General features: G+C 31.0%; 66 protein-coding genes (2 of these 66 only partly in view). 65 read left to right on the top strand and 1 reads right to left on the bottom strand.

From position 1 onward, the window contains the following. From rplD to ctlX, 32 genes are all read left to right on the top strand, one after another. On the top strand, positions 1-365 hold the 3' portion of the coding sequence (rplD, locus tag ACTJIW_RS01890; RefSeq protein WP_012022490.1) for a 50S ribosomal protein L4. 265 nt of this gene lie to the left of the window's left edge; 365 of the gene's 630 nt are visible here — the last part of the coding sequence; its start codon lies off the left edge, out of view; the stop codon is at positions 363-365. 7 nt (positions 366-372) lie between these two features. Next, a complete protein-coding gene (gene rplW, locus ACTJIW_RS01885; protein ID WP_012022489.1) occupies positions 373-663 on the top strand; it encodes a 50S ribosomal protein L23 in 291 nt (96 codons plus the stop codon). A gap of 9 nt (positions 664-672) precedes the next feature. Further along, positions 673-1497 (top strand): 50S ribosomal protein L2, encoded by an 825-nt coding sequence (rplB, locus tag ACTJIW_RS01880; protein WP_008464287.1) that lies wholly within the window; start codon positions 673-675, stop codon positions 1495-1497. A gap of 6 nt (positions 1498-1503) precedes the next feature. Further along, positions 1504-1782 carry a 30S ribosomal protein S19 gene (gene rpsS / locus ACTJIW_RS01875; protein WP_012022488.1) on the top strand — a complete coding sequence of 93 codons (279 nt, stop codon included), beginning with the start codon at positions 1504-1506 and terminating at the stop codon, positions 1780-1782. 8 nt (positions 1783-1790) lie between these two features. Continuing rightward, positions 1791-2204 (top strand): 50S ribosomal protein L22, encoded by a 414-nt coding sequence (rplV, locus tag ACTJIW_RS01870; protein ID WP_007803631.1) that lies wholly within the window; start codon positions 1791-1793, stop codon positions 2202-2204. A gap of 5 nt (positions 2205-2209) precedes the next feature. Next, entirely contained in the window at positions 2210-2968 is a 759-nt protein-coding gene (gene rpsC / locus ACTJIW_RS01865) for a 30S ribosomal protein S3 (protein ID WP_012022487.1), read from the top strand. Between the two features lie 19 nt (positions 2969-2987). Further along, positions 2988-3413 (top strand): 50S ribosomal protein L16, encoded by a 426-nt coding sequence (gene rplP / locus ACTJIW_RS01860; protein ID WP_008464295.1) that lies wholly within the window; start codon positions 2988-2990, stop codon positions 3411-3413. A gap of 12 nt (positions 3414-3425) precedes the next feature. Beyond that, on the top strand, positions 3426-3617 hold the full coding sequence (rpmC, locus tag ACTJIW_RS01855) for a 50S ribosomal protein L29 (RefSeq protein WP_008464297.1): 192 nt from the start codon (positions 3426-3428) through the stop codon (positions 3615-3617). Between the two features lie 17 nt (positions 3618-3634). Next, a complete protein-coding gene (gene rpsQ, locus ACTJIW_RS01850; RefSeq protein ID WP_012022485.1) occupies positions 3635-3895 on the top strand; it encodes a 30S ribosomal protein S17 in 261 nt (86 codons plus the stop codon). A gap of 2 nt (positions 3896-3897) precedes the next feature. Further along, the gene (gene rplN, locus ACTJIW_RS01845; protein WP_007803649.1) at positions 3898-4266 is read left to right on the top strand and encodes a 50S ribosomal protein L14; all 369 of its coding nucleotides are present in this window, start codon (positions 3898-3900) and stop codon (positions 4264-4266) included. An 11-nt stretch (positions 4267-4277) separates the two neighbouring features. Beyond that, entirely contained in the window at positions 4278-4592 is a 315-nt protein-coding gene (gene rplX / locus ACTJIW_RS01840; RefSeq protein ID WP_008464300.1) for a 50S ribosomal protein L24, read from the top strand. Between the two features lie 2 nt (positions 4593-4594). Beyond that, positions 4595-5146, top strand: coding sequence for a 50S ribosomal protein L5 (gene rplE, locus ACTJIW_RS01835; protein WP_012022484.1), 552 nt, complete (start codon positions 4595-4597; stop codon positions 5144-5146). 3 nt (positions 5147-5149) lie between these two features. Further along, positions 5150-5419 carry a 30S ribosomal protein S14 gene (gene rpsN, locus ACTJIW_RS01830; RefSeq protein WP_008464305.1) on the top strand — a complete coding sequence of 90 codons (270 nt, stop codon included), beginning with the start codon at positions 5150-5152 and terminating at the stop codon, positions 5417-5419. A 77-nt stretch (positions 5420-5496) separates the two neighbouring features. Continuing rightward, on the top strand, positions 5497-5895 hold the full coding sequence (gene rpsH, locus ACTJIW_RS01825) for a 30S ribosomal protein S8 (RefSeq protein WP_008464306.1): 399 nt from the start codon (positions 5497-5499) through the stop codon (positions 5893-5895). Between the two features lie 18 nt (positions 5896-5913). After that, positions 5914-6456: a 50S ribosomal protein L6 gene (rplF, locus tag ACTJIW_RS01820; RefSeq protein WP_012022483.1), complete on the top strand. Its 543-nt coding sequence runs from the start codon at positions 5914-5916 to the stop codon at positions 6454-6456. An 11-nt stretch (positions 6457-6467) separates the two neighbouring features. Further along, entirely contained in the window at positions 6468-6818 is a 351-nt protein-coding gene (gene rplR, locus ACTJIW_RS01815; protein ID WP_012022482.1) for a 50S ribosomal protein L18, read from the top strand. 3 nt (positions 6819-6821) lie between these two features. After that, positions 6822-7346, top strand: a complete 525-nt coding sequence (gene rpsE, locus ACTJIW_RS01810; RefSeq protein ID WP_085949269.1) for a 30S ribosomal protein S5 — start codon at positions 6822-6824, stop codon at positions 7344-7346. A gap of 11 nt (positions 7347-7357) precedes the next feature. Next, the gene (gene rpmD, locus ACTJIW_RS01805; RefSeq protein ID WP_012022481.1) at positions 7358-7540 is read left to right on the top strand and encodes a 50S ribosomal protein L30; all 183 of its coding nucleotides are present in this window, start codon (positions 7358-7360) and stop codon (positions 7538-7540) included. Between the two features lie 11 nt (positions 7541-7551). Then, positions 7552-8004: a 50S ribosomal protein L15 gene (gene rplO, locus ACTJIW_RS01800; protein ID WP_012022480.1), complete on the top strand. Its 453-nt coding sequence runs from the start codon at positions 7552-7554 to the stop codon at positions 8002-8004. A gap of 13 nt (positions 8005-8017) precedes the next feature. Continuing rightward, entirely contained in the window at positions 8018-9364 is a 1347-nt protein-coding gene (gene secY / locus ACTJIW_RS01795) for a preprotein translocase subunit SecY (protein ID WP_012022479.1), read from the top strand. 8 nt (positions 9365-9372) lie between these two features. Beyond that, complete coding sequence (gene infA, locus ACTJIW_RS01790; protein ID WP_007136545.1) at positions 9373-9588, top strand: translation initiation factor IF-1; 216 nt, start codon at positions 9373-9375, stop codon at positions 9586-9588. A gap of 12 nt (positions 9589-9600) precedes the next feature. Further along, on the top strand, positions 9601-9717 hold the full coding sequence (ykgO, locus tag ACTJIW_RS01785; RefSeq protein WP_002987490.1) for a type B 50S ribosomal protein L36: 117 nt from the start codon (positions 9601-9603) through the stop codon (positions 9715-9717). 2 nt (positions 9718-9719) lie between these two features. Next, a complete protein-coding gene (rpsM, locus tag ACTJIW_RS01780) occupies positions 9720-10094 on the top strand; it encodes a 30S ribosomal protein S13 (RefSeq protein WP_012022478.1) in 375 nt (124 codons plus the stop codon). 8 nt (positions 10095-10102) lie between these two features. After that, positions 10103-10486 (top strand): 30S ribosomal protein S11, encoded by a 384-nt coding sequence (gene rpsK / locus ACTJIW_RS01775; RefSeq protein ID WP_012022477.1) that lies wholly within the window; start codon positions 10103-10105, stop codon positions 10484-10486. Positions 10487-10578: 92 nt separating this feature from the next. Continuing rightward, complete coding sequence (rpsD, locus tag ACTJIW_RS01770) at positions 10579-11184, top strand: 30S ribosomal protein S4 (protein WP_008464326.1); 606 nt, start codon at positions 10579-10581, stop codon at positions 11182-11184. Positions 11185-11205: 21 nt separating this feature from the next. Further along, the gene (locus ACTJIW_RS01765; RefSeq protein ID WP_008464329.1) at positions 11206-12198 is read left to right on the top strand and encodes a DNA-directed RNA polymerase subunit alpha; all 993 of its coding nucleotides are present in this window, start codon (positions 11206-11208) and stop codon (positions 12196-12198) included. Positions 12199-12234: 36 nt separating this feature from the next. Continuing rightward, positions 12235-12726 (top strand): 50S ribosomal protein L17, encoded by a 492-nt coding sequence (rplQ, locus tag ACTJIW_RS01760; RefSeq protein WP_053470833.1) that lies wholly within the window; start codon positions 12235-12237, stop codon positions 12724-12726. 240 nt (positions 12727-12966) lie between these two features. Then, on the top strand, positions 12967-14085 hold the full coding sequence (gene carA / locus ACTJIW_RS01755) for a glutamine-hydrolyzing carbamoyl-phosphate synthase small subunit (RefSeq protein ID WP_012022475.1): 1119 nt from the start codon (positions 12967-12969) through the stop codon (positions 14083-14085). A 102-nt stretch (positions 14086-14187) separates the two neighbouring features. Continuing rightward, positions 14188-15480: a phosphopyruvate hydratase gene (gene eno / locus ACTJIW_RS01750; RefSeq protein ID WP_012022474.1), complete on the top strand. Its 1293-nt coding sequence runs from the start codon at positions 14188-14190 to the stop codon at positions 15478-15480. A gap of 153 nt (positions 15481-15633) precedes the next feature. Beyond that, positions 15634-16911, top strand: a complete 1278-nt coding sequence (locus ACTJIW_RS01745) for a citrate synthase (protein ID WP_012022473.1) — start codon at positions 15634-15636, stop codon at positions 16909-16911. Positions 16912-16972: 61 nt separating this feature from the next. Then, on the top strand, positions 16973-17887 hold the full coding sequence (locus ACTJIW_RS01740) for a dimethylarginine dimethylaminohydrolase family protein (RefSeq protein ID WP_440715307.1): 915 nt from the start codon (positions 16973-16975) through the stop codon (positions 17885-17887). Positions 17888-17968: 81 nt separating this feature from the next. Then, the gene (ctlX, locus tag ACTJIW_RS01735) at positions 17969-18904 is read left to right on the top strand and encodes a citrulline utilization hydrolase CtlX (RefSeq protein WP_012022471.1); all 936 of its coding nucleotides are present in this window, start codon (positions 17969-17971) and stop codon (positions 18902-18904) included. A gap of 69 nt (positions 18905-18973) precedes the next feature. On the opposite strand, the gene ACTJIW_RS01730 is transcribed toward ctlX, so the two are convergent. Next, positions 18974-19603, bottom strand: a complete 630-nt coding sequence (locus ACTJIW_RS01730; protein WP_044047404.1) for a MarC family NAAT transporter — start codon at positions 19601-19603, stop codon at positions 18974-18976. Positions 19604-19754: 151 nt separating this feature from the next. On the opposite strand from ACTJIW_RS01730, the gene ACTJIW_RS01725 reads away from it, so the two are divergent. From ACTJIW_RS01725 to gmd, 33 genes are all read left to right on the top strand, one after another. Continuing rightward, on the top strand, positions 19755-20120 hold the full coding sequence (locus tag ACTJIW_RS01725; RefSeq protein ID WP_044047403.1) for a CoA-binding protein: 366 nt from the start codon (positions 19755-19757) through the stop codon (positions 20118-20120). A 164-nt stretch (positions 20121-20284) separates the two neighbouring features. Then, the gene (gene recR / locus ACTJIW_RS01720) at positions 20285-20905 is read left to right on the top strand and encodes a recombination mediator RecR (RefSeq protein WP_012022468.1); all 621 of its coding nucleotides are present in this window, start codon (positions 20285-20287) and stop codon (positions 20903-20905) included. Positions 20906-20975: 70 nt separating this feature from the next. After that, positions 20976-21764, top strand: a complete 789-nt coding sequence (locus tag ACTJIW_RS01715) for a polysaccharide biosynthesis/export family protein (protein ID WP_440715308.1) — start codon at positions 20976-20978, stop codon at positions 21762-21764. A 15-nt stretch (positions 21765-21779) separates the two neighbouring features. Next, a complete protein-coding gene (locus tag ACTJIW_RS01710; RefSeq protein ID WP_440715309.1) occupies positions 21780-24230 on the top strand; it encodes a polysaccharide biosynthesis tyrosine autokinase in 2451 nt (816 codons plus the stop codon). 10 nt (positions 24231-24240) lie between these two features. Beyond that, the gene (locus ACTJIW_RS01705) at positions 24241-25224 is read left to right on the top strand and encodes an SDR family oxidoreductase (protein WP_440715310.1); all 984 of its coding nucleotides are present in this window, start codon (positions 24241-24243) and stop codon (positions 25222-25224) included. A 25-nt stretch (positions 25225-25249) separates the two neighbouring features. Then, positions 25250-26641, top strand: a complete 1392-nt coding sequence (locus tag ACTJIW_RS01700) for a UDP-glucose 6-dehydrogenase (RefSeq protein WP_440715311.1) — start codon at positions 25250-25252, stop codon at positions 26639-26641. A 92-nt stretch (positions 26642-26733) separates the two neighbouring features. Then, positions 26734-27198 (top strand): UpxY family transcription antiterminator, encoded by a 465-nt coding sequence (locus ACTJIW_RS01695; RefSeq protein ID WP_149206219.1) that lies wholly within the window; start codon positions 26734-26736, stop codon positions 27196-27198. Positions 27199-27492: 294 nt separating this feature from the next. Further along, positions 27493-28782, top strand: a complete 1290-nt coding sequence (locus tag ACTJIW_RS01690; protein ID WP_440715312.1) for a nucleotide sugar dehydrogenase — start codon at positions 27493-27495, stop codon at positions 28780-28782. Between the two features lie 36 nt (positions 28783-28818). After that, entirely contained in the window at positions 28819-29826 is a 1008-nt protein-coding gene (locus tag ACTJIW_RS01685) for a mannose-1-phosphate guanylyltransferase (RefSeq protein WP_121360100.1), read from the top strand. A 2-nt stretch (positions 29827-29828) separates the two neighbouring features. Next, positions 29829-30875: a dTDP-glucose 4,6-dehydratase gene (gene rfbB, locus ACTJIW_RS01680; protein ID WP_121360101.1), complete on the top strand. Its 1047-nt coding sequence runs from the start codon at positions 29829-29831 to the stop codon at positions 30873-30875. A gap of 46 nt (positions 30876-30921) precedes the next feature. Continuing rightward, a complete protein-coding gene (locus ACTJIW_RS01675; RefSeq protein WP_440715313.1) occupies positions 30922-33402 on the top strand; it encodes an SLBB domain-containing protein in 2481 nt (826 codons plus the stop codon). Positions 33403-33413: 11 nt separating this feature from the next. Continuing rightward, entirely contained in the window at positions 33414-34478 is a 1065-nt protein-coding gene (locus ACTJIW_RS01670; RefSeq protein WP_121360103.1) for a lipopolysaccharide biosynthesis protein, read from the top strand. Positions 34479-34660: 182 nt separating this feature from the next. Continuing rightward, on the top strand, positions 34661-35647 hold the full coding sequence (locus ACTJIW_RS01665; RefSeq protein ID WP_121360104.1) for a UDP-glucuronic acid decarboxylase family protein: 987 nt from the start codon (positions 34661-34663) through the stop codon (positions 35645-35647). Then, a complete protein-coding gene (locus tag ACTJIW_RS01660) occupies positions 35644-36921 on the top strand; it encodes a flippase (RefSeq protein WP_121360105.1) in 1278 nt (425 codons plus the stop codon). Before ACTJIW_RS01665 ends, ACTJIW_RS01660 begins: the two co-directional genes overlap by 4 nt. 8 nt (positions 36922-36929) lie before the next feature. Then, positions 36930-37859: a nucleotide-diphospho-sugar transferase gene (locus tag ACTJIW_RS01655; RefSeq protein ID WP_440715314.1), complete on the top strand. Its 930-nt coding sequence runs from the start codon at positions 36930-36932 to the stop codon at positions 37857-37859. 241 nt (positions 37860-38100) lie between these two features. Next, a complete protein-coding gene (locus ACTJIW_RS01650) occupies positions 38101-39237 on the top strand; it encodes an acyltransferase family protein (RefSeq protein WP_440715315.1) in 1137 nt (378 codons plus the stop codon). A 104-nt stretch (positions 39238-39341) separates the two neighbouring features. Next, a complete protein-coding gene (locus tag ACTJIW_RS01645) occupies positions 39342-40586 on the top strand; it encodes a glycosyltransferase family 4 protein (protein ID WP_121360108.1) in 1245 nt (414 codons plus the stop codon). Between the two features lie 39 nt (positions 40587-40625). Next, positions 40626-41930: an O-antigen polymerase gene (locus ACTJIW_RS01640; RefSeq protein WP_121360109.1), complete on the top strand. Its 1305-nt coding sequence runs from the start codon at positions 40626-40628 to the stop codon at positions 41928-41930. Positions 41931-42008: 78 nt separating this feature from the next. Next, positions 42009-42905 (top strand): alpha-1,2-fucosyltransferase, encoded by an 897-nt coding sequence (locus ACTJIW_RS01635; protein ID WP_121360110.1) that lies wholly within the window; start codon positions 42009-42011, stop codon positions 42903-42905. Positions 42906-42917: 12 nt separating this feature from the next. Continuing rightward, positions 42918-43550, top strand: a complete 633-nt coding sequence (locus tag ACTJIW_RS01630; RefSeq protein WP_121360111.1) for a DapH/DapD/GlmU-related protein — start codon at positions 42918-42920, stop codon at positions 43548-43550. 8 nt (positions 43551-43558) lie between these two features. Beyond that, positions 43559-44647 carry a glycoside hydrolase family 99-like domain-containing protein gene (locus ACTJIW_RS01625; protein WP_121360112.1) on the top strand — a complete coding sequence of 363 codons (1089 nt, stop codon included), beginning with the start codon at positions 43559-43561 and terminating at the stop codon, positions 44645-44647. 48 nt (positions 44648-44695) lie between these two features. Further along, entirely contained in the window at positions 44696-45778 is a 1083-nt protein-coding gene (locus tag ACTJIW_RS01620) for a glycosyltransferase family 4 protein (protein ID WP_121360113.1), read from the top strand. Further along, positions 45778-46524: a glycosyltransferase family 2 protein gene (locus ACTJIW_RS01615; protein WP_121360114.1), complete on the top strand. Its 747-nt coding sequence runs from the start codon at positions 45778-45780 to the stop codon at positions 46522-46524. Before ACTJIW_RS01620 ends, ACTJIW_RS01615 begins: the two co-directional genes overlap by 1 nt. A 13-nt stretch (positions 46525-46537) precedes the next feature. After that, positions 46538-47437 carry an NAD-dependent epimerase/dehydratase family protein gene (locus tag ACTJIW_RS01610; RefSeq protein WP_121360115.1) on the top strand — a complete coding sequence of 300 codons (900 nt, stop codon included), beginning with the start codon at positions 46538-46540 and terminating at the stop codon, positions 47435-47437. Between the two features lie 394 nt (positions 47438-47831). Next, on the top strand, positions 47832-49670 hold the full coding sequence (locus ACTJIW_RS01605) for a uridine kinase (protein WP_183044550.1): 1839 nt from the start codon (positions 47832-47834) through the stop codon (positions 49668-49670). After that, positions 49667-50347: an HAD family hydrolase gene (locus ACTJIW_RS01600; protein ID WP_121360117.1), complete on the top strand. Its 681-nt coding sequence runs from the start codon at positions 49667-49669 to the stop codon at positions 50345-50347. The genes ACTJIW_RS01605 and ACTJIW_RS01600 overlap by 4 nt, the downstream gene beginning before the upstream one ends. Then, positions 50344-51414 carry a class II aldolase/adducin family protein gene (locus tag ACTJIW_RS01595; RefSeq protein WP_121360118.1) on the top strand — a complete coding sequence of 357 codons (1071 nt, stop codon included), beginning with the start codon at positions 50344-50346 and terminating at the stop codon, positions 51412-51414. Before ACTJIW_RS01600 ends, ACTJIW_RS01595 begins: the two co-directional genes overlap by 4 nt. A 2-nt stretch (positions 51415-51416) precedes the next feature. Beyond that, the gene (locus tag ACTJIW_RS01590) at positions 51417-53063 is read left to right on the top strand and encodes an NTP transferase domain-containing protein (RefSeq protein WP_440715317.1); all 1647 of its coding nucleotides are present in this window, start codon (positions 51417-51419) and stop codon (positions 53061-53063) included. Beyond that, on the top strand, positions 53060-53428 hold the full coding sequence (locus ACTJIW_RS01585; protein WP_121360119.1) for a GtrA family protein: 369 nt from the start codon (positions 53060-53062) through the stop codon (positions 53426-53428). The genes ACTJIW_RS01590 and ACTJIW_RS01585 overlap by 4 nt, the downstream gene beginning before the upstream one ends. 547 nt (positions 53429-53975) lie before the next feature. Continuing rightward, positions 53976-55544 (top strand): glycosyltransferase family 39 protein, encoded by a 1569-nt coding sequence (locus ACTJIW_RS01580; RefSeq protein WP_440715318.1) that lies wholly within the window; start codon positions 53976-53978, stop codon positions 55542-55544. After that, positions 55526-56239 (top strand): glycosyltransferase family 2 protein, encoded by a 714-nt coding sequence (locus ACTJIW_RS01575; RefSeq protein WP_440715319.1) that lies wholly within the window; start codon positions 55526-55528, stop codon positions 56237-56239. The genes ACTJIW_RS01580 and ACTJIW_RS01575 overlap by 19 nt, the downstream gene beginning before the upstream one ends. A gap of 1 nt (position 56240) precedes the next feature. After that, positions 56241-56825: a hypothetical protein gene (locus ACTJIW_RS01570; protein WP_440715320.1), complete on the top strand. Its 585-nt coding sequence runs from the start codon at positions 56241-56243 to the stop codon at positions 56823-56825. A gap of 214 nt (positions 56826-57039) precedes the next feature. Continuing rightward, positions 57040-57546, top strand: the 5' portion of a protein-coding gene (gmd, locus tag ACTJIW_RS01565; protein ID WP_121360123.1) for a GDP-mannose 4,6-dehydratase. It continues 612 nt past the right edge of the window; 507 of the gene's 1119 nt are visible here — the first part of the coding sequence; it begins with the start codon at positions 57040-57042; its stop codon lies beyond the right edge, outside the window.

Here is a 57546-nt window from a genome sequence, read left to right as displayed (position 1 = left end):
TTTTCGGGCCAAGGCCAAGAAGTTATTCATTCAAATTGAATAAAAACTTAAAAAGATTGGCTAGAAAATCAGCTTTCTCTATCAAAGCAAAAGAGTCGAATATTATCGTTCTTGAAGACTTTAATTTTGAAGCGCCAAACACTAAAAATTTCATTAACGTTTTGAAAGCTTTAGGGTTAGAAAATAAAAAATCTCTATTTGTGTTGGGTGAGTCAAATAAAAATGTATATTTGTCGTCACGCAATTTAAAGGCTTCTAATGTCGTAACTAGCTCAGAATTAAGCACTTACGCAATATTAAACACTAATAATTTAGTGCTTTTGGAGGGTTCTTTAGAGTTAATTGAAGAAAATTTAAGTAAATAATAGGAGTATGAGTATCATAATTAGACCTATAGTAACTGAAAAAGTAACCAAAGAAAGTGAAGTTCTTAACCGCTTCGGATTCGTTGTTGACAAAAAAGCAAACAAAGTTCAAATTAAGAAAGCTGTTGAAGCTGCTTATGGAGTAACTATCGTTTCTGTTAACACAATGAATGTGAGACCAGACAGATCTACTAAATACACTAAAAGTGGTTTAATCAGTGGAAAGACAAATGCAATCAAAAAAGCAATTGTTCAAGTACAAGAAGGAGAAACAATTGATTTTTACAACAATATCTAAGATAGAAAAATGTCAGTAAGAAAATTAAAACCTATTACCCCGGGTCAGCGATTTAGAGTTGTGAATGGTTATGACGCTATTACAACTGATAAGCCGGAACGCTCTTTGATAGCGCCGATAAAAAACTCAGGAGGTAGAAATAGTCAAGGAAAGATGACCATGCGTTATACGGGTGGTGGTCACAAGCAGAGATATCGTATTATTGATTTCAAAAGAACTAAAGATGGAATTCCAGCTACAGTGAAATCAATCGAATACGATCCAAATCGTACTGCGTTTATCGCTTTATTAGCTTATGCTGATGGAGAGAAAACTTACATTATCGCTCAAAACGGATTGAAAGTTGGTCAGAAATTAGTTTCTGGTCCAGAATCTCAACCAGAGATTGGTAATACTTTACCTTTAAGCAGAATTCCTCTTGGAACTGTTATATCTTGTATTGAGTTACGTCCAGGACAAGGAGCTGTAATTGCTCGTTCAGCTGGAACTTTTGCTCAGTTAATGGCAAGAGACGGGAAATACGCAACAATTAAAATGCCATCTGGAGAAACAAGATTAATCTTGTTAACTTGTTCGGCTACAATTGGAGCTGTTTCTAACTCTGACCACCAATTAGTTGTATCTGGTAAAGCAGGTAGAACAAGATGGTTAGGAAGAAGACCTAGAACTAGACCAGTAGCGATGAACCCAGTTGATCACCCTATGGGAGGTGGTGAAGGACGTTCTTCTGGAGGGCACCCACGTTCAAGAAACGGATTGCCAGCTAAAGGTTACAGAACTCGTTCTAAGAAAAACCCGAGTAACAAGTATATCGTAGAACGTAGAAAGAAATAATAAGATATGGCACGTTCATTAAAAAAAGGACCTTTCGTTCATTATAAATTAGACAAGAAAGTTCAAGAAAACGTAGAAAGTGGTAAAAATAGTGTAGTTAAGACTTGGTCTAGAGCTTCTATGATTACTCCAGATTTCGTTGGACAAACTATCGCAGTTCATAACGGTCGTCAATTTGTACCAGTTTACGTAACAGAAAACATGGTAGGTCACAAATTAGGAGAGTTTTCGCCAACTAGATCTTTTAGAGGTCATGCTGGAGCAAAAAATAAAGGTAAAAAATAAAAGAAGCAATGGGAGTTCGTAAAAGAGAAACAGCAGATGCGAGAAAAGAGGCTAATAAGTCTATCGCTTTCGCAAAATTGAATAACTGCCCTACTTCACCTAGAAAAATGCGCTTAGTAGCGGACTTGGTAAGAGGTCAGAAGGTAGAAAGAGCACTTAACATCTTAAGATTCAGTTCTAAAGAAGCTTCAAGAAAATTAGAAAAACTATTATTATCTGCAATCAACAACTGGGAGCAAAAAAATAGTGAAGGTAATTTAGAAGAAGCTGGATTATTTGTTAAAGAGATCAGAGTAGATGGTGGAATGATGTTAAAAAGACTTCGTCCAGCTCCACAAGGTCGTGCACACAGAATAAGAAAACGTTCTAATCACGTAACAATCGTGCTTGGAGCTATCAATAACACACAAAGCAATTCTTAAGCAGCATGGGACAAAAGACAAATCCAATTGGAAATAGACTTGGTATCATCAGAGGATGGGACTCAAACTGGTATGGTGGAAATGATTACGGCGATAAATTAGCTGAAGATCACAAAATCAGAAAGTATATCCACGCTCGTTTATCAAAAGCTAGTGTATCTAAAGTAATCATCGAGAGAACTTTAAAGCTTGTAACCGTTACTATCACTACTGCTAGACCTGGTATCATTATCGGAAAAGGCGGACAAGAGGTAGACAAGTTAAAAGAGGAACTTAAGAAAGTTACTGATAAAGAGGTTCAAATTAACATCTTTGAAATTAAAAGACCTGAGTTAGATGCTTATCTTGTGGCGACAAGCATCGCTCGTCAAATCGAAAGCCGTATTTCTTACAGACGTGCAATCAAAATGGCTATTGCTGCTTCTATGCGTATGAACGCTGAAGGTATCAAAGTTTTGATTTCTGGTCGTCTGAATGGTGCTGAGATGGCGCGTTCTGAAGGTTTCAAAGAAGGTAGAATTCCTCTATCAACTTTCAGAGCTGATATTGATTATGCTTTGGCTGAAGCTCACACTACTTACGGTAGAATGGGTATCAAAGTATGGATCATGAAAGGTGAAGTTTATGGAAAGAGAGATCTTTCTCCGCTTGCTGGAATGGATAAAAAACAATCTGGTACTGGCGGTGGTAAAGGTGGAGATGCCCCTAGAGGTAAATCTAACTTTAATAAAGGTGGAAAACCAGACGCTCGTAAAAGAAAGTAAATTTTTAAACTAAAGAAAAATGTTACAGCCTAAAAGAACAAAATACCGTAAGGTACAAAAAGGTAGAATGAAGGGTAACTCTCAAAGAGGGCATGAACTTTCAAATGGAATGTTTGGTATTAAATCTGTGCATGAAGATGGAATGTTCTTAACTTCACGTCAAATCGAAGCTGCGCGTATCGCTGCAACTCGTTACATGAAGAGAGAAGGACAATTGTGGATTAAAATTTTCCCAGACAAACCTATCACTAAGAAACCTCTTGAAGTACGTATGGGTAAAGGTAAAGGAGCAGTTGAATATTGGGCTGCTGTTGTTAAACCAGGAAGAATTATGTTTGAAGTTGGAGGGGTTCCATTGTCAGTTGCAAAAGAGGCTTTACGTCTTGCAGCTCAAAAACTTCCAGTAAAAACTAAGTTCGTCGTTGCTAGAGATTTCGAAGCATAATTTATATTTATTATGAAACAATCAGAAATAAAAGATCTTTCTGCAGCGGAGTTGCAAGAAAAGCTTAGTCAAACTAAGAAAGTATATGCTGACCTAAAAATGGCTCACGCTATTTCTCCAATTGCTAACCCACTTCAAATTAGAAGCGTTAGAAGAACAGTTGCTAGATTAGCTACAGAGTTAACTAAAAGAGAGTTACAATAATTGTATTCTGCTGAAAGATGGAAGAAAAAAGAAATTTAAGAAAAGAAAGAATAGGTGTTGTTACTTCAAATAAGATGGATAAATCTATCGTTATTTCAGAAGTAAGAAAAGTAAAACACCCATTATACGGTAAGTTCGTGTTGAAAACTAAGAAATATGTTGCACACGACGAAACAAACGACTGTAACATTGGTGATACTGTAAGAATTAGCGAAACGCGTCCTTTAAGTAAAACGAAATGTTGGAGATTAGTTGAAATCTTAGAAAGAGCTAAATAATTATGGTACAACAAGAATCAAGACTAAAAGTAGCAGATAACACGGGAGCTAAAGAAGTTTTAACTATTCGTGTTTTAGGAGGTACTAAAAGAAGATATGCCTCTGTTGGTGACAAAATTGTAGTTTCTATCAAAGATGCAACTCCAAACGGAAACGTAAAAAAAGGAGCGGTTTCAACTGCAGTTGTTGTGCGTACTAAAAAAGAAGTGAGAAGAGCTGATGGTTCTTATATCCGTTTCGATGACAATGCATGTGTTCTTTTGAATGCTGCAGGGGAAATGAGAGGAACTCGTGTTTTTGGTCCGGTAGCAAGAGAACTTCGTGAAAAACAATTCATGAAAATTGTATCATTAGCACCAGAAGTGCTTTAATTCGTTTTAAGATGATAAAGCTAAAAATAAAATCAGGAGATATCGTAAGAGTTATTGCTGGAGACCATAAAGGTGCTGAAGGTAAAGTTTTACGTGTTTACCGTGAAAAAAACAAAGCGATCGTTGAAGGTGTAAACCTGGTTTCAAAACATACTAAACCAAGTGCTAAAAACCCTCAAGGTGGTATCGTTAAGAAAGAGGCTTCTATTCAAATTTCTAACATTGCTTTAATTGATCCTAAAACTAAGGAAACAACTAGAGTAGGTATTAGAGTAGAAGGAGATAAGAAAGTAAGATTTTCAAAAAAATCTAATCAAGTACTATAGTAATGGCATATACACCTAGACTAAAAGAAGAATATAAGAGTAGAGTAATCTCTGCTCTTAAAGAAGAGTTCGGATATACAAACGTAATGCAAGTTCCTAAACTTGAAAAAATCGTTTTGAGCCGTGGAGTTGGTGCAGCTGTATCTGATAAAAAACTTATTGACTATGCAGTTGATGAGTTAACTAAGATCACTGGACAAAAAGCAGTATCTACAATTTCTAAGAAAGACGTTGCGTCTTTCAAATTAAGAAAAGGGATGCCTATTGGAGCAAAAGTTACTTTACGTGGCGAAAGAATGTATGAGTTTTTAGATAGACTTATTACTTCTGCTTTACCACGTGTTAGAGATTTTGGTGGTATTAAAGCTACTGGTTTTGACGGAAGAGGTAACTACAATCTTGGAGTTTTAGAGCAAATCATTTTCCCAGAAATTGATATTGACAAAGTAAATAAAATTTCAGGAATGGATATTACATTTGTTACTACTGCAAAAACAGACAAGGAAGCAAAGTCATTATTGGCTGAATTAGGATTACCTTTTAAAAAGAATTAAGACATGGCTAAAGAATCAATGAAAGCCCGCGAGGTGAAAAGAGAGAAAACGGTAGCTAAGTATGCTGAAAAGAGAAAAGCTTTATTAGAAGCTGGAGACTATGAAGGTTTACAAAGATTACCTAAAAATGCTTCACCTGTTCGTTTACACAATCGTTGCAAATTAACTGGAAGACCAAGAGGTTATATCCGTCAATTCGGAATCTCTCGTGTAACTTTCCGTGAAATGGCTAACAATGGATTAATTCCAGGTGTAAAAAAAGCCAGCTGGTAATTTAAAAAAGTTTATAAATTGATTAAAGGTTCAGGAAGCGGGTGCTTCCTGAAAACCATAATCGCAATCAAATACATATGTATACAGATCCTATTGCAGATTATTTGACTAGAGTTCGTAACGCTGTGGCTGCAAACCACAAAGTTGTTGAAATTCCAGCTTCTAATCTTAAAAAAGAAATAACTAAGATCTTATTCGATCAAGGTTATATCTTAAGTTACAAATTTGAGCAGAACACAGTTCAAGGTTCTATCAAAATTGCTTTAAAGTATGATAAAGATACTAAAGAGCCTGTAATTAAAGATATCCAAAGAATTAGTAAACCTGGTTTACGTAAGTACGCAGGTGCTGCCAAATTACCAAGAATCCTTAACGGATTAGGAATTGCTATTGTTTCTACATCAAAAGGTTTGATGACAGGAAAACAAGCTAAGCAGTTAAATGTAGGTGGTGAAGTAATTTGTTACGTATACTAATTTTAAACACTAGATAAGATGTCAAGAATAGGTAAAAGCCCAATTGTAATCCCTGCTGGTGTAACTGTAGAAGTTAAAGACGGTATTATTACAGTAAAAGGAAAAAAAGGTCAACTAGTTCAGGAGTTTTCGGACGTAAATGTAACTGTTGAAGGCGATCAAGTTTTAGTAGAAAGATCGTCTGATCATAAAGACCATAGAGCAAAACACGGATTATTCAGATCTTTGATCAGTAATATGGTTGTTGGTGTATCTGAAGGTTTCACAAAAGAACTAGAATTAGTTGGAGTTGGTTATAGAGCTTCAAACCAAGGACAAAAATTAGATTTAGCTCTTGGATATTCTCACAATATTGTTTTAGAAATTGCTCCGGAAGTAAGTTTAGAAACAATATCTGAAAAAGGTAAGAACCCAATCGTAAAATTAACATCATTTGATAAACAACTTTTAGGGCAAGTTGCTGCGAAAATCAGAGGTTTCCGTAAGCCAGAGCCGTACAAAGGAAAAGGTGTTAAATTTGTGGGTGAAGTATTAAGAAGAAAAGCAGGTAAATCAGCTTAAAATATAAGATTATGTCATTAACAAAATCTGAAAGAAGACAGAGAATTAAATTCAGAATTAGAAAAACGATTAGTGGTTCTGCTGCTAAGCCAAGATTGTCTGTATTTAGAAGTAACAAAGAAATTTACGCTCAACTTATTGATGATGTAAATGGAGTTACTATATTAGCTGCATCTTCAAGAGAAAAAGAAATAGCAAAAGGTACTAACGTTGAAATCGCTGCCGCTGTTGGAAAACTAGTTGCAGAGAAAGCGTTAAAAGCTGGGATAGATACCATCACTTTTGATAGAGGTGGATATTTATATCACGGTCGTATTAAATCATTAGCAGAAGGCGCAAGAGCCGCTGGACTTAAATTCTAATATATTATGTCTAAATACAAAAATGTAGAATTGGTAAAACCTAGTGGTCTTGAACTTAAAGATCGTCTAGTTAGTGTAAATCGTGTTACTAAAGTTACAAAAGGAGGTAGAGCTTTTGGTTTTTCTGCTATTGTAGTTGTAGGTGATGAAAATGGAGTAGTTGGTCACGGATTAGGAAAATCTAAAGACGTTTCTGAAGCAATTGCGAAAGCAGTAGAAGATGCTAAGAAAAACTTAGTTAGAATTCCTTTGAACGGACAATCTGTTCCTCACGAACAAAAAGGTAAATTTGGTGGTGCGCGTGTATTCTTAATCCCTGCCTCTCATGGTACAGGAGTTATTGCTGGTGGAGCTGTTCGTTCAGTTCTTGAATCAGTAGGTATTCACGACGTATTATCTAAATCTCAAGGATCATCAAATCCTCATAACGTAGTTAAAGCAACTTTTGATGCTTTATTACAAATGAGAAGCGCTCATACTGTTGCAAAACAGAGAGGAGTTTCTTTAGAAAAAGTTTTTAAAGGTTAATCAAGGAAATTATGGCTAAATTATTAGTAAAACAAGTAAGAAGCAAGATCAACTGTCCTCTTTCTCAAAAGAGAGGTTTAGAAGCTTTAGGTCTACGTAAATTAGGACAAGTTGTGGAGCATGAGTCAAATCCTGCTATCCTTGGGATGATAAACAAAGTTAAACACTTAGTTTCTGTAGAAGAAGCTAAATAACAAATACTGTTATGAATTTAAGTAACTTACAGCCTGCTGAAGGATCAACGCACAATCAAAATAAAAGAGTAGGTAGAGGAGAAGGTTCTGGAAAAGGTGGCACTGCTGCAAGAGGTCACAAAGGGGCTAAATCTCGTTCTGGTTATTCTAAAAAGATTGGTTTTGAGGGTGGACAAATGCCACTTCAAAGACGTGTTCCTAAGTTTGGTTTCAAAAACATCAATCGTAAAGAATACGAAGGTGTTAATTTAGATACGCTTCAATTATTAGTAGACAATGGTGTGATTACAGATTCTGTTTCTATGACAGATTTCGTAGCTAATCGTCTAGCTTCAAAAAATGAAATCGTTAAGATTTTAGGTAGAGGTGAATTGAAAGCAAAATTAAAAGTAACTGCCCACAAATTTACTGCTACTGCAAAAGCTGCTATTGAAGCTGCTGGTGGTGAAGCTGTAACTATATAACTTATCTATTAAGATGAAGAAATTTATTGAATCACTAAGTAATGTTTGGAAAATCGAAGAACTGAAAAACAGAATCTTAATTACATTAGGATTACTTTTAGTATATCGTTTTGGTGCACACGTTACGCTTCCTGGAATTGACGCAACTCAATTAACAGGTTTAGCGGGACAAACTAAAAATGGTTTAGGATCTATCCTAGACATGTTTACTGGGGGTGCTTTCTCTAAAGCTTCAGTTTTTGCTTTAGGTATCATGCCTTATATTTCTGCATCTATTGTTGTTCAGTTAATGGGAATTGCTATTCCTTATTTACAAAAGCTTCAAAACGATGGAGAAAGTGGTAGAAAAAAGATTAATCAAATCACTCGTTGGTTGACTATAGCTATTACACTGGTTCAAGGTCCAACTTATATCTATAATTTATACAGAACATTGCCTGGTAGTGCTTTTCTACTAGGCTTTAATTCACCAGAATTTTTGTTCTCGTCAGTTATCATTTTAGTTACAGGTACAATTTTTGCTATGTGGCTTGGTGAGAAAATTACAGATAAAGGTATTGGAAATGGAATTTCATTATTAATCATGGTTGGTATCTTAGCTCGTTTACCACAAGCTTTTATTCAAGAGTTTACAACGAGAGTTACCAATAACAATGGTGGTCCAATGTTGTTAGTTATTGAAATTATTGTGTGGTTATTAGTAATCATTTCTTGTGTATTGCTTACTATGGCAGTACGTAGAATCCCGGTTCAATACGCTCGTCGTACTACAACTGGTGATTACGAGCAAGATTTGGCAGGTGGTAATAGACAATGGATTCCTCTTAAGCTTAATGCTTCTGGAGTTATGCCTATCATTTTTGCTCAGGCAATTATGTTTATCCCTGCAGCTGTAGCTGGACTGTCTAAGTCAGATACATCACAATCAATTGTTGGTGCATTTAGTAATATGTTTGGTTTCTGGTATAATTTTGTTTTTGCAACTTTAATTATTGTATTTACATTCTTTTATACTGCAATCACTGTACCTACTAACAAAATGGCTGATGATTTAAAAAGAAGCGGTGGTTTTATTCCGGGAGTTCGTCCAGGAGCTGAAACTTCAGATTTCTTAGATAAAGTGATGTCTTTAATAACTTTCCCAGGATCTTTATTCCTTGCTTTGATTGCTGTGTTCCCAGCTATTGTTGTAAGTATTATGGATGTACAACAATCTTGGGCGATGTTTTTTGGAGGTACCTCATTAATAATTATGGTTGGGGTTGCAATAGACACTATTCAACAAATCAATTCATACTTGTTAAACAAACATTATGATGGTTTAATGAAGACTGGTAAAAATAGAAAAGCAGTAGCTTAATATTATTTATGGCAAAACAATCAGCAATAGAACAAGACGGATCAATCATTGAAGCATTATCAAATGCTATGTTCCGTGTGGAGTTAGAAAATGGACATATAGTAATTGCTCATATTTCTGGAAAGATGCGAATGCATTATATCAAGTTATTACCTGGTGATAAAGTGAAATTGGAAATGAGCCCTTACGATTTGTCAAAAGCAAGAATTACTTATCGATATTAAAAGATATTCAGTATGAAAGTTAGAGCATCAGTAAAAAAGAGAAGTGCCGAGTGCATTATCGTGCGTAGAAAAGGAAGATTGTACGTGATAAACAAAAAGAATCCTAGATTTAAACAAAGACAAGGATAATTATGGCAAGAATAGCAGGGGTAGATATCCCAAAAAACAAAAGAGGTGTTATTGCACTTACCTACATCTTCGGATTAGGAAAAAGTAGAGCTATTGAGATTTTAGAGAAAGCTCAAGTTAGCCAGGATAAAAAAGTTCAAGATTGGAATGATGACGAGATCGGAGCGATTCGTGATGCTGTTTCATTTTACAAAATTGAAGGAGAATTACGTTCTGAAGTTTCTTTGAACATCAAACGTTTAATGGATATTGGTTGTTATAGAGGTATTCGTCATAGATCTGGTCTTCCATTAAGAGGTCAAAGAACTAAAAACAACTCTAGAACAAGAAAAGGAAAAAGAAAAACTGTTGCTAACAAGAAAAAAGCAACTAAATAATAAGTAATATGGCTAAAGCAACTGCAAAAAAACGTAAAGTTATCGTTGAATCAACGGGTGAAGCTCATATTTCTTCGACTTTCAACAATATTATCATTTCTTTGACAAATAAGAAAGGTGAAGTTATTGCTTGGTCTTCAGCTGGTAAAATGGGTTTCAGAGGTTCTAAAAAGAATACTCCGTACGCAGCTCAGATGGCAGCAGAAGATTGCAGCAAAGTAGCTCTTGAGGCAGGACTTAAAAAAGTAAAAGTTTATGTAAAAGGTCCAGGTAACGGACGTGAGTCTGCTATCCGTTCTATTCATAACGGTGGAATTGAAGTTACTGAAATTATTGATGTTACTCCAATGCCTCACAACGGATGTCGTCCTCCAAAAAGACGTAGAGTTTAATTTTTTTATTTTTATAGTATAATCAAGGTAGAATATAGATTATCGGAGGATTAGACCTGAATTCATAATCTCTACCTTAAAATTTTTTTAAAATGGCAAGATATACTGGTCCAAAAACCAAAATCGCTCGTAAATTTGGCGAAGCAATCTTCGGAGATGATAAGTCTTTCGAAAAAAGAAATTACCCACCTGGACAACACGGGATGGCTAAGAAAAGAGGAAAAAAATCTGAATATGCTGTTCAATTAATGGAAAAGCAAAAAGCTAAATATTCTTATGGAATTTTAGAAAAACAATTCAGAAATTTATTCGAAAAAGCATCAGCTACTAAAGGTGTAACTGGTGAGGTTTTATTACAACTATGTGAAGCAAGATTAGATAATGTTGTTTTTAGAATGGGAATTGCTCCATCTAGAAGAGGTGCTCGTCAAATTGTATCTCACAGACACATTACTGTAAACGGAGAAGTTGTAAACATTCCTTCTTACCACCTAAAACCTGGTGATAAAGTTGCAGTTCGTGAAAAATCTAAATCTTTAGAAGCTATCGAGCGTTCTTTATCAAATTCAAGTCATGTTTATGAATGGATTACCTGGAACAATGATCTTAAAGAAGGAACTTTTGTTTCTGTACCTGCGAGACTTCAAATTCCAGAAAACATTAAAGAACAATTAATCGTAGAGTTGTACAACAAATAATAATTGACTTAGTCGAAATTTATGGCAATATTTAATTTTCAAAAGCCCGATAAAGTTATCATGATCGATTCAACCGATTTTGAAGGTAAATTTGAATTTAGACCTTTAGAACCTGGTTACGGATTGACAGTTGGTAATGCACTTAGAAGAGTTTTGCTTTCAGCGTTAGAAGGTTATGCAATTACATCTGTTCGTATCGAAGGTGTAGATCATGAGTTTTCTACTATTTCAGGTGTTGTTGAAGATGTTACCGAAATTATCCTTAATCTAAAACAAGTACGTTTCAAACGTCAGATCGAAGATATCGATAATGAATCAGTTACTATTTCTGTTTCTGGTAAAGATCAATTAACAGCAGGTGATTTTCAAAAATTTATCTCAGGTTTTCAAGTTTTGAATCCAGACCTTGTTATCTGTAATTTAGATTCTAAAATCAAATTGAACTTCGATTTAACAATCGAAAAAGGTAGAGGATACGTTCCTGCTGAAGAGAACAAAAAACAGAATGCTGCAATTGGAACGATTTTTACAGATTCTATTTTTACTCCGGTAAAAAATGTAAAATATGCAATCGAAAATTTCCGTGTAGAGCAAAAAACAGATTACGAAAAATTAGTTTTTGAAATCAAAACTGATGGATCTATTAATCCAAAAGATGCTCTTACTGAAGCTGCTAAAGTTTTAATTCACCATTTCATGTTGTTTTCTGATGAAAGAATTACACTTGAGGCTGACGAAATTGCACAAACAGAATCGTATGATGAAGAGTCATTGCATATGAGACAATTGCTTAAAACTAAGCTTGTTGATATGGATTTATCTGTAAGAGCATTAAATTGCTTGAAAGCGGCTGAAGTTGATACACTTGGTGATTTAGTATCGTTCAATAAAAATGACCTAATGAAATTCCGTAATTTCGGTAAAAAATCTTTAACTGAACTTGATGAACTTGTTGCAGTGAAGAATTTAACTTTTGGAATGGATTTAGCTAAATACAAACTAGATAAAGAATAATTCAATCCGCTTCGGCGGGTTAAATTTAAAATAGCAATGAGACACGGAAAAAAATTCAATCACTTAAGCAGACAGACTGGACATAGAAAAGCTATGTTAGCTAATATGGCTTGTTCTCTTATCGAGCACAAACGTATTAATACTACTGTTGCTAAAGCTAAAGCGCTTAAACAATTTGTTGAGCCTTTAATCACAAAATCAAAAGAAGATACGACTCACAATCGTCGTATTGTTTTTGCATACTTACGTAGCAAATATGCTGTAACTGATTTGTTCAGAGATGTAGCTGCTAAAGTAGGAGACCGTCCAGGAGGATACACTCGTATCATTAAAGTTGGAAATCGTTTGGGAGATAACGCTGATATGGCGATGATCGAACTTGTAGATTTTAATGAACTTTACAACGGAGGTAAAAAAGAAGTTAAAAAAGCTAAAAGCCGTCGTGGTGGTAAAGCTAAAAAAGCTGAAGGTACTGCTCCTGAAGCTCCTGCAGCTGAATCAGAATCGACTACTGAAGCTTCTGAATAATTATGAAAGTAATGATTCTATAGAAATCAAGGATAAGCTAATTTTTAGTTTATCCTTTTTTTTTGATTTTTTTAGAAGAGTAAAATTTAACTTATTTCATTGTCAAGGTTTTATTTTTATGAATGAAAATTTTAAAAAATCTTGGCAGCACTCTTTTAAAGAAGTAAATTTGCAAAATATCTAATTACAATGGAACTCTAAAAGTTTCATAATACGATTAAAAACAATACAAATTAAACAATGAAATACACAACACGACAAAGCGCCATTTTATTACTAAGCGATGGAACTATTTTTCATGGTAAATCTATCGGAATCAGCGGTAAAACTTTTGGTGAAGTTTGTTTTAATACTGGAATGACAGGATATCAGGAGATTTTTACAGATCCTTCTTATTTTGGACAAATTATGGTAACTACTAATCCTCACATTGGTAATTACGGTGTGAATGATCTTGAAGTTGAATCAGAAGATGTAAAGATTGCTGGTTTAGTTTGTAAAAACTTTAGTTTTAATTATTCAAGGGTAGGTGCTTCTGGAAGTTTAGAAGATTATTTCGCTAAACAAAATTTAATTTGTATTTCAGATGTAGATACTAGAGCTCTTGTTAGTTATATCCGTGATAATGGTGCAATGAATGCTGTTATTTGTACAGATGGAACTTCAATTGAGGATTTGAAAAAAGAATTAGCCAATGTTCCTAACATGGAAGGTTTAGAATTAGCTTCAAAAGTTTCTACCAAAGAACCATATTTTGTTGGAGACGAAAATGCAACATATAGAATTTCTGCACTTGATCTAGGAATTAAGAAAAACATTTTAAGAAACTTTGCAAAGAGAGACTGTTACATTAAAGTTTTTCCATACGATGCTACTTACGAAGATTTGAATTCATTTAATCCAGATGGATTTTTCTTGTCGAATGGACCTGGAGATCCGGATCCGTTACATGGAGTAATTGAAGTTGCTAAAAAAATCATTGCTGATGACAGACCTTTATTCGGAATTTGTTTAGGACACCAAATTATTGCTTTGGCAAATGGAGTACAGACTTATAAAATGTTTGGAGGCCATAGAGGTATTAATCACCCTGTAAAAAATCTTCTAACAGGTAAAGGTGAAATTACTTCTCAAAATCATGGATTTGCTGTAAAGAGAGAGGCTTTGGAAGGTCATCCGGAATTAGAGCTTACACATATACATTTAAATGATGATACTGTTGCAGGTATGAGAATGAAAAACAAGAATTGTTTTTCAGTACAATATCACCCAGAAGCAAGTCCGGGACCGCACGATTCGTCATATTTATTTGACCAATTTGTTGAGAATATAAAACTAGCTGTGTCTAAAACGATGTAGTTAATAAATAAAGGTGTTTAGTAGAGAAAAAGCGTTTTTAATATTAAATATTTTTATAATTTCGAAAAAAAATCTATAATCTATTAATAAAAAACAAAAATAATGAGTATTATAATTAAAGTTCACGCAAGACAAATTTTGGATTCCAGAGGAAATCCTACAATCGAGGTTGATGTAGTAACTGAAAACGGAGTTTTAGGTAGAGCTGCTGTTCCATCTGGAGCATCAACTGGAGAGCACGAAGCTGTTGAATTACGTGACGGAGGTAAAGCTTATCTTGGAAAAGGAGTTTTAAATGCAGTGAACAATGTAAATACTGTTATTGCTGAAGAATTAGTTGGAACTTCTGTTTTTGAACAAAACACTATTGATCAATTAATGATCGATTTAGATGGAACTCCAAATAAATCTAAATTAGGAGCTAATGCAATTTTAGGAGTTTCTTTAGCTGCTGCTAAAGCTGCTGCAAACGAATTAGGATTGCCTTTATACAGATATGTAGGTGGGGTTTCTGCTAATACATTACCTGTTCCAATGATGAATATCATCAATGGTGGTTCTCACTCTGATGCGCCTATTGCATTCCAGGAATTTATGATTTTCCCAGTAAAAGCTACTTCTTTTACACATGCTATGCAAATGGGAACTGAAATTTTCCACAGCTTGAAAAAAGTATTACATGATAGAGGTTTAAGTACAGCTGTTGGTGACGAAGGAGGTTTTGCTCCAAACTTAGCTGGTGGTACTGAAGATGCTTTAGATACTATTAAATTAGCAGTTGAAAAAGCAGGATATACTTTCGGCGACGAAATTATGATTGCTCTTGATTGTGCTGCTTCTGAATTTTATGTTGATGGTAAATACGATTATACTAAATTTGAAGGAGAAACTGGAAAAATCAGAACATCTGCTGAACAAGCTGATTATTTAGCTGAACTTGCAGCTAAATATCCAATTATCTCTATCGAGGATGGTATGTATGAAGATGACTGGGATGGATGGAAAGCTTTAACTGAGAAAATTGGAAATAAAGTACAATTAGTAGGTGATGATTTGTTTGTTACTAATGTTGCTCGTTTGTCAACTGGTATCGAAAAAGGAATCGCAAATTCAATCTTGGTAAAAGTTAACCAAATTGGAACTTTAACTGAAACTATTGCTGCTGTAAACATGGCGAAAAACGCTGGTTATACATCTGTAATGTCTCACCGTTCAGGAGAAACTGAAGATAATACAATTGCTGACTTAGCGGTTGCGTTAAACTGTGGACAAATTAAAACAGGTTCTGCTTCTCGTTCTGATCGTATGGCAAAATACAATCAGTTATTAAGAATTGAAGAAGAATTAGGAAGTACTGCTTATTTTCCTGGTTTAAATGCTTTTAAGATTAAATAATCATAAGAGTTATATTAAGATAAACCATTCGTTTTCTAACGAATGGTTTTTTTTTGGAGTTTTAACAAATTCATAGCAGTATTCTTTTTTTAATTAGTCTTAAATTCATTAGATTTGGTAAATTATTATTTAAAGAATTATTTCCAATATATTATGTCAAAAATAGCTACATTAGAAATAGATGGTAAAAAGATTGAACTTCCAGTAATCACAGGAAGCGAAAACGAATCAGCTATCGATATTAACAAATTACGTGATTTAACAGGTGTTATTACTATTGATCCAGGTTATAAAAATTCAGGATCTTGTACAAGTGAAATCACTTTCTTGGATGGAGAAGAAGGAATTTTACGTTACAGAGGGTATTCAATCGAAGATTTAGCAGAAAAAGCTAGTTTCTTAGAGGTTTCATACCTTTTGATTTTTGGAGAATTGCCAACTGCGGCACAATTAGAAGATTTTGAAAATAATATTAGAAAACATTCTTTGGTAAACGAAGAAATGAAAAATATTATTGACGGTTTTCCAAAAACAGCTCACCCAATGGGAGTATTGTCAGCTTTAACAAGTGCTTTGACAGCATTTAATCCAAAAGCGGTAAATGTTGATAATGAAAAAGAAATGTACGAAGCTATTTGTAAAACAATGGCAAAATTTCTTGTGATAGCGACTTGGACTTATAGAAAATCTATGGGTTATCCGTTAAACTACTACGATAATACAAAAGGATATGTTGAGAGCTTTATGCAATTAATGTTTAAATTGCCAACAGGTCCTTACGCAGCAAATCCGGTTATTGTTAATGCTTTAGATAAGTTATTTATTCTTCATGCAGATCATGAACAAAACTGTTCTACTTCGACAGTAAGAATGGTAGGTTCTTCTCATGCAGGTTTATTTGCTTCAGTTTCTGCAGGAGTTTCTGCTTTATGGGGGCCACTTCATGGTGGTGCAAACCAAGCGGTACTTGAAATGTTAGAAGAAATTAATAAAGATGGTGGAGATACTGATAAATTCTTAGCAAAAGCGAAAGATAAAAATGATCCATTCCGTTTAATGGGATTCGGACACAGAGTTTATAAAAACTTTGATCCAAGAGCCAAAATCATCAAAAAAGCAGCAACTGAAGTTTTAGAAACTTTAGGTGTTGAAGATCCAATTTTAGATATTGCAAGAAAATTAGAAAAGGCAGCTCTTGAAGATGATTACTTCAAATCAAGAAATTTATATCCAAACGTTGATTTCTACTCTGGAATTATCTACAGAGCGTTAGGAATTCCAACAGATATGTTTACTGTAATGTTTGCTATCGGAAGATTACCAGGCTGGATCGCACAATGGAAAGAAATGCGTGAAAATAAAGAGCCAATTGGAAGGCCAAGACAAATTTATACTGGACATCCTTTAAGAGAGTTCAAGTCTAATAAATAAAAAACGAAAGCTTCACTTAACTGTGAAGCTTTTTTTATATTTGCTCAAAATATATAATGTTATGTTGCAATTAAATGTAAAGAACGAAACATCTAGGCTTCGGGCTGTTGTTTTGGGTTCTGCCGTTCATAATGGGCCAACTCCTACAATTGATGAAGCCTATGATCCTAAATCGTTGGAACATATTAAAGCAGGAACATATCCAATAGAAAAAGATATGGTTGCTGAAATGGATGCTTTTAATGCTGTTTTTCAAAAGTATGATGTGGCAGTTTATCGTCCGGAGCTGATCGAAAATTATAATCAGATTTTTGCAAGAGATATAGGATTTGTAATTGATGATGTTTTTGTAAAATCGAATATCCTGCCAGATCGCGAACGCGAATTAGATGCAATTCAATATGTTATTGATCAAATCAATCCATTAAAAGTGGTGCGTCCGCCGGAAGAAGTTCATATTGAAGGCGGTGATGTCATGCTTTGGAATGATCATATTTTTATTGGTACATATAAAGGAAGCGACTATAAAGATTACATTACGGCCAGAACAAATATGCATGGCGTAAATTATATTAAAGAATTATTCCCAAATAAAATTGTAAAAGAATTTGATTTAGTTAAATCTAAATTAGAAGCACGTGATAATGCACTGCATTTAGACTGCTGTTTTCAACCTGTTGGGAAAGATAAAGGCATTATCTACAAAAGAGGTTTTCGTGAAGAAGCAGATTATTTGTATTTAGTAAAGCTTTTTGGAAAGGAAAATTTATTCCATATAGAAAGAGAAGAAATGTACAATATGTTTTCAAATGTCTTTTCGATCGATACAAATGTTGTTGTTTCTGAAAAGAACTTCACTCGTTTAAATAATTGGCTTCGTGCAAAAGGTTTTACAGTGGAAGAGATTCCTTATGCAGAAATAGCAAAACAAGAAGGGTTGTTAAGATGTTCAACTTTGCCATTAATTAGAGACTAAAAATAGTTTTTGGTTTCAGGTTTCAAGTTTGTACAAGACGTGAAACGTGAAAGTTGAAACCTGAAACAAAAAAGATAAAAGATGAAACAAACTACAAATGCAATCGTAATGATTCGGCCAGTTGCTTTCAGAATGAATGAGCAGACTGCCGTAAATAATTATTACCAAAAAGTATTAGATGGATTATTGCCAAGTACTGTGAATGCAAAAGCACAACAAGAATTTGACGCTTTTGTTGAAAAACTAAGAGCAGTAGGTGTTGATGTTACCGTAATCGAAGATACATTGGAAACTGATACTCCGGATAGTATTTTTCCAAACAACTGGGTTTCTTTTCATGAAAATGGAGATGTGGCACTTTATCCTATGTTTGCCGAAAATCGTCGTCAAGAACGTCGAGAAGATATTTTAGATACACTAGAAGAAAAAGGTTTCGAAATTTCTAATATAATGGATTATACATCTGCAGAAGATGATGGGTATTTTTTAGAAGGAACCGGAAGTTTGCTTTTAGATCGTGCTAATGCAAAAGCATATTGTGCTCTATCACCTCGTGCTGATGAAGAATTATTTATAGAATTCTGCGAAGATTTTGATTATGCTCCAGTAATTTTTGAAGCTTTTCAAACAGTTGACGGTGAAAGAAAACTAATATATCATACCAATGTTATGATGTGTTTAGGAGAAACATTTGCTGTTATTTGTGCAGATTGTATCGATGATAAAAAAGAAAGAAAAATGGTTCTTGATAATCTGAAAGATGATAAAAAAGAAATCATTTTAATTACAGAAGATCAAGTAAATAATTTTGCTGGTAATATGTTGGAAGTTCGTGGGACAAACGATAAAAAATATATCGTTATGAGTGCGTCGGCTCATCAAAGTTTAACTCCTAAACAAATTCAGCAGTTAGAGAAACATGCAGAGATTTTGAGTTCTAGTTTAGATACTATTGAAGCTTGTGGAGGCGGAAGTGCCAGATGTATGATGGCTGAAGTATTTTTGCCAAGAAATTAAGATTTTATATAAAACAAAAAAGGAGATACAAACATTAGTTTTATCCCCTTTTTTGTTTTTTAAAAGATACTACATTAAGTTTCCTTTTATGATATTTACGATCGAGCTTACAATGTATTGAATCCCAATAGAGATTACAATAAAGCCAACAATTCTTGAAATAGCAACGATTCCAGACGCACCTAAGATTCTTGCCAGATAATGTGCACTTTTTAAAATAACAAAAATCACAACAGCTATTGCTAAAATAGCGAGACAGGAAAAAAGGATTTCTTCCATTTGATGATGTTCCTGATAAAACGCAATTAACAAAGAAATTGATCCGGGACCAGCAAGCATCGGAATTGCTAATGGAGTTAAAGCAATGTCATTTCTTTGTTGTACTTCGTTTTCAATTTTTTTATTGATACCTCGCTTCTTGTTGAATTTACCAGAAAGTAACGAAAAACCAGAATTTACAATTACAATTCCGCCGGCGATTCGAAGTGCATCAATACTAATTCCAAAAAAAGTTAAAACATATTGGCCAATGAAATAAGAAACTAATAAAATAATACCAACATTTATGGCTGTCCATAAAGAAATTCTCGAACGTTCTTTTTGTGAATCATGCTGTGTTAATCCAACAAAAATGGGTACTGTTCCAATTGGGTTTAGTACTGAGAAAAGAGCGGCAAATAGGTAAATAAATAAATCCATGAAATATTGGTTAGTAAAGTAAAAATAATCAAATTTTAATAGCTGCATACAAATAAATATTATCATATTGTTTTTTACAGTCAATATTCTAAATTAATAAGATAAGTTAAACTTATGCTTTTTAACTACTTTTGTATAATATTCTAAAATGATGAAAAACAAAAAAACTTTGTTGCTAGGAGCAACAACAAAAACAGATCGTTATGCTTTTAGAGCTATTAATGCATTAACTCAAAAAGGGCATACTGTTATTGCTATTGGGCAAAATGCCGGAGAAGTAGCAGGGGTAAAAATTCATACAAAAGCAATTCCGGTTAAAAATATAGATACAGTTACTTTATATTTAAATCCTACTCGTCAGCGTGATTATTATAATTATATCATTGAAGCACAGCCAAAAAGAGTGATCTTTAATCCGGGAACTGAAAATCCTGAACTGTATCAATTATTAGAGTTAAATAATATTGAAGCAGAAGTGGCTTGTACTTTGGTACTATTGGCAACAAATCAATATTAATATCTGGCTTTATCTTAATTACTTCAAAGTCGGAAAAAGTTATTAGTGATTTGTAAAATGATGTTACTTTAATTTGAATTAATTATAACATTTTATCTTTTTAAGGTATTGATTTTAGATGCATCAAAACTTCTGGTACCATTAAAAGTATTACTTTTGTCGTCATGGAATTTTCATCAAAATTAATAGAAAAAGCAGTCAATGAAATGTCGCAATTACCAGGTATTGGTAAGCGTACGGCATTGCGATTGGTGTTACATTTATTAAAACAGCCAAAAGAACAAACAGGATTTTTGTCGCAGGCGCTTTTAAATATGCGTGAGGATATTAAATTCTGTGAAAATTGCCACAATATTTCAGATACGAAAGTGTGTGAAATTTGTGCAAATTCAGTTAGAAATCATCAAACAATTTGTGTTGTAGAAGATATTCGAGATGTCATGGCAATTGAAAACACAGGACAATATAAAGGAATTTATCATGTTTTAGGAGGTAAGATTTCGCCAATTGAAGGAGTTGGTCCAAGTCAGCTGAATATTTCAAGTTTAGTTGAGAAAGTAAAATCAGGAAAAGTGGTTGAAATTATATTTGCACTAAGCTCTACAATGGAAGGCGATACGACCAATTTTTATATTTATAAACAAATTGCCGAATCAGAAATTATAATTTCGACTATTGCAAGAGGGATATCAGTGGGAGATGAATTAGAATATGCTGATGAAATTACCCTTGGACGAAGTATTCTGCATCGAGTTCCATTCGAAAAAACTTTCAAAAATAATTAAATAAGATCAAATAACATATAGATTTCCTGAAGATTAAAGGAAAAGCTATATTTGCCGTAAAATTTTACAAATGACCAAAAACTGTTTTTATATACTTTTAACGATTAGTACGTTATTTACGTCTTGTATACCAGTGAAAGATCTCACATATCTGCAAGATAAAAACTCCTCAAACGAACAAAATAGTATTGTTGCTGTAGAATCTAAGCCATATAGACTTCAAGTAAATGATGTTTTAAGTATTAGTATAAAAGCGATAGATCCAAAACTTGTGTCTATTTTTAATGCAACTGAAAACAACGCAGGCGCAAAATCTGAGTCAACCTTATATTTTGATGGATTTACAGTAGATGATCATGGAAATATAAGAATGCCAATTTTAGGAGAAATTAACGTTATCGGTTATACTCTCGAAGAGGTTAGAGTTAATATTGAAAAAAAGTTATTAGAAGAACATTTTAAAAGTGAAGCTAATATATTTGTCACTGTAAAATTAGCAGGTTTTAGATATACTATAAATGGGGAAGTTGGAAGTACCGGTACAAAAACATTATTCCAAGAACGTGTAAATATTATGGAAGCGATTGCAAATTCGGGAGATATTACTACTGTTGGGAACAGGAAAGCAGTAATGATTATTCGCCAAACGCCTATAGGTGTTCAAATGCATGATATTGATCTTACAGATGTCAATGTGATGAAATCTCCTTACTATAATTTACAACCAAATGATTATATATATGTCAAGCCATTAAAACAAAAAACTTGGGGAACAGGGCAGACAGGAATACAATCTATAGGTACTATTATAACTTTGTTGTCATTAGCAACAACAGTTTATTTGATAATTAGAAATTAAAACTTCAATCAAAAGATGTTAGATATAAAAGATTTTTCCATTTTTGAAAATCATTCAAATTTTGATTTTAAAGGGTTTTTACTGAAAATTTTAAGCTATTGGAAATGGTTTTTGGCCAGTTTACTAATAGCTTTTACTATTGCATACCAAGTAAACGTTCGAAAGGAAAAAATTTATGGAATGCAGACTATGATTTCTATAAAAGAAGAAAACAATCCTTTTTTTACATCTAATACAAGTTTAGTATTTAATTGGGGCGGGGTTTCAGATCAGGTTAACGGAATTTCTACAATTCTGCAATCAAGATCTCATAATGAACTTGTTGTCGATAAATTACAATTCTATATCGATTATTTAGAACAAGGAAAATATAATTTAATAGATTCTTACGGAGCAGTTCCTTTTTACTTAGATATTGACAAAACAAAGGGGCAAATTGCAGGTACTTTAGTTAAGGTTGTATTTTTGGATGAAAAAGAATATCAAATAGAAATTCCATTTGAAAGTAGTTCGGTTTCGTTAATAACTTATTCTAATAATACTTATAGTAATACTACTGTACAGCCTGTAACTTTTGCTAAAAAGTACAAAGTTGGAGAACATGTTTCTTTACCATTTTTAAATTGGAAATTGCAAATTAATGACAATCTAGGATTTTATAAAGGAAAAGAATATTTTATTCGATTCAATGATTTTGATGGAACCGTTGCTCGTTATCGAGGAATAAGTGTTGATGGAGATAAAGGTTCGGGATCATTATTAACCTTAGGGATGCAAGGAACAAATAAGGCTAGAATGGTTGAATATTTGAACTCTACAGTGAAAATGTTGATGAAGATTCAACTTGATGGTAAAAACCAATTTGCAACAAATACAATAAGATTTATTGATAGCACTCTTGTTGCTATGGAGTCACAACTAAAACAGACAGGAAACGAATTAAAAACTTTTAGAAAGGATAAAAATATATTTGAAATTGAAGATGGGGGGGCTAAATTTTCAGATAAAATAATGGATTTTGATGTTGAAAAAGATCAAATTACAAGAAAAATTGCTTATTATAATTCTCTAAAAAATTATCTAAACAATAGTGTGGATTATTCTAGACTTCCAGCACCTTCAGTTGCGGGGATAGAAGATCCTAATATTGTATCAAGTGTATCGAAACTTATTGCTCTTTCTACTCAAAGATCGGAAATGGCATATGCTGTAAAAAGTGATAAGATTTTTAAGGACTTTGATAATCAAATGCAAGCTGTAAAAAATGTATTGTTAGAAAACATTGCATCTGCTAAAACATCTTTATTGTATGACTTGTCATTAGTAAATGCTAAAATTGGTCAGGCCGAAAGTACAGTTAGAAGGCTTCCAGAGGAACAACAAGAACTTTTAAAAATTAAAAGAAAATACGATTTAAGCGATAATATCTACACTGAATTTCTCCAGAAAAGAAATGAGGCAGAAATTGTAAAAGCTTCAAATTTATCAGATATTCACTTTATTGATCCTGCCAAAGATATTGGAGGAGGATTAATAGGACCAAAGACTTCAGCAAATTATGTTTTAGCATTTTTTTTAGGAACATTGATTCCTCTAATGTTCGTATTTGCGATTTTTTTTATAAATGATTCTATACAAAATACAGACGATATCAGTAAACTGACCGAAATTCCAATAATTGGAGTAGTAGGATTCAATAAAGATGCAGGTAATTTAGCTGTATTTGATAAACCCAAGTCTGCACTTTCAGAAGCTTTTAGAAGTATTCGCTCGTCATTACAGTTTTTGTATAAAAGACAGCAATTGAGTGGATCAAAAACGTTAATGATTACATCTTCTATTAGTGGAGAAGGAAAAACTTTTTGCTCAATTAATATTGCTACAGTTTTTGCTTTAAGCGAGAAAAAAACTGTAATTGTTGGTTTGGATTTAAGGAAACCCCGTTTAGCTGATGAATTTTGTTTGACGAATAATCAATTAGGGGTTGTTAACTATCTGATCAGACAAAATACTTTGGAGGAAATTACAAACTCAACACAAATATCTAATTTGGATGTAATACTTTCGGGGCCGATACCTCCAAATCCATCAGAGTTGATTTTAAGTGATGCTATGGCAGAGTTAATAGAGAAGCTAAAGCTAAAATATGATTATATTATTCTGGATACACCTCCGGTTGGCTTAGTTTCAGACGCTATAGAACTAGTTCAATATGCTGATGTTACACTATATATTGTAAGACAAAATTATACTAAAAAAGATATGATCACGTTGCTTAATAACAGAATAAAAAGAGGTGAATTGAGTAACGCAAGTATTGTTTTTAATGGTTTCGAAAATAAAGCAAAATATGGCTCTACATATGGATATGGTTATGGATACGGAGCTTATTCAAATGGATATCATGAAGAAGAGGAAAAAAACGGGCTTTTGAAAAAAATTTCTAAAGTGTTTAGAAAAAAATAACGCTGAACAAATGAGAACATCAATTCAAAATACGATATTAATTACTGGAGGTGCAGGGTTTATTGGCTCAAATTTATCTGAGTATTTTTTAGGTTTAGGTCATAAAGTAATTTGTTTGGATAATTTTTCTACTGGACATAGACATAATCTAAAAGATTTTATAGAAAATCCTAATTACAAATTAATTGAAGGTGATATTAGAAATCTTGAAGATTGTACTAAAGCTGTTCAAGGAGTTGATTATGTTTTGCATCAGGCTGCATTAGGATCTGTGCCAAGGTCTATAAATGATCCGATAACAACAAATGAAGTAAATGTTTCTGGTTTTTTAAATATGTTAGTAGCTTCAAGAGATGCAAAAATAAAACGTTTTATTTATGCTGCCAGCTCATCAACTTATGGGGATTCTGAAGGATTGCCAAAAGTAGAAGAGGTAATTGGAAAACCTTTATCTCCATATGCTATTACAAAATATGTAAATGAACTTTATGCAGAAATTTTTAGCAGGATTTATGGTCTCGAAACAATTGGATTGAGATATTTTAATGTTTTTGGAAGAAAGCAAGATCCAGATGGTGCTTATGCTGCAGTAATTCCAAAATTTGTTAGACAATTAATCAATCTTGAGAGTCCTGTAATAAATGGAGATGGTAATTATTCCCGTGATTTTACCTACATAGATAATGTAATTCAAATGAATGAACTGGCAATGAATACGAATAATTCAGCAGCAATTAATACAGTTTATAATGCTGCGTTTGGAGATCGAAACACACTAAATGATTTAGTGAAATATTTAAAACAATATTTATCAGAATTTGATCCTGTAATTGCTGATGTTCAAATTAGTTATGGAGTAAATAGAACTGGAGATATTCCACATTCATTGGCAAGTATCCAGAAGGCAAAAAAACTGTTAGGATATAATCCGAAATATTCTTTACAAGAAGGATTAGAAGAAGCAGTTAGCTGGTACTGGAATAATTTGAAATAAAAATATGATAATAATTATATAGTAAATGGAAATTACAAAAATTTGCTGCATAGGTGCAGGCTATGTAGGCGGTCCTACAATGGCAGTAATTGCTCAAAAATGTCCACATATTCAAGTTACTGTTGTGGACTTGAACGAACAAAGAATTAAAGATTGGAATGATCCAAATACAGATAATATTCCTATTTATGAACCAGGTCTTTCAGAAATAGTAGCTGAGGCACGAGGAAGAAATTTATTTTTTTCGACAGAAGTTGAAAGAGCAATCGACGAAGCACAAGTCATTTTTATATCGGTAAATACCCCAACCAAAACTTATGGTAAAGGAAAAGGTATGGCTGCTGATTTAAAATATATTGAATTATGTGCCAGACAAATTGCAAAAGTTGCAAAACAGAATAAAATTGTTGTTGAAAAATCAACTTTGCCTGTTAGAACTGCCGAGGCAATTAAAAGTATATTAGATAATACAGGAAATGGTGTTCAGTTTCAGATCTTGTCAAATCCTGAGTTCTTGGCGGAAGGGACAGCAGTTACGGATTTATTAAACCCAGATAGAATTTTAATTGGAGGAGATTCTACTATAGAAGGTGAAATTGCAATTAATGCTTTGGTTGATGTTTATGCAAATTGGGTTTCTAAGGATAAAATTTTAACTACCAACGTCTGGTCATCAGAATTATCAAAACTAACTGCTAATGCTTTTTTAGCACAACGTATTTCGTCAATTAATGCGATGTCTGAGTTATGTGAAAAAACAGGTGCGGATGTAAGTGAAGTTGCGAGGGCAATTGGTATGGATAGCAGGATAGGACCAAAATTCTTAAAAGCTTCTGTTGGGTTTGGAGGATCTTGTTTTCAAAAAGACATCTTAAATCTAGTTTATATTGCAAAATCATACGGATTAAATGAAGTTGCGGATTATTGGGAACAAGTCATCATAATGAATGATCATCAAAAAAGAAGATTTTCAAATAAAATTGTTCATACATTATATAATACAGTAGCTGATAAAAAAATTGCTTTTTTAGGTTGGGCTTTCAAAAAAGACACCAACGATACAAGAGAGTCTGCTGCAATTTATGTTGCTGATGATTTAATTAATGAGCAAGCTAAGATTTCTGTATATGATCCAAAAGTTTCAAGAAATAAAATGCTTAATGATTTGGATTATTTAGGGACTAGAGGTGTAGAAGAAAATGCTAAAGCATTAACGATGTTTGAAAATGCTTATGAAGCTTGTAAAGATTCGCATGCAATAGCAATATTAACAGAGTGGGATGAGTTTACAACTTATGATTGGCAAAAAATTTACGAGTCTATGCATAAACCGGCATTTGTTTTTGATGGCAGAAATATTTTAAATGCAAAAGAATTAGAATCAATTGGATTTATTTATAACGGAATAGGTTCATAATTGGTAAATAAATTGGAATAAAATTTGAAAGATTGAAACGAAGGTATTGCAGGTTGGGTTTAAAGAATTTTATTTCAAGATAAATAAAAATTATGAATTGGTATGTAGTTTATACAAAACCCAAATGGGAAAAAAAGGTAGCCGAAAAGCTTACTCAAATAGGAATCGAATGTTATTGTCCATTGATTACTCAAGTCAAGCAATGGTCGGATAGAAAGAAAAAAGTTGAAATGCCACTTTTTAATTCTTATGTATTTATTCAAATTGAAGATGCTGACCGAAATTCTGTATTTGAGGTTGCTGGTGTTGTAAGGTATTTATTTTGGCTGGGGAAACCTGCAGTTGTACGTGATGAAGAAATTAATGTTATAAAAAACAGTTTAAAAGCATCAAATATTGCAGATATTTCGGTATCACAAATTCAGGTAGGAGATAAGATTAAATTAGAAACAGGGGCATTTAGTAATCAAAATGCAATTGTACAAGAAGTATCAAAGACACATTATATTTTAGTTCTTGAATCTTTAGGATGTGTTTTGAAAATAAAATACAAATAATTTCGTTTTCTACAAAGAAAGCATATTAAATATCAAGAGAGTTTAATCATTGTTTAATGTTTTAGACTCTTTTTTTTTGTAAAAAAAATCTTTATCTGTTGATTAAGAGTTGTTTGTTTTTTTTACAAAAAATTAACACGATTTCTTTTTAGTAATACGAGAAACCGTATTGATTAAGTAATGTGAATATGTTATATTTGCCGAAAATGATTTTAAGGCATCTGAGGCAATTTTTTGTGACTCAGAAGGGCGAAGCCGTGAGTTGAAATGAATGAAATTATAAAAATATAATTAATGAAATTGGAACAAAACATAAAAATAGCTGTTATTGGTTTAGGTTATGTTGGTTTGCCTTTAGCAAGATTATTCGCGACAAAATATTCAGTTATTGGGTTCGATATAAATCAAACCAGAGTTAAAAGTTTAAATTCTGGATTTGATACAACATTAGAAGTCGATCAAGAAACATTAAAAGCTGTTTTAGTCAATAACTCAAATAGCGAAATAGGATTATACTGTACAAACGTTCTTGAAGATATTGCGGCTTGTAATTACTTTATTGTTACAGTGCCTACTCCAGTCGATAAAAATAATCGACCTGATTTGACACCTTTATATAAATCCAGTGAATCTGTAGGTAAAATATTAAAAAAAGGGGATATTGTAATTTATGAATCTACAGTTTACCCAGGAGTTACAGAAGAGCAATGTGTTCCAGTTTTAGAAAAAGTTTCAGGTTTAAAGTTCAATGAAGACTTTTTTGCAGGGTATTCACCAGAAAGAATAAACCCAGGAGATAAAGAGCATACAGTAGAGAAAATTTTAAAAGTTACTTCTGGTTCAACTCCTGAAGTAGGTATAAAAGTTGATGCATTATATAAATCAGTTATAATTGCGGGGACTCATTTAGCGCCTTCGATAAAAGTTGCAGAAGCGGCAAAAGTAATTGAAAACTCTCAGCGTGATATAAATATTGCTTTTGTAAATGAATTAGCTAAGATCTTCAATTTAATGAATATCGACACGCAGGAAGTATTAACTGCAGCAGCAACAAAATGGAATTTCCTGCCATTTAAACCAGGACTTGTGGGTGGTCATTGTATTGGAGTTGATCCTTATTATTTAGCGCAAAGAGCGCAAGAATTTGGATACCATCCTGAAATAATTTTAGCAGGTAGACGTTTGAACGACAGTATGGGGGAATATGTAGCTTCGCAAATCGTGAAGTTAATGATCAAAAAAGGAATTTCTGTTAATGGAGCCAGTTTATTAATGCTCGGAATTACATTTAAAGAAAACTGTCCAGATGTTAGAAATACAAAGATAGTTGATGTAATAAAAGCATTAAAAGAATATGGAATAATAGTTACAATTTATGATCCTTTGGCGAATGTTGAAGAGGTTAAAAGAGAATACAAACTAGAAACTACAAATTCTTCGCCAATAGAAAAATTTGACGCTATAGTTTTAGGAGTGTCACACAAAGAGTTTTTGAAATTAAATTTTTCAGAATTTCAAAAAGAAAATAGTTTATTATACGATGTTAAAGGGGTTTTGGGAACAATCGCAGATAATAGATTGTAATTTCTAGATCTCCTTTTTAATTTATATATTATTTAAATGGAAAAGAATAGTTCAGTTATACATGTAATTTTAACAGGAGGAGTTGGTAGTAGATTATGGCCGCTTTCTCGTAAAAGTCAGCCAAAACAATATTTAGAGATATTTGAAAATAAATCTTTATTTGAGATGACGGTTGAACGTAACAATCATTTAGCAGATAAAGTGATGGTTGTCGGAAATGTAGATAATCATCATTTAAGTGGGAAAGTAATGGATAAAACCAAAACTTCTTATTTAAATATTGTAGAAGCTACCCCTAGAAACACGGCTGCTGCAATTGCCTTCGCCGCTTTTGCTGCTGATTCGGAAGATATTTTAATTATAACTCCTTCAGATCATATTATTGATAAAATGGATGATTACAATATTGCTATACAAGATGCTATTTTAAAAGCTAAAGAGGGATATATAGTAACATTTGGTATTATTCCAACAAAACCCGAAACAGGATACGGTTATATTGAGTCGAAAGGAGATAATGTAATATCATTCCGTGAAAAGCCAAACGAAACTACTGCAAAAGAATTTATTGCAAGGGGAAATTTTTTATGGAACAGTGGTATGTTTTGTTTTAAAGCAGGAGTTCTTCTAGATGAATTAAAACAATTTCAACCAGATGTTTATGAGAAATCTAAACAGGTTTGGGGCCAATCGAAAGAAGGATTCTTAAATTTAGATTTATCAATGCAGATTCCATCAATCAGTATTGATTATGCTGTAATGGAAAGAAGTAAAAAAATAAAAGTAGTTCCAGCTTCTTTTTCTTGGTCTGATCTAGGTTCTTTCGAATCTGTTTATGAGTATTTGGTTTCTAAAGGACACCCAATAGACGCAAATGGTAATATGGTCATAGGATGTGAGAGTCATACTATTTTTTTAGGATTGAGAAATACAATATTCGTTCATACAGACACAGCAAATTTAATCTTACAAAAAGAAAATTCACAAGATGTAAAAGATGTATATAGTGCATTAGAAAAACAAAATTCAGATTTATTAAATTAATTATGAAGAAAATTCTCGTAACAGGTGGCGCTGGTTTTATTGGTTCTCACGTAGTAAGACGTTTTGTAAATAAATATCCAGAATATCAAATTTATAATTTGGATGCTTTAACATATGCAGGGAATCTAGAAAACATAAAAGATATTGAAAACAAATCAAATTATACTTTTGTAAAAGGAGATATTGTTGATGAGAATTTTATAAATGAACTCTTTACTGCACATAATTTTGATGGAGTTCTTCATTTAGCAGCAGAATCACATGTTGACCGTTCTATCGAAGATCCTTTAGCATTTGTTAAAACAAATGTCATTGGGACAATGAATCTGCTAAATGCAGCAAAGAAACAATGGAAAGATGATTTTAAAGGAAAGCGTTTTTATCATATCAGTACAGATGAAGTTTACGGTTCTTTAGGTACTGAAGGGTTATTTACCGAAGCAACATCTTATGATCCTAATTCTCCTTACTCAGCTTCAAAAGCTAGTTCTGATCATTTTGTTAGAGCATATGGCGAAACATATGGACTTCCTTATGTTATGACAAACTGCTCAAATAATTATGGGCCATATCATTTTCCTGAAAAGTTAATTCCTCTTTTTATAAATAACATCATAAATAAGAAACCTTTACCCGTTTATGGTGATGGGAACTATACACGTGACTGGTTATTTGTTGAAGATCATGCTATTGCTATAGATTTAGTTTTTCATGAAGGGAAAAATCATGAGACTTATAATATTGGAGGCTTTAATGAATGGAAAAACATTGATTTGGTGAAATTACTTTGTCAAATAATGGATCAGAAATTAGGAAGAGAATCCAGAACATCTGAAAAATTGATAACGTATGTTAAAGATAGACCTGGTCACGATTTACGATATGCAATTGACGCTTCAAAAATAAATAAGCAATTGGGCTGGAAACCATCTGTTACTTTTGAAGAAGGTTTAGAAAAAACGATAAATTGGTATCTTAATAATAAAGATTGGTTACAAAATGTAACATCAGGGACTTATAAAGATTACTATGAAAAACAATATTCATAGAAATGACAATTTTAATTAAAACTTCGTTCTTTTAAGATTAATACATATGAAAAAAATAATATACGTTCTTATTCTGGTTTTTAATTTTTTATTCTCTTTTAATGCAAATGCACAAGACATTCTCAAGTCTAAAGATTTAAATACAATTAAAGTAGATTATTTGTCTGATGATGATTTGGCTAAAATTAGTACTCAATTGAAAAGTAATGGCACTACGATTGAGCAGGTTGAATCAATGGCGCTATCTAAGGGAATGACGCAAACAGAATTTAATAAATTAAGAATTAAACTTGCTGAATTTGATAAGAAGAATTCTAAAGGAGATATAAAGGATAATAAGTCAAAAACAGGGAGTAAAGATACTGGAAGAAAACAAGAAATAATCAAAAACGAAAAAGTCAAAGATTCTGCTAATGCTTTGATTTTTGGTTCAGAATTATTTGACAATCCTACGCTTAATTTTGAGCCTGATTTAAAATTAGCAACCCCTATGAATTATGTTTTAGGACCAGGAGATGAATTGCAAATAAGTGTATATGGAGTTCAAGAATATAATGCAAATATACCAGTTAGTGTTGAAGGTAAAATCACTGTTGATTATGTAGGACAAATTGCTGTGTCAGGAATGTCAATTGAAGCAGCGACTCAAAAAATAAAATCTGCCATATCCAGAGTTTACAGTACTGTTCGATCTGGACAATCGCAAGTAAGTATTAGTTTAAGCCAGATTCGTACAATAAAAGTTACTATTGTTGGAGGGAAGCAACCAGGTAATTATTCTATTTCTTCTTTAGCAACGGTTTACAATGCTCTGCATTTAGCAGGAGGGCCGGGTAAAAACGGAAGCTATAGAAATATTGAATTAATTCGCAATAACAAAGTTTATAAAAATATTGACATCTATAAGTTTCTGGTTAAAGGAGATCAATCAGATAATGTTAGTTTAAAAGAAAATGATGTTATTAGAATTCCAGCTTACAGTCAGAGAGTAACGGTTGAAGGTGAAGTAAAACGTCCTGGAATTTTTGAAATGAAAAAAGGAGAGAAATTTTCTGATTTATTGAATTTTGCTTCCGGATTTAATGAATTTGCGTACACAGCATCAGTAAATGTATTGCAAAAGACAGGAAAAGAGTTTAAAGTACATGATATCAACGAAAGTGAATATAATACTTATGAACCACAATCAGGTGATGTTTTTAGAATCACAAAAATTTTAAATCGATTCGAAAATAGAATTAAAATTGAAGGTGCAGTTTTTAGACCTGACTACTATTCTTATAGTGAAGGAATGCGTATTTCGGATTTAGTAACAAGAGCAGAGGGATTAAAAGAAGATGCCTATACTAAAAGAGCAAGAATAATTCGATTAAAGACGGATCTAACTACAGAAATTGTAAATGTTGATTTGAGTGCAGCAATGTCCGGAGATATAAATTCTGATGTTGAATTAAGAAGAGAAGATATTATTACTGTATATTCAATTTTGGAATTTAGAGAAGAATATAAAGTTACAATTGATGGAGAGGTCAAAAATCCGGGCGAATATGAGTACTTCGAAAATTTAACTTTAAATGATTTAGTTGTTCAAGTTGGTGGTTTAACAGGTTCTGCATCTAAAAGGGTAGAGATTGCAAGAATGATCAAATCAGATGAAATTGATGATGCTAATCCAAAACGAATAGAGTTAGTCGAACTTGAAATTACTGCACAGAATAATGAACAAATCAAAAACTTTGTTTTAAAACCATTCGATGTTATAAATATTCGTAGAATGGCAGTTTATGAAAAACCTGAAATGGTTAAAGTAAGTGGGGCAGTTACATATCCTGGTAAATATGTTTTAGCAAATAAAAAAGAAACAGTCTATAATATTGTAATGCGAGCTGGCGGACTTACATCTATTGCTAACTTGGATGGAATGAAAATAAAAAGACCAATTAAAGAAGAACAGATTGAACAGTTAGAGAGCATTAATTTAAATCTTGAGAAAAAAGAAACTTTAGAGAAAAAAGAGGAATTAAATGATGAATCAAAATTAAAAACTAAAGATACACTCAGTTCTAAATTATCTAAGAAGCTTAGAGACGAATTAAAATATGCCACTATTCCCGTTAATTGGGAAAAAATTGTTAAAGATAAAAATCATTATTCAAATGTTACACTATTTCCTGGTGATGAAATTGAAGTTGCAATATATAATGAAGGAGTAAAAGTTACAGGTAATGTATTATTAACTTCAGAAATTCCATATAGAAATGGGAAGGGGTTTAAATATTACATTAATTCTGTTGGTGGTGTGGATAGTAAGGGCTGGAAGAAAAAGGCATATATAATTTATCCAAATGGGAAGGCTGCGGTAACAAGTTCATTCTTGTTTTTTAGATCTTATCCAAAAGTAGAACCAGATTCTCAAATTGTAGTTCCTGAAAGACCAGAAAGAAAGAAAATGACTGCTGGTGAATGGGTTGGTATTGGAAGTGTGGTTTCTAGCTTGGCTTTATTAATTGTTACAGCTTTTAAATAAAATTTGTTTTAATGAAGGATGCACCTATTGTAAACGATGAAATATCGTTAAGAGAATTAATAATAAAAGCAAAAGAATGGTACTTTTATTTGTTGTCAAAGTGGAAAGTTATTGTTTTGGCAGGAGTAATGGGAGCGGTCTTAGGATTAACTTATTCTCTGACTAGAAAACCAATTTATACTGCAACATTATCTTTCGCTTTAGAAGACGAAAAAACTGGAGGTGGCCTAGGTGGTGCTCTCGGTTTAGCAAGCTCATTTGGATTAGATTTAGGAGGAAGTGGAGGAGGAATTTTTACAGGCTCTAATTTAACTGAACTGTTTAAGTCAAGATCAATGGTTGAAAAGACTTTATTGTCTCCTGTCAAGATCAATGGAAAAATAATTTCATTGGCTGAAATGTACATTCAAAATAATGAATGGAGAAAAGAATGGAATGATAAACCGAAATACTCTTCTCTTCAGTTTTTGCCTAATGCAAATCGTAAAAGTTTTACTAGAGATCAAGATAGTATAATGGGGTTGATGTATGCAAATCTTTCGAAGTCAGGATTGTCTGTTGCTCAAAAAGACAAAAAAATATCAATTATAAATATAGATGTGTCATCAACAAACGAGCTTTTTGCAAAATATTTTTGTGAATCTTTAGCGAAAGAAGTATCGGATTTTTATGTTGATACAAAAAGCAAGAAGGCTCGGATTAATATGGCTGTACTACAAAAACAAGTTGATTCAATAAGAGGACAATTAAACGGATCAATAACAAGGACAGCAGTTGCTAACGATAATACTTTTAATTTAAATCCAGCTTTAAATGTTCGACGTGCTCCTGTTGCTAGAAACCAAGTTGATGTTCAGGCAAACACAGCTATTTTGACAGAATTAGTTAAGCAGTCTGAATTAGCAAAAGTTACCTTAAGAAAAGAGACTCCATTAATTCAGGTTATAGATAAACCGATACTACCATTACCAAAAGAACGCTTTGGAAAAGCTAAGGGAATTCTTATAGGTGGATTGTTAATTGGATTCTTTACGCTTACTGGATTAATAATCAGGAGACTGTTGAAGGAATTTTAAGGTTAAGTGTATTTGTGATTTACGGTATTTGTTTTGAACTTTTATTCGATTTTAACTTAAAGGATTATCTATATAATTTTACTAATTCAAAATATTACCGTTCTAAAATATTCATATATAGTTTACTTGCTGCAAATTGAGTTAAGAAAAGATATACTAAATATATTCAATAAGTTATTTTTATGAGTAAAAGAATTTTGATTACTGGGGCCGCAGGATTTTTAGGGTCTCATTTATGTGATCGTTTTATTGCTGAAGGTTATCAAGTTGTTGGAATGGATAATCTAATTACTGGAGACTTAAAAAACATAGAACATTTGTTTTCATTAAAACAATTTGAATTCTATAATCATGATGTATCTAATTATATTCATGTGAGCGGTCAATTAGATTATATATTGCATTTTGCTTCTCCTGCAAGTCCAATTGATTATTTAAAAATACCCATACAAACATTAAAAGTAGGATCTTTAGGAACTCATAATTTATTAGGTTTAGCCAAAGAAAAAAAAGCTAGATTTCTTATTGCATCTACTTCAGAGGTATATGGAGATCCAACGGTTCATCCTCAGCCAGAGGAATATTGGGGTAACGTTAACCCAATAGGACCGAGAAGTGTTTACGATGAAGCTAAAAGATTTCAAGAAGCAATTACAATGGCCTATCATACATTTCACGGACTTGAAACAAGGATTGTTAGGATTTTTAATACTTATGGACCAAGAATGAGATTAAATGATGGAAGAGTATTACCTGCCTTTATAGGGCAAGCTCTAAGAGGTGAAGATTTGACAATTTTTGGTAATGGAACACAAACAAGAGCATTTTGTTATGTAGATGATTTAATTGAAGGAGTATATAGACTTTTAATGTCTGATTATGTATATCCAGTTAATATTGGTAATCCAAATGAGATCACAATGAATGATTTTGCTGAAGAAATTATAAAATTGACCGGGACATCTCAAAAAATAATATATCATCCATTGCCTCAAGACGATCCAAAACAAAGACAACCAGATATTACAAAAGCTAAATCTCTTTTAAATTGGGAACCCAAAATATCTCGACAAGAAGGATTAAAAATAACGTATGATTATTTTCTAAATTTTACAAAAGAACAATTAGAAGCTACTAAAAACAACAGGGAGTTTTTAAACGTTTTATGAAAAAAAAACTTACTTATTATTTAAAGCAAGAGTCTTCAAAAAATGCAATTTGGTTATTTCTTGATAAGTTTCTTCGTTTAGGTGTTGGCTTGATTGTGGGGGTTTTAGTCGCCAGATATTTGGGGCCTGAACTATTTGGAAAATGGAATTATGCAATTGCATTTATAAGTTTAGTGAGTGCCATCGCTACATTAGGCTTAGACCAAATTGTAGTTAAGCATTTATTAGATAAAAATGAAGAAGAGCATCTTTTATTAGGAACTGCTTTTTACTTAAGATTAATAGGTTCTTTTATAAGTACCGTAATTGTTATTGTATATTTTTACTTTTTTAAAAATGACACAATGCTATTGATAGTTGCTTTTTTAACAGTATCAAATTTGTGGTTTCAAACTTTTGATGTTATTGATTTAAAAAATCAGGCTTTACTACAATCAAGAAAGACAGTAGTTGTAAAAAACGCTGCTTTTGTGCTAGTTTCTATATTGAGATTAATTTTTGTATATCTTGAGTATCCCTTATTGTCTTTCGTTCTTTTAGCGCTATTTGAATGCTTACTAGGCTGCATAGGACTTATTTTGTATTACGGTATTAATAATTTAAAGGGGTGGAAATTTAATAGAGCTTACTGTCTAGTTTTATTAAAGCAGGCTTGGCCATTAATCTTGTCTGGTATTGTAATTATGATGTATATGAGATTAGATCAAATTATGATAGGAGAAATGATTGGAGATAAAGGAGTTGGTCTTTACTCTGTCTCTACTAGATTTACTGAATTGTGGTATTTTATTCCCTCTGTATTTGCAACTTCTTTTTTTCCAAAACTAGTTGAGAAATTCAATTCAGAGAAAGAAAATTATCAAACTATATGTTTAAAGTTGTTTAAACTATTATTTGTAATAAGCTTTTCAATCTCTCTTTTTTTTACTTTTTTCTCAAACTTTGTTATAAGTTTCCTTTATGGGAATGAATATATTATGTCGGTTTTTGCATTACAGATAAGTATCTGGACAGGTGTATTTGTATTTTGGGGAGTCGCCGCAGGTAACATACTTGTTGTTGAAAATTTAAACAAGCACAATTTGATAAAATCTCTACAAGGATTAGTGTTAAATGTAGTTTTAAATTTAGTATTAATACCAAAGTATGGAATTAATGGAGCTGCGATAGCAACATTAATTTCACAATTCTACGCATCTTATCTTTACTATTTTTTCTTTAGAAAAACAAGACACATATTCATTTTACAAACCAAATCTATTTTATTTATTTAATTATAACTATGTATAAAGTAAAATCACCAATTCTTTTTTTAATATTCAACCGGCCTAAAGAGACCCAAATCTTATTTAATGCTATTAAAGAGGTTAAGCCTACGAAGCTGTATGTTGCCGCGGATGGACCTCGAAATAATGGAAAAGATAAACTTGTATGCAAAGAAGTAAAGGATATTTTAAAACAAATTGATTGGGATTGCGAATTAATTACATTGTTTAGGGAAGAGAACCTTGGATGTGGTAAGGCTGTAAGTAGCGCAATTACGTGGTTTTTTGAAAACGAAAAAGAAGGAATAATCCTGGAAGATGATTGTTTGCCAAGTTCGGACTTTTTTATATTTTGTGATTCAATGCTAGAAAAATATCGAGAAGATAATAGAATTGGTCATATATGTGGGACAAATTTTCAAGACGAAATAAAGAGAGGAAAAGGAGATTATTATTATTCTGGTTTGGTTAATGTCTGGGGCTGGGCAAGTTGGAGAAGAGTTTGGCAAAATTATGATTTTGAAATGATAAACTTGGAAACAGCTTATGAATATAATTTTTTAGATAAAGTAAACAGAAACGGTGTTATCCAAAAGTTTATTTACCAAACATTTCAAAATACGAAGAAAGGATTAATAGATACTTGGGATTATCAGTATTTTTATTCTAATTTAGTTCAGGGCTACATTTCTATTATACCAAATTATAATATGATTTCGAATATTGGATTTAGTGGAGAGGCAACTCATACTGTTGATTTGAACAGTCCTTTTGCAAACATGAAAGTGAAGAATCTCCCGTCGAATATAATTTCACCAGCAATATTTGTTTCAGATATTGAAGCAGACGAGTATAGTTACGGTAAGAGTTTACCAAGTAAATTTGCAATTTATTACTGGTTTTTAAAACAATTCATAAAATCTTTATTTGTTAGAAATACAAAATAAGAAAAAAAGAAATAGTTTATTTTTAGAACAATATATTTGATTTAGTAAATAATATAATACTCTAATATTTTATGCTATTTTTTATAAAAAATCTTATTAAGGTAGATTAATATCTAGTACTTAAGTTTTAAAAGATAGTAGTAAAAATGAATATTTTTTTAATTTTTTAGTTGCAAATAATAATTAAATTTGAGTTTTTAACTAAAAATTAAGTATTCAATAAGTTAAAGTTTGAATTTATATGAAGCATAATAGAATTGAGTATTTAGATAGTTTAAGGGGGTTAGCCGCACTATCAGTAGTCTTAAGTCATTTTTTTTTAGGCTATGGCATAGACTCTAAATCAAAATTGATTAATTTTAGTCCATTACATTTTTTTTATGATGGTTTTGCTGCTGTTACTTTTTTCTTTGTTCTGAGTGGCTACGTTTTGACTTTATCATTAAAAAAAAATGATGCACTAGAGTTGAAATCATTTTATTTGAAAAGAATTTTTCGAATTATGCCTTCCTATATTTTTGTCCTTTTCGTTAGTTTATTTCTTTATTTTTTTTTTAATATCACTCATACCATTCCAGATTCAAATATCTGGTTAAATACATTTTGGGGACTGCCACTTGATTTGACTAATTTTCTAAACCAAATTGTTTTTATTAAGCCTTTAGACGGTTTTGCAGAACTAGTACCTCAAAATTGGTCATTACTTGCTGAGATTAAGTTTTCGTTTTTAATTCCGTTTCTGTTTTTGGTTTATAAAAAGACAAATTTTATATTTTTCTCTACTTTAAATTTAGTTCTTTATCTTTTTTTTAATATTCCAGTTTTCATATTTCATTTTTCTCTGGGTATTTTTCTAGCGATGAATCAGGATTTAATAATAGCAAGCTTTATTAAAGTTAAAATAAAATATAAATGGATTTTAGTGGGGCTTATAATCTTAATGTACACATACAGATTTACAATACCGATGTACTATTATTATTTTGCACGCGAATATTCTCTTTTTTTAAGTAGTGATGATTTAATTTGGATTATTACGGGATTAGGAAGTTTTTCTATGTTGGTATATTGCTTTACTTCTATCAATTTACAAAGTATTTTAAATCTTAAAATATTTAGATTTATTGGTAAGATATCATACGCGATATATTTATCGCACATGTTATTACTAATATTTGTACTGCCTAAATTTATTAGTCTATTAAATAATTTTGAGATAATCAATAATTACTTCGTTATGATATCTTCATTATTGTTTTTATTAATAGTAACTATTATTTTTTCATATTTGATAACAACTTTTATTGAAATACCTTTTGCTAATTATGGAAATAAAATCATAAAAAAAGATAAAATTAATTCATTTATAGATAAATAGAATTATTTTATCTGTAAACGAAACGAATAATGGGTTTACTTTTATATTATAAAACAAAATCTGGCTTTTCTAGTAAATAAGTTGTCCAAAACAATAATAAATTAATGAAAGTCTTAATAGTAAATACGTCAGATATAAAGGGAGGGGCAGCAAGAGCCGCATATCGACTTCACCGATCTCTTTTATCAAAAGGAATTGAAAGTAAGATGCTGGTTCAAGAAAAAGCTAGTGATGATTTTACAGTGATAACTAATCCTCAATCGTTTGTGCGAATGATGATTATGAAAATACGGCCTTTATTAGATACTTTTCCTGTGCGATTTTATAAAAACCACAGAAAATTACTTTTTAGTCCAGCTTGGTTAGGTTTTAACAATGTAGTAAATCAAATAAATGAATTACAGCCAGATATTGTACATCTTCATTGGATAAACGGCGGTATGATTAAAATAGAAGATTTGACCAAAATTCAAGCTCCAATTGTATGGTCATTACACGATAATTGGGCCTTTACTGGAGGTTGTCATATTATGTGGGATTGTGATAAATATAAAAAATGTTGCGGTTCTTGTCCTCATCTAAACAGCCATAAAGAGAATGATTTAAGTAGAAAAATTTTTAGTAGAAAAAAAAGCACTTTTTCAAAAATACCTCAAATGGCAGTAATAGGTTTAAGTAAATGGTTAGAACATTGTGCTAAAGAAAGTAGTTTATTTAAAAATCATAAAATTATAAATCTTCCAAATCCAATTGATACAAATGTTTTTAAGCCTTTTGATAAAGTACAAGCAAGAGAATTATGGAATTTGCCTTTAAATAAAAAGTTAGTTCTTTTTGGGGCCATGAGTGCTACTAGTGATGTGAATAAGGGCTTTAAGGAACTTTCAGGAGCTTTAGAATTATTAGAAGGTGAGGAAAATGTAGAGTTGGTGATATTTGGTAGTAGTGAACCAATTGAAAAACTATCTTTAAAATTTAAAACACATTATTTAGGTCATCTAAGTGATGATGTTAGTTTAGTAACCCTATACTCAGCTGCTGATGTTATGATAGTCCCAAGCTTACAAGAAGCATTTGGACAAACTGCAAGCGAGTCAATGGCATGCGGTACACCGGTTGTAGCGTTTGCGCACAGCGGATTATTGGACATAGTTGAACACAAAAAGACTGGATACTTAGCAAAACCCTACGAAATTCAAGATTTGTCACATGGAATTAACTGGATTTTAAACAATACTGATTATAATATGCTTTCTAAATTTGGAAGAGAAAAAATCATTACAGAATTTAATAGTCCAGTTGTTGCAGATAAGTATATAGAAATGTATCAGAAGATATTGAAAAATTGACTGTATTAATGAAACTTTATGTTAAACTAAAAATAAAAGATGACAACGTTTGAGTTTTTTGCGCTTTTAAATGATTATCCATTTTCATTTATAGGTTCTTTGTTGATTTCTTTACTTTTTTTTGGTTTAGTAATGAAGAGATCTACATCATCTTGGTTGAATCCTATAAGGGTTAATATCTTTACATTTTCGATTGGAATATCTGTTGTCTTATTTCTTAATTTCTTTGGATATGTTTCCAATAAAACGTTTGTTTATACAATATCAAGTACTGTTTTATTTTGGGGAGTTTTTTTGCTGATTTTTAAAAATAAACAAAAAGAAGTTATTATTAAATTTGGAGATGAGCCAATTTTAGCTAAATGGTTGTTTTATTGCTGTTATTTTATATTTGTCTTAATGACGTTGATTTCCTATAAACTTTTAGGGATACCATTGTTTAATGAAAATGGAAGGCTTACAACATATACTGGCTCCGGATTAGGTTTTATTGCTAGAATAATTCCAGTATTACAAACATATTGCATTTTTTATATTATCCATTTATTTATTAGTAATAAAAGTGTTTATAATAAAATAAAGCCTTTTTTTTTATTATTGCCAATATTAATATTTGGAATATTATCTGGCAGTAGATCTAGTTTTTTGGCTACTGTTTTTACTTTTTGGGGATATAAAACTTTCTATTTAAACGATGAACCAAAGGCGCTTGATTACAAAAAACTTCTCATTCCGACCCTTTTGATTTCAATGATTTCTTTTTTAATCAACTCTTCAGGAAATTTGGTTTATGCTTTATATATGTTTTTTGAGCGTGCAGTTGCATCAGGTGATTTATATTGGGAAGCTTTGCCTGATGATACATGGTCTTCTGTGGTAATTGCTTCTCCTTTTCAATATACGTTTATGGGATTTTTAGGGCCTTTACATATTTTAGATCCTTCCAAAGCAGAACCACCAATAGGTTTTCAGTTACAGGATATTGTTTATCCTGTTGCCGCAGGTTCAAACACTGGACCAGTAGCATTATTTCCTATTTTTGGCCTAGTATGCTTTGGTTATATTGGAGGATTGATTTTTTCATTTATTCAAGGTGTATTTACATCATTATTGTTTAAGTTCTCTTTTATAAAATCCAACAGTGTAATAATAAGCGCTTTTGCATATTTTACTTTTTACAATGTAACAATATTAATAGGAGATATTAGTGCTGGATTGGGAACACTTTTGAATGTTATTGTATCTTACGTTTTTGTTCTTTTTTTATTATTGGTTATAGCATTTTTGTTATATTCAAAAGATATTTGGTGGAAATTAAAACTTGTAAAGGCAATTAAAAAATAACAAATTAATCAATGCTTTTATTTAATATTAGAATTAAATATTTACTAAATTAATCCTTTAATACAAGGAAAATATAATATGAATAAATTCTTTATTCCTGTAAAGGGAGGACTTGGCAACCAGATGTTTTTTTATGCTTTTAAACTATATCTTAGAGAGAATGGGATAAAAGCACATCTTGTTTGGAATGAATATTTTTTTACCAAACAGCATAACGGTGTAGAATTGTTTGAAGTTTTTAACATTCAGATTGATAAACTTACAAAGAACAAAATATTTTTTCTCGTCAAAATAAATAAATCTTTATTACCTGATATTTATAAAAGAATTTTAGGTCGCATAGCAAAAAGTAAATATTTATTAGTTACTAAATTTAAACAAACCACACCTTATAGTTTTGATAATGTTCTAGCATTTACTACAAAAAAAAATATATACCTAGATGGTTTTTGGCAAAACTATAATTACTTAGATCCTGTACGAGATAAAGTTTTAAAAGAATTTAATTTTAAATTACCTGAAAAATTTTCTGAAAATAATTTATTAAAACAAATTAGAGATTGTAATTCTGTTTCAATACATATTAGACGAGGTGATTATTTAGATCCGAAATTTGCAAATTTAAATGTTATTAACTCTAATGAATATTATTTAAAGGCAATAGACCACATTAAAGAAAAGGTAGAATCTCCGCTTTTTTTCATATTTACAGATGACCTAGCTTGGGCTAAAAATGAGTTTATTTCAAACGATTTTGTTTTTATTGAAGGTAATATAAATAAGGATGCCTATTTAGATATGTATTTAATGAGTCAATGTAAACACAATATTATTGCAAATAGTACTTTTTCATGGTGGGGAGCCTGGTTGAATATTAATCCTTTAAAAACGGTAATTGCCCCAAATTTTTGGACAGTAGATACATTATCTTCTTTATTGTGTCCACCTGAATGGATCTTTTTAAATGTTAATTGATAAACAGTTATTTTGAAAAAATATATTATAAAACTTGCTTTTGTTGCAGGACAAATAACCAATTATTTAGTAACCAAGAATCTTGCAGATAAAGTTTGTAACTTCTTTCACTTTCTACATTCTGGACGATTTTCTGGACAAGTTTCTTATTGTGGTTATCCTGTAGATTTAAGATATCCAACGTATTTAGCTGGAGGAAAATACATCAAAATTGGAAAAAATTTTCACGCTTCTTATAGATTAAGAATTGAAGCGTGGGATAAATATAAAGATGTTTCCTTCAAGCCCTCAATTTTAATAGGAGATAATGTGTCATTTTCGGATAATTGTCATATTGGGGCAATTAATTTAATTCAAATAGGGAACAATGTTCTGTTTGGCAGTAATGTTTATGTCACAGATCATTTTCATGGCACTTCTACTTCAAAAGATATAGATATTCATCCATTGGAAAGAGATTTATTTAGTAAAGGTGCAGTTGTTATTGAAGACGATGTTTGGATTGGAGATGGAGTTTGTATAATGCCTAATGTAAAAATCGGTCAATCATGTATAGTTGGAGCAAATTCTGTTGTAACGAAATCATTTCCTTCTAATTGTGTTATTGCCGGTGTACCAGCAACAATAATTAAATATTTAAAATAAAAGTTTTTATGGAAATAATAGCATATTATCTGCCTCAATATTATCCGTTTAAGGAGAATAATGAATGGTGGGGAGAAGGATTTACTGAATGGACTAATGTAGGAAAAGCAAAGCCTTTATTTAGATCACATTATCAGCCTAAAGTTCCTGCTGATCTTGGATATTATGACTTAAGAGTTGCAGAGGTAAGAGAAAAACAAGTAAACTTGGCAATTGAAGCTGGTGTAACAGGCTTTTGCTACTGGCATTATTGGTTTGGAGATGGAAGACGTTTGTTAGATATGCCTTTTAGAGAAGTTTTGAATTCGGGAAAACCGGATTTCCCATTTTGTTTAGGTTGGGCAAATGAATCATGGAAAGCTAAGGTTTGGAATTCTGCCGATGCAAAAGAAGATGTTATGTTGATGGAACAAAAGTATCCAGGAAAATTAGATATAGAAAAGCATTTTTTTGAAATCCTCCCTGCTCTACAAGATTCTAGATATATAAAAATTGAAGATAGGCCCGTTTTTGTAATATATAAACCTTTCTTGATGCCTGATGCAAATGAGTTTATAGATATATGGAATAATCTGGCAAAAGAGAATGGTTTTGATCAAGGTTTGTTTTTTATAGGTCATACTCTTGATAATAAAGAAAAAGAACCTATTTTGAAAATGAAGTTTGATGCTGTAAATATTGTTCGTACTGGAGAGCATAGATTTAATTTGGGTGTAATAAAAAAAATTCCTTTTAAATTATTTAAGTTCAAAATTTTGAAAAGACCTCTTAGGTTGAAATATTCTTTTATATCTAAATATTTTATTCAGGAAATTGATAAAGATGAAAATATCTTTCCAACCATAATACCAAATTGGGACCATACTCCACGAAGCGGAAATTATGGAGTTGTTTTTGATAAATCATCACCTGAATTGTTTAAAAAACATATCGTAAATGCCTTAGATGCGATTAAGAAAAAGCCAGAAAGCCGTCAAATTTTATTTCTTAAATCATGGAACGAATGGGGAGAAGGAAATTATATGGAACCAGATTTGAAACATGGAAAAGGCTATATAAAAGCTCTAAAGAGTATAGTTGAAGAGTATAAGTTTTAGACAGGATTTTTAAAATTAACTTCAGTAGAGACTCAAAATTGAAAGCTAATGAATATATATTTAGATAACATTATTTTTTCATTGCAAAAAAGTGGTGGCGTATCAGTTGTTTGGCAGCAACATTTAAAAAGATTGCTAAAAGACAATAATTTTATATGTAGTTTTTTAGAATATAGTAATGCAGAGGAAAATTTTTTTAGAAAACAATTAGCAATCGACAAGAATTTTATTAATACAAAAGGATCTCAATTTTTATCTTTTAAACGATATCTTAATTTGATTTCTAAAGATGATCAGAGGCACATTTTCCATTCTTCGTATTACAGAACCGAGACGGGAAAAAATACCGTAAATATTACAACGGTTCATGATTTTACTTATGAATATTTTGTAAAAGGTGTGTCTCAAAAGGTACATTCTTGGCAAAAAAATGCTGCAATCAGTAATTCAAATGGAATTATTTGTATATCAGAAAATACAAAAAAAGATATTTTGCATTTTTTACCTCATGTAAATGAAAGTAAAATTAAAGTTATTTACAACGGAGTGGATGAAGAGTTTAAGCCTTTAGAGTATAATTCGAATTTTCATAAAAAGCATAACTTTGATGATTTTGCTTATGCGCTATATATAGGCGATCGGAGAGCTACATATAAAAATTTTTATATGGCTGTAAACGCTTGCGATTTAGCAAATATTCCACTTTTGATTATTGGCGGAGGTGAATTGACAGCAGAAGAATTACGATATTTGGAGATAAAATTAGGTAACGGTAACTTTCAATCTCTTTTGGGAGTAAGTGTTCCTGATTTAAATTATTATTACAATAAAGCTTTTTGTTTGCTTTATCCATCTCTCTATGAGGGGTTTGGTATTCCGGTTGTTGAAGCTCAGCGTACTGGTTGTCCTGTAATTGCTACCAAGTCATCTTCAATACCTGAAGTTATAGGTAATGATTATTTAGCAATTGAAAGGCCAACACCTCAAAAAATAGCTAATAAAATAAAAGAACTATCATTCGATAATCTGAGAAAAGAGACGATTGATCTTGGTTTTGAAAAAACCAAACATTTTAGCTGGGAAAATACATACAAAGAAACAGCAGAATTTTATAAAGAATTATATAAATAATGAAAGTATCAATCATTACAGTCGTTTATAATAACGAAAAAACAATATTAGATGCAATACAGTCTGTAATTTCTCAAAGTTATGATAATATTGAGTACATTATTATTGATGGTGGATCTGAAGATAATACAGTAGTAAAAATTAATGAATATAAAGACAGAATAAGCCATTTTATTTCTGAAAAAGATAAAGGTTTATATGATGCTATGAATAAGGGAATTAAAATGGCTACTGGAGAAGTTATAGGAATTTTGAATTCAGATGATTTATATCAAGACTTTGATGTTATTAACGATGTTATGAAACAGTTTAATAATGATATTGATTTAGACATATTATACGGAAATCTTGTCTATGTAAAAACTGATGATATAAATAGAATAGTTAGAAAATGGAAATGTAAACCATATTACAATCATTTTTTTGAAAATGGAAATGTTCCGCCACATCCAGCATTATTTGTACGAAAAAAAGTTTATGATGAAGCAGGATTATTTAACTTAGATTATAAACTTGCAGCAGATTATGAACTAATGCTTAGAATGTTTAAAAAGCATTTTTTTAAAGTTAAGTATATGGATCGCTTAATTGTTAAAATGAGACTAGGTGGAGCTACGAACAAAAGTTTTGTGAATATTCTTAATCAAAATCGAGAAATTGTTAGAGCTTGGAAAGGGAATTCATTTAAAGCTCCTTTTTACTTAATGCCAATGAGAATATACAAACGTCTAATACAATTTATTTAAGAAGATAGAAAAGATGAAAATCTTATTAACTGGTTCAAGTGGGTTTTTGGGAAAATTAATTTTTGAAGAACTAAAAAGAGGAAATGAAATTTATGAATTATCAAGAAGTTCTAGTATATACAAATTTTCATTAGAGGAAGAAATTCCTATTTTTAATGATAATTTTGATCTTGTAATTCATGCCGCTGGGAAGGCACACACTGTTCCAAAAACATCTCTGGAAAAAAAGGAGTTTGAGAACGTGAATGTGACAGGAACTAAAAATTTGTTAAAAGGGTTAGAAAATTTAACTATTCCGAAACAATTTGTTTTTATAAGTTCTGTTGCTGTATACGGACAAAAAAGTGGAAGCAAAATAGATGAAAGTTATTCCTTAAATGCTTGCGATCCATACGGTTCAAGTAAAATTGAGGCCGAAAAAGTAGTTTTAAATTGGTGTAAAGAGAAAGATGTTATTTGTACAATTTTACGTTTGCCATTAATAGTAGCAGCAAATGCTCCGGGTAATTTAGGAGCTATGATAAAAGCAATAGACAAAGGATACTATTTTAACATTTGTGGAGGAAAAGCAAGAAAAAGCATGGTTCTTGGAAAGGATGTGGCTTCTATACTTATATCAGCTGCCCAAAAGGGGGGTATTTATAATCTTGCTGACGGATATGATCCAAGCTTTGAAGAATTAAGTATTGCTATATCTATTAATAAAAATAAAAAAAGACCAAAAAACTTACCTCAAAGTTTGGTTTTAATAATAGCTAGATTAGGAGATTTTTTAGGAAGTAAGGCTCCTATTAACACATTGAAAGTAAAAAAGATAACTTCTGACTTGACTTTTGATGATACTAAAGCAAGGAGGATTTTAAATTGGAATCCGCAATCTGTGGTTGACTATATAAATAACAATAAAATATAAAATATTAAAGCAACTATTATAAAAAGAATTACAAGACAAGATGTATAGCGTATAGCTGAATTATTATTGGCGAAAGATTATGAGATTAATGAACTTAGAGTAATGGTAAAATTATTTCAACAATTAGTCCGCCGTTACTAGTGACAACAGAGCAAGGTTTAATCATTAGGCTTAAATCTTTTACAAAATATTAGCGAATAATATGTTTACAAATAAATATGAAAATAATTAATATTTAATGATGAGTTATAGATTTAAGATCATTTTTTTTATAAAAATCATTATACTTTTTATATTCTCTTCAGAGTATAGTAGTGTATTATTTCAACCTTTTATACACTCTTTTATAGATAATGGGGTGTCAAATCCGTGGCAATTTTATATTGAACATAATTTGAATTTAGATTCATTCCCGTACCATCCTTTGATGCTATTTGTTTTGTGTCCTTTTGCAATTTTAAGTAAGTTATTACATTTTGAAGCTCTGTTTAAGGCTCCTTTGCTGCTTGCAGATTTAGGTATTTTATATGTATTGCTTAAATCTTTCCCTAATAAAGAAAAAAGTGTTTACTTATTCTATTTCTTGAACCCAATCATTATATATGCAATTTACATCCATTCACAGCTGGATATAATTCCTACTGCATTATTACTATACGGAATCTATTTGCTAATGATTAATAAGTTTAATTATTCATCTCTAGTATTTGGACTCGCTTTGGCCACAAAGATTCATATTATTATTGCTTTACCTTTAATATTCTTTTACCTATATAAAATTAAAAATATTAAAATTGCATTCAAATATGTGTTAGCTTCACTAATTGTATTTTTATTATTCGATCTCCCGTATTTATTTTCAGAAGGATTTATAAAAATGGTGTTATTAAATCCAAAACAATCCCTGCTTTTTGATTCATTTTATAGTATTGGATCTGTTCGAATATTATTGCCAATAGCGGCAATATTTATGATTTATCTTCATTTCTTCAACCAAGAAAAAGTTAATCACGATCTGCTTTATTTTTATTTTGGGATTCTATTTACAGCAACTATTTTTTTTATCTATTCAGGTTCTGCCTGGTATGTCTGGATGATTCCTTTCGTTTCAATGTATTTTATTCAAAACGATACTTATAAAAGCAGGTTGCTTTATATAGGTTTTTCAATTACATATCTAATATTCTTTATTTTCTTTTATACAAGTGAGTATAAAGACATTTTGTTTTTAGGGAATGAAATAGATTTAAAAATACAAAATGAAAGATTAGCAGATATTTCTTTTACTTTACTAGAAGTGACACTTGTTTCTATAATGTATGCTTTTTATAAATATGGCATCAAAAGTAATTCAATATACAGAAAACGACTGAATTTAATAATTGGTATTGGAGGAGATAGTGGAGTAGGAAAAACTACACTTTTGAATAATCTGCAAAATTTATTTGGGAATAAACTTCTTCAAATTGAAGGTGATGGTGAGCATAAATGGGAGCGAGGTGACAAGAATTGGAGTAAATTCACCCATCTTGATCCTAAAGCAAATCATATACATAAACAATCAGAAGCGATCTATAGCTTAAAGCATAATGAAACTATATTTCGAAGCGAATATGAACATAGCAATGGCAAATTTTCAGCACCCAAGAAAATTAAGCCAAAGGAATTTATAGTTATTGCAGGCTTGCATCCGTTTTATTTGCCCAAACTGAGAAAAAATATAGATTTTAAAATATATATTGATACAGATGAAACTTTAAGAAGGCATTGGAAAATTATTAGAGATACAAAAAAAAGAGGGTATAGTACTCAAAAGATAATAGAACAGATAGAAGCAAGAATGGAAGATGCGGGAAAATATATTTACCCCCAAAAAGAGTTTGCGGATATGATTGTTAAATATTATCCAGTAAATACGTTCGTTTTAGGAGAAGAAACAGAAAATGTAATTTTAGGTTTAAAACTAACATTTGATGCAAATATACATGTTGAAGATGTTTTGGATAAATTAAATTGTCCTTTCACATGGGACTATAACGATGATTTAAAGTCTCAATATATAGAAATTGAAAACAGACCCGAAGCGAATTTTCATGATATAGCCATAGATTCTATTGAAAATATAGCAGAAATAGTCACTTTTGATATTAAATGGGAAACTGGTTATGAAGGCTTGATTCAATTAATATCATTAAAAATGATTAGTGAAAAGTTAAAAGAAAACGATAAATGAAATATAAAGGATTACTTTTAGATATTGACAACACGCTTTATGATTATAACATTTCACATACTTTTGCAAAAAGTAAAGTATTGGAATATTCTATGATTGTATTTAATTTGTCTAAAGAGGAGGTAAATACTGCATATGAAAAGGCTAGAAAGCAAATACATATTGAGCTTTGTGAAACAGCGGCATCTCATAACAGACTTTTATATTTTCAAAGGATGTCAGAAATAATAGGAGTAAACCCTATGAAATATGCCTTTGAAATTTACAATATTTATTGGGATAGCTTTTTAGAAATAATGCAGCCGTTTGACGGAATATATGAATTATTAGAGAAATTTGAGAACAAAATTTGTCTAGTTACTGATCTTACAGCGCATATCCAATATAGAAAGATTAAAAAATTGGGACTTGAAAAATATTGCAAAGCACTTGTGACAAGTGAAGAGGCTGGTCATGAGAAGCCCCATCCGTATATGTTTAGTATGGCCCTTGAAAAAATGAGTTTAAAGCCTGATGAAGTTTGTATGATTGGCGATAGCTTTAAAAAAGATGTATTTGGCGCAATAAATTTTGGTATTTCAGCTATTTGGATCAATCATGAAAATAAGACAGAAAGTCATGATAATGAACTTATAACTGAAGTAAAAAGCTTTAAAGAAATTTTAAGATTATTATGAAAGAAATAAAAGATTTTGTTGAAATTTCAAAATATGCAGGAGAAAGACTTGATTTGGTTCAGGCAGCTGGAGGAAATAGTTCCGTTAAATTAGATAATGGTGAAATGCTTATTAAAGCATCTGGTTTTTTATTAAGTGACGTTAATATTCAAGATGGATATTCAAGAGTTTTTACAAAGGCGGTAGCTGAAATTGTGAAAAATGAAGAGATTATTAATTCGGAGAATAAACGTCAAAGAGAAGCACTAACGGCCCAATTTTTAAAGGAGGCAACGATTGATAAGCAAAATCGTCCTTCTATTGAGACGTTACTTCATTCATTACTAGATAAATATACGCTACATACGCACTCTGTAGTAGTAAACATGATTGTTGTGCAAAAAAATTGGAAGGAGATATTAAATTCTATTTTTAAAGAAGATAAAATTGCATTCGTAGGATATGAAACTCCTGGCGTGGAATTAGCAATTGCTTTAGATAAAGAGTTGCAAAAATTTGATAAAATTCCCAATATCATTATTTTGCAAAATCATGGTTTGATTGTTACATCTGACAAAAAGGACCAAATTAAGATATTGACTGAATATGTTTTAGAAAAAATAGAGAATTATCTCAATATTGATATGAAAAGTTATAAGCTTACTAATAGTATTAGCAGCTTATTTGAGATTGTTTTTAATGATGAAAATATTACATATCTGTGTGAGGATAAATTTTTAAATGAGCAATTAGAAAAGAACGAAAAACTATTTCTTAAAACCCCTTTTTGTCCAGATACGTTTGTTTATTGTGGTTTTTTTTCGGTAAAAATTGAATGCATATCAGATGCTAAAAGTTTAGAAGAGTATAAAACAAAAAATCATGAATCTCCAAAAGTAGTTATTTATGATAATAGGCTTTTCTTTAGAGCGTCGACTTTAAAAAAAGCAAAAGAGATAGAAGAAGTTTTTAAGTTTCACATTATGGTTTTAGCACAAAATTATAATAATGACTTAAATTTTTTAGAATTCGATGAACTGGCTTACCTTTCAAATTGGGAGGCTGAAAAATATAGACAAAAATTATAAGTATGCATATAATAATACCAATGTCAGGAATTGGCAATAGATTTATAGAAGCTGGATATATTGAACCAAAACCATTAATTGTAATCGATGGAAAGCCAATTATTGAACATGTTTGTGATTTATTTCCAGGCGAAACAAAATTTACATTTATCTGTAATTCTAAACATCTAGCTGAAACAAATATTCGAAATATATTGCTGGGAATAAAGCCTAACGCTAATATTATTGAAATTCCAAATCATAAGAAAGGACCAGTTTATGCAGTTTCTTTAGTCGAATATCTGATAGAAGATGATGAAGAAGTAATTGTGAACTATTGTGATTTCGGTACTTATTGGGATTATTCAGATTTTCTTAAACATACAAGAGAAAGAGATGCTGATGGTGCACTGCCTTCATATAAAAGATTTCATCCTCATATGCTAGGAAAGACCAATTATGCTTTTATGAGAGACGATAAGCAATGGATGTTAGAAATAAAAGAGAAAGATCCTTTTACAAGTAATAGAATGAACGAGTATGCATCAAACGGTACTTACTATTTTAAGAAAGGAAAATTTGTAAAAAAATATTTCAAGGAACTCATGCAAAAAGATATAAATTTAAATGGAGAATACTACGTCTCGCTTATTTATAATCTTATGGTAGAGGACGGATTCAAAGTATCTATTTATGATATTCAACATATGCTGCAATGGGGAACTCCACAAGATGTTGAAGAATATAATAGCTGGTCAAAATATTTTAGAAATGCTTGTAATGAAACACAAAAAGACGCAGCAAAAGATAATAGTATAACATTAATCCCTTTAGCAGGTCGTGGAAGTCGATTTTCAGCAGAAGGTTACATTGATCCAAAACCTTTAATTGAGGTTAGTGGTAAGCCTATGATAGTTCAAGCCGCAAATTCAATTCCAAATAGTGAGAGTCACATATTTGTAACGTTAAAAGAACATCTGGATAGTTATCCATTAGAAGAAGTTTTAAAAGAGGAATTTCCAAGTTCTAAAATTATAGCAATTAATGAAGTGACAGAGGGGCAGGCTATAACATGTGATTTAGGATTAAAAGATGTTGATCCAGATGCTTCATTGCTTATAGCAGCTACTGATAATGGTATGATTTATAATAGTGAAAAATATCAAGATCTTATAAAAGTTGAAAATATAGATGCAATTATTTTTACATTTAGACATCATATATCAAGTAAGATTAATCCTCAGATGTATGGCTGGGTTAAAACGGATGATAATGATAATGCGACTGGAGTTTCTGTTAAAATCCCTATTTCAGATAATCCTTATAATGATCATGCAATTGTTGGAGCATTCTATTTTAAGAAAGTAGAGTACTTTAAGAATGCTTTGGAGAATCTTTTAGATAAAAACATAAGAATCAATGGGGAGTATTATGTTGATAGCTTGATGGGAGAATTAATAGGACTTGGTTATAAGGTTAAGGTTTTTGAAATAGACGATTATATTTGTTGGGGTACACCAAATGATTATGAAACATTTGTTTATTGGCAGAGCTTTTTTCATAAGGTACCATGGCATCCCTATCGTCTAGAAAAAGATATTACCGTAAATAAAGATAAGATAAAAGAGTTAGACGAGAGATACTATACTTTTGAACAAGAGTACAGATGAGTAAAACTAAAAAAGAATTAAAAAGGTTTATAGCAGCAGGATTTAGTGCTGTTGCTACTGACTTAATTACATATTATTTGTTATTGAATTTTTTATCTACTTTTATGTCAAAAAGTATTTCATTTCTTTTAGGTACAATAGTTGCATTTTTTATGAACAAATATTGGACTTTTGAAAAAAAAGAAAGATCCTATGTTGAAATTCTTCGATTTGCAATACTTTACAGCCTAACTCTTGGAGCAAATGTTTTAGTTAATAAATTGGTTTTAGATAATTCAGGAATAGTAATACTTTCTTTTTTAATAGCAACTGTGGTGAGCACTATAATAAATTTTATTGGTCAAAAATTTTGGGTATTTAAATGAAAATTGACTTATATGTAGATTCTTAATAAAATTAGTTCATTTTGGGCCTCTTGAATGTTTTTTCAATAGAAAATCAACCAGCCATAATAAATATATACGTGTTTTTTTGATGTATCAATAATATTTGTTAGACCTAGTAAAATTGCTTTCAGAGAGTTTTTTAATTTCGTTACTACCTATTTTTTAGTTTTTTAGAGACAAAAAGGACGTTATAGAAAATAGTAGCATTTTTTGCAAAACTGTTTAAAGGTAATTAGAATTTATGTGTTTGATTTTACTACACTTCTTTTTCCTTAAATCTCTTGTTCTTTACTTTTTACAAATAAAAAGCACCAAAATATTTTGATTATTAATTGTTCGTTTTTACTAATTGTTTTTTATAGAATTGTGTATAAGCACATATTTTTACACAAATTGCCAAAACAATCTAATTAGGGAGTTGCCATATAAAGTTTATTTAGTCATTGCATTGACATAATATTATCAATTTTCTCAAAAAAACATTAACAAAACTAATCGATAAATCTAAATACATAAGACCTGTAAAATGAAAAAAAAAGGAATAATAGGTTACATATCAATATTAGTATTTTCAACTTTAGCTTACGTCAATTATAAACATTTAAATATTGGTTTTTTAAGTGTTTATAGTATTGATGAATATGCTTTTCATGGTAGTTTGCTTAATATGTATGATGGCTTAACTGCTTTTGATATTAAAAAAATATTTTCTTTTTGGTTCTATAGTTATGGGTTTGGATTTTTTTTCTTAAACTCTTTAGCTGTAGCTCCTTTTATTGCATCAGGTAATATTGAAATGAGTATTTATATCCCAAGAATTATAACGTCATTTTTCGCTGTTGGGACATTTTGGTATATTTATAAGATAGCAAGATTATATAGTGATAAGTATTTTTCTCTTCTATTATCTGTTGTTGTACTTACGATGCCTGGCTTTTGGAAAAATGCTATGTGGTTTCATCCCGATTGGATGATGACATTTTTTATAATTTTATCCATCTATCTTTTTGCTAAAGATGACTGGGATTTTAAGAAATATTTTTGGCGGGCTGGAGTTGCTTTCGGTTTAGCATTAGGAACTAAGATACAGGCCGTAACATTTTTACCTCTTGTTTTCATGTATGTTTTCTATGATAATTTTAAGTTTAGAAATTTTTATGAAATAAAAGTAAAAGTTAAGTTTTTTTCTAAGTTTGTAATAGTGGGAATGTTGACATTTTTGTTTTCAAATCCATATTTGATTCATCCTTCCGGATTGAAACTATTTACATCCAATTTTGTTTCAAATATGAAGTCCAATGCAACAAATCATGGTTTAAATGTCAAGGTTACTATTTTTGAAAAGATTTATAATGCAATTGATTTTTACTATCTAAATATTTTTGTCTTTGCCTTCGTTTTTATTTTTTCTTTTTATCTCGTTCTTTTAATATTTAAAAAAGAAGATAAAAAGTCAATAATAAACTTGATTAGTTTTTATTTTGCAATAAATATTTTGTATTTATTTTTAATGGTAAATAAAGATTGGCAACACTATTATTTAACCATATTTATTGCTGTTCCTTTACTTTTATTATTTTTTGTAGATAAATTTTCTAAATACAAATATTATTTGGTTATTGGAATAATCTTGTTTCAAATAAGTAGTCATATTAGTAATTATCAAGAGGCGTTTACAACGGGCTACCATCCAGAATATGAAATGACAGATAGGAAACAAAAAGAGATGAGTGATTTATTAGTAAAAGATCTGAAACCTGTAATAACAGATAAAACAAATATATTAATTAGTCCATTTACTCCTTTTGACTATAGTAAATTAGGATTGAACTATAGTAATGTCAATATTATCTACGGACCAATTTCTGAAGAAATGTTTGTATATAATGATCAACTGCAAAATAAACAGATAGATTTTATTATACTGTCAAAAAATGATGTTTACTTTGATAAAGGAAAGTTGAGTAAGCGAGTTGATACTAAAGAATATAATAAATCACTACAAATAATTGAGAATTTCAATAAAGGCAATAATTATGGTTATCAAAAGTTTGGAGATAATAAAAACTTTTATATATGGAGAAAGAAACAATAAAATTATCTATAGTAGTTCCTTGCTATAACGAGCAGAAGAACATACCGCTAATTTTAGAAAAATTTAATGAAGTTGTAAAAACAGAAGATATTGAAGTTATTCTAGTTAATAATGGCTCTACTGACAATAGTGAAATAGTTTTAAATGAATTACTTCCTAATTACAGTTTTGCTAAAGTAGTTAAGGTAGATGTCAATCAAGGTTATGGATTTGGTATTGTTTCAGGTTTAAAAGAAGCTAAAAGTAATTTTATTGGTTATACTCATGCAGATATGCAAACAGACCCTTTGGATGTTATAAAGGCTTTTAAAATTATTGAATCACAAGATGATCCTAAAAAATGTTATGTAAAGGGTAATAGAAAAAAAAGAAGGTTATTTGATCAGATTTTTACTACTGGGATGAGTTTATTTGAAACTATTTATTTAGGTTCAAAATTATGGGATATAAACGCGCAACCTAATATTTTTCACAAAACATTCTTTCAAGATTTAGAAAATATTCCAAAAGACTTTTCTCTTGATTTGTATTTTTTGTATATGGCAAAAAAAAGAGGAATAAATGTCATTAGATTTGATGTAGTGTTTCCTCCTCGGATCCATGGTGAATCAAGCTGGAATAATGGTATAGTTTCAAAATGGAAATTTATTAAAAGAACCATCGATTTTAGTATTAAATTAAAAAAGGAGCTTTAGAATGGAACTTATTGCGCATAGAATTAATACAGTAGAGGAATTGAAAAATGTTCCAAAAGAATATGGAGTTGAAATCGATCTAAGAGATTTTGGAGATAGATTAATACTTCAACACGATCCATTTAAAGATGGAGAAGATTTTGAAGAATATCTCAAACATTATAATCACGGGATTATGATATTGAATATTAAAAGCGAAAGAATAGAGTACAGAGTTTTAGAATTAATACAGAAATATGAGATTGAAAAATATTTTTTTCTCGACAGCTCATTTCCGATGATATATAATCTTTCAAAAGAGGGCAATAAAAATATAGCTTTAAGATTCTCTGAATTTGAAGGGATAGATACAATATTAAATTTACGAAATAAAGTGGAATGGATATGGGTTGATTGTTTTACTGTATTACCTATAAATTATGAAATTTTTACTATTCTAAAAGAAAATGGATTTAATATTTGTTTGGTATCTCCTGAACTTCAAGGACAAGATGAGAAAATTGAACTTTATAAAAAATATTTAAATAATAATAATATAATATTTGATGCTATTTGTACGAAACTCTACAATGTTTCAAGATGGTAAAGCAAATTTTTAAATAAAATATGTATTACATTTCTAAGCTAGATTAAAATGGTTCAATAGCACAAGCAAATTTTAATCTTAAAACTTATATTCAATTTATTGAATATGATTTTATTGTTTAATATCTAGAGAAACTTTAAAAGGCTAAATCATTTTTATTGCTTAAAATCAAATTAGCCAAAACATATAATAAAATAAAAATAAAAAAATAAAAATGAAAATTGCACTTATAACAGGAATTACAGGACAGGATGGTTCGTACTTGGCAGAATTATTACTAGAGAAAGGTTATATGGTTCATGGAGTTAAAAGGAGGGCTTCTTCTTTTAATACGCAACGTATTGATCATATCTATCAAGATCAACACGAAACACATGTAAATTTTAAGTTGCATTATGGAGATTTAACAGATTCTACTAACATTATACGAATCATTCAAGAGGTACAACCTGATGAGATCTATAATTTAGGAGCTATGAGCCATGTAAAAGTCTCTTTTGATTCACCAGAGTATGTAGCAAATGTTGATGGTATCGGAACATTAAGAATTCTTGAAGCTGTACGTATTTTAGGTTTAGAAAAGAAAACACGTATTTATCAAGCGTCTACATCTGAATTATATGGTGGTTTGGCGGAGAATAAAAATGAAAAAGGATTTTATGATGAGAACTCACCTTTTTATCCACGTTCGCCATATGGAGCAGCAAAAATTTATGGTTTT

Source organism: Flavobacterium sp. 22659 (assembly GCF_052044235.1).
GTDB lineage: Bacteria > Bacteroidota > Bacteroidia > Flavobacteriales > Flavobacteriaceae > Flavobacterium > Flavobacterium johnsoniae.
Note: the sequence above shows the minus strand (reverse complement) of the source record. Positions and strands in the feature narration are given on the sequence as shown.

What these genes read in the sequence shown, in the direction of transcription:
- rplW (WP_012022489.1), top strand. Translation starts at nt 373, where the DNA reads ATGAGTATCATAATTAGACCTATAGTAACTGAAAAAGTAACCAAAGAA.
- rplB (WP_008464287.1), top strand. Translation starts at nt 673, where the DNA reads ATGTCAGTAAGAAAATTAAAACCTATTACCCCGGGTCAGCGATTTAGA.
- rpsS (WP_012022488.1), top strand. Translation starts at nt 1,504, where the DNA reads ATGGCACGTTCATTAAAAAAAGGACCTTTCGTTCATTATAAATTAGAC.
- rplV (WP_007803631.1), top strand. Translation starts at nt 1,791, where the DNA reads ATGGGAGTTCGTAAAAGAGAAACAGCAGATGCGAGAAAAGAGGCTAAT.
- rpsC (WP_012022487.1), top strand. Translation starts at nt 2,210, where the DNA reads ATGGGACAAAAGACAAATCCAATTGGAAATAGACTTGGTATCATCAGA.
- rplP (WP_008464295.1), top strand. Translation starts at nt 2,988, where the DNA reads ATGTTACAGCCTAAAAGAACAAAATACCGTAAGGTACAAAAAGGTAGA.
- rpmC (WP_008464297.1), top strand. Translation starts at nt 3,426, where the DNA reads ATGAAACAATCAGAAATAAAAGATCTTTCTGCAGCGGAGTTGCAAGAA.
- rpsQ (WP_012022485.1), top strand. Translation starts at nt 3,635, where the DNA reads ATGGAAGAAAAAAGAAATTTAAGAAAAGAAAGAATAGGTGTTGTTACT.
- rplN (WP_007803649.1), top strand. Translation starts at nt 3,898, where the DNA reads ATGGTACAACAAGAATCAAGACTAAAAGTAGCAGATAACACGGGAGCT.
- rplX (WP_008464300.1), top strand. Translation starts at nt 4,278, where the DNA reads ATGATAAAGCTAAAAATAAAATCAGGAGATATCGTAAGAGTTATTGCT.
- rplE (WP_012022484.1), top strand. Translation starts at nt 4,595, where the DNA reads ATGGCATATACACCTAGACTAAAAGAAGAATATAAGAGTAGAGTAATC.
- rpsN (WP_008464305.1), top strand. Translation starts at nt 5,150, where the DNA reads ATGGCTAAAGAATCAATGAAAGCCCGCGAGGTGAAAAGAGAGAAAACG.
- rpsH (WP_008464306.1), top strand. Translation starts at nt 5,497, where the DNA reads ATGTATACAGATCCTATTGCAGATTATTTGACTAGAGTTCGTAACGCT.
- rplF (WP_012022483.1), top strand. Translation starts at nt 5,914, where the DNA reads ATGTCAAGAATAGGTAAAAGCCCAATTGTAATCCCTGCTGGTGTAACT.
- rplR (WP_012022482.1), top strand. Translation starts at nt 6,468, where the DNA reads ATGTCATTAACAAAATCTGAAAGAAGACAGAGAATTAAATTCAGAATT.
- rpmD (WP_012022481.1), top strand. Translation starts at nt 7,358, where the DNA reads ATGGCTAAATTATTAGTAAAACAAGTAAGAAGCAAGATCAACTGTCCT.
- rplO (WP_012022480.1), top strand. Translation starts at nt 7,552, where the DNA reads ATGAATTTAAGTAACTTACAGCCTGCTGAAGGATCAACGCACAATCAA.
- secY (WP_012022479.1), top strand. Translation starts at nt 8,018, where the DNA reads ATGAAGAAATTTATTGAATCACTAAGTAATGTTTGGAAAATCGAAGAA.
- infA (WP_007136545.1), top strand. Translation starts at nt 9,373, where the DNA reads ATGGCAAAACAATCAGCAATAGAACAAGACGGATCAATCATTGAAGCA.
- ykgO (WP_002987490.1), top strand. Translation starts at nt 9,601, where the DNA reads ATGAAAGTTAGAGCATCAGTAAAAAAGAGAAGTGCCGAGTGCATTATC.
- rpsM (WP_012022478.1), top strand. Translation starts at nt 9,720, where the DNA reads ATGGCAAGAATAGCAGGGGTAGATATCCCAAAAAACAAAAGAGGTGTT.
- rpsK (WP_012022477.1), top strand. Translation starts at nt 10,103, where the DNA reads ATGGCTAAAGCAACTGCAAAAAAACGTAAAGTTATCGTTGAATCAACG.
- rpsD (WP_008464326.1), top strand. Translation starts at nt 10,579, where the DNA reads ATGGCAAGATATACTGGTCCAAAAACCAAAATCGCTCGTAAATTTGGC.
- ACTJIW_RS01765 (WP_008464329.1), top strand. Translation starts at nt 11,206, where the DNA reads ATGGCAATATTTAATTTTCAAAAGCCCGATAAAGTTATCATGATCGAT.
- rplQ (WP_053470833.1), top strand. Translation starts at nt 12,235, where the DNA reads ATGAGACACGGAAAAAAATTCAATCACTTAAGCAGACAGACTGGACAT.
- carA (WP_012022475.1), top strand. Translation starts at nt 12,967, where the DNA reads ATGAAATACACAACACGACAAAGCGCCATTTTATTACTAAGCGATGGA.
- eno (WP_012022474.1), top strand. Translation starts at nt 14,188, where the DNA reads ATGAGTATTATAATTAAAGTTCACGCAAGACAAATTTTGGATTCCAGA.
- ACTJIW_RS01745 (WP_012022473.1), top strand. Translation starts at nt 15,634, where the DNA reads ATGTCAAAAATAGCTACATTAGAAATAGATGGTAAAAAGATTGAACTT.
- ACTJIW_RS01740 (WP_440715307.1), top strand. Translation starts at nt 16,973, where the DNA reads ATGTTGCAATTAAATGTAAAGAACGAAACATCTAGGCTTCGGGCTGTT.
- ctlX (WP_012022471.1), top strand. Translation starts at nt 17,969, where the DNA reads ATGAAACAAACTACAAATGCAATCGTAATGATTCGGCCAGTTGCTTTC.
- ACTJIW_RS01730 (WP_044047404.1), bottom strand. Translation starts at nt 19,603, where the DNA reads ATGGATTTATTTATTTACCTATTTGCCGCTCTTTTCTCAGTACTAAAC.
- ACTJIW_RS01725 (WP_044047403.1), top strand. Translation starts at nt 19,755, where the DNA reads ATGAAAAACAAAAAAACTTTGTTGCTAGGAGCAACAACAAAAACAGAT.
- recR (WP_012022468.1), top strand. Translation starts at nt 20,285, where the DNA reads ATGGAATTTTCATCAAAATTAATAGAAAAAGCAGTCAATGAAATGTCG.
- ACTJIW_RS01715 (WP_440715308.1), top strand. Translation starts at nt 20,976, where the DNA reads ATGACCAAAAACTGTTTTTATATACTTTTAACGATTAGTACGTTATTT.
- ACTJIW_RS01710 (WP_440715309.1), top strand. Translation starts at nt 21,780, where the DNA reads ATGTTAGATATAAAAGATTTTTCCATTTTTGAAAATCATTCAAATTTT.
- ACTJIW_RS01705 (WP_440715310.1), top strand. Translation starts at nt 24,241, where the DNA reads ATGAGAACATCAATTCAAAATACGATATTAATTACTGGAGGTGCAGGG.
- ACTJIW_RS01700 (WP_440715311.1), top strand. Translation starts at nt 25,250, where the DNA reads ATGGAAATTACAAAAATTTGCTGCATAGGTGCAGGCTATGTAGGCGGT.
- ACTJIW_RS01695 (WP_149206219.1), top strand. Translation starts at nt 26,734, where the DNA reads ATGAATTGGTATGTAGTTTATACAAAACCCAAATGGGAAAAAAAGGTA.
- ACTJIW_RS01690 (WP_440715312.1), top strand. Translation starts at nt 27,493, where the DNA reads ATGAAATTGGAACAAAACATAAAAATAGCTGTTATTGGTTTAGGTTAT.
- ACTJIW_RS01685 (WP_121360100.1), top strand. Translation starts at nt 28,819, where the DNA reads ATGGAAAAGAATAGTTCAGTTATACATGTAATTTTAACAGGAGGAGTT.
- rfbB (WP_121360101.1), top strand. Translation starts at nt 29,829, where the DNA reads ATGAAGAAAATTCTCGTAACAGGTGGCGCTGGTTTTATTGGTTCTCAC.
- ACTJIW_RS01675 (WP_440715313.1), top strand. Translation starts at nt 30,922, where the DNA reads ATGAAAAAAATAATATACGTTCTTATTCTGGTTTTTAATTTTTTATTC.
- ACTJIW_RS01670 (WP_121360103.1), top strand. Translation starts at nt 33,414, where the DNA reads ATGAAGGATGCACCTATTGTAAACGATGAAATATCGTTAAGAGAATTA.
- ACTJIW_RS01665 (WP_121360104.1), top strand. Translation starts at nt 34,661, where the DNA reads ATGAGTAAAAGAATTTTGATTACTGGGGCCGCAGGATTTTTAGGGTCT.
- ACTJIW_RS01660 (WP_121360105.1), top strand. Translation starts at nt 35,644, where the DNA reads ATGAAAAAAAAACTTACTTATTATTTAAAGCAAGAGTCTTCAAAAAAT.
- ACTJIW_RS01655 (WP_440715314.1), top strand. Translation starts at nt 36,930, where the DNA reads ATGTATAAAGTAAAATCACCAATTCTTTTTTTAATATTCAACCGGCCT.
- ACTJIW_RS01650 (WP_440715315.1), top strand. Translation starts at nt 38,101, where the DNA reads ATGAAGCATAATAGAATTGAGTATTTAGATAGTTTAAGGGGGTTAGCC.
- ACTJIW_RS01645 (WP_121360108.1), top strand. Translation starts at nt 39,342, where the DNA reads ATGAAAGTCTTAATAGTAAATACGTCAGATATAAAGGGAGGGGCAGCA.
- ACTJIW_RS01640 (WP_121360109.1), top strand. Translation starts at nt 40,626, where the DNA reads ATGACAACGTTTGAGTTTTTTGCGCTTTTAAATGATTATCCATTTTCA.
- ACTJIW_RS01635 (WP_121360110.1), top strand. Translation starts at nt 42,009, where the DNA reads ATGAATAAATTCTTTATTCCTGTAAAGGGAGGACTTGGCAACCAGATG.
- ACTJIW_RS01625 (WP_121360112.1), top strand. Translation starts at nt 43,559, where the DNA reads ATGGAAATAATAGCATATTATCTGCCTCAATATTATCCGTTTAAGGAG.
- ACTJIW_RS01620 (WP_121360113.1), top strand. Translation starts at nt 44,696, where the DNA reads ATGAATATATATTTAGATAACATTATTTTTTCATTGCAAAAAAGTGGT.
- ACTJIW_RS01615 (WP_121360114.1), top strand. Translation starts at nt 45,778, where the DNA reads ATGAAAGTATCAATCATTACAGTCGTTTATAATAACGAAAAAACAATA.
- ACTJIW_RS01610 (WP_121360115.1), top strand. Translation starts at nt 46,538, where the DNA reads ATGAAAATCTTATTAACTGGTTCAAGTGGGTTTTTGGGAAAATTAATT.
- ACTJIW_RS01600 (WP_121360117.1), top strand. Translation starts at nt 49,667, where the DNA reads ATGAAATATAAAGGATTACTTTTAGATATTGACAACACGCTTTATGAT.
- ACTJIW_RS01595 (WP_121360118.1), top strand. Translation starts at nt 50,344, where the DNA reads ATGAAAGAAATAAAAGATTTTGTTGAAATTTCAAAATATGCAGGAGAA.
- ACTJIW_RS01590 (WP_440715317.1), top strand. Translation starts at nt 51,417, where the DNA reads ATGCATATAATAATACCAATGTCAGGAATTGGCAATAGATTTATAGAA.
- ACTJIW_RS01585 (WP_121360119.1), top strand. Translation starts at nt 53,060, where the DNA reads ATGAGTAAAACTAAAAAAGAATTAAAAAGGTTTATAGCAGCAGGATTT.
- ACTJIW_RS01580 (WP_440715318.1), top strand. Translation starts at nt 53,976, where the DNA reads ATGAAAAAAAAAGGAATAATAGGTTACATATCAATATTAGTATTTTCA.
- ACTJIW_RS01575 (WP_440715319.1), top strand. Translation starts at nt 55,526, where the DNA reads ATGGAGAAAGAAACAATAAAATTATCTATAGTAGTTCCTTGCTATAAC.
- ACTJIW_RS01570 (WP_440715320.1), top strand. Translation starts at nt 56,241, where the DNA reads ATGGAACTTATTGCGCATAGAATTAATACAGTAGAGGAATTGAAAAAT.